Below are 56,836 nucleotides of genomic sequence, written 5' to 3'. Positions count from 1 at the left end.
ACGTCGATGAGTTGTCTGCCGGTCGAGGACACCACCGTGCCGCCGCGGATGAGTGTGATCGACATCAGATCTCCTGCTTCTCCGCGCTGTGCGGACGTTCGGGGTCGGTCGGCCCGGTTGTGGCAGGCACTCGTTCGTCCACCACCACGGTGCCGCGCCACTGTCCGATCAGACGCATCACGTGGTAGATCACCACCGCGGAAATGGCGCCCAAAGCAATACCACCGAAACTCAGATCGCCGATCTTCCACGAGAAGTCGGCGATGCCGATGACAAGAGCTATCGCCGCGGTGAACTGGTTGATGGGCTTGGAGAAGTCCACCTTGTTGGTGACCCAGATGTGGACGCCGAGGATACCGACGAGGCCGTACAGCGCGGTGGTCACGCCGCCGAGAACACCCGGCGGGATGGACGCGATGACCGCACCCACCTTTGGCGATAGGCCGAGCAGGATCGCGGCGCCTCCTGCCACCCAGTAGGCGGCGGTGGAATACACCTTGGTGGCGGCCATGACGCCGATGTTCTCGGCGTATGTGGTGGTGGCAGAACCGCCGCCGCTACCGGCCAGCACGGTTGCGAGGCCATCGGCCGCCAGTGCCCGCCCGATCCGGTGGTCGTTGTTGATGCCGGTCATGGTGTTGATGGATTTGACGTGCCCGATGTTCTCGACGACCAGCACGAGCACCACCGGGATGAACATGGGCAGTACCGAGAGGTGGAAGGTGGGTGCGGTGAAGTCGGGCAGACCGAACCAGTCGGCCTGTCCGATGGGATCGGTGTCGACCTTGTCGCGGGCCAGGGCGATGAAGTAGCCGATCACCACGCTGGTGAAGATGGCGAGTCGACCGAGCAAGCCGCGGAACAGCACCAACGACAACAGCAGCAGCACAAGCACGATGAAGGCGGTGATGGCGTCTTCTTCGAAGTTGGTCTTGGCCGTGGGCGCGAGGTTGAACCCGACCAGAGCCACGATGGCGCCGGTCACCACCGGGGGCATCAACGCTTCGATCCAGCCGATGCCGACGAAGTGGACCACCACACCGATGATCATCAGCAAGGCGCCGACCACAACGATTCCCCCGAGTGCGCCGGACGGGCCGTGTGAGGCGCCCGCCGCGATCGTGGGGGCGATGATCGCGAAACTCGAGCCCAGGTAGCTGGGTAGCCGGTTACGCGTGATGATGAGGAAGAGGATGGTCCCGATACCGGAGAACAGCAGCGTGGTGGCCGGAGGGAAACCGGTGAGGACCGGGACGAGGAATGTCGCGCCGAACATCGCGACCACGTGCTGTAGCCCGATGCCGACGGTGCGCGGCCAGCTGAGGCGTTCGTGGGGCGCCACGACGGCGTCACCGGTTTTGAGTTGCCAGTCGAATATGGACATGCGGGCTTCCTTTCGGCGCAGAGAAGACCTGCGCCCGTGCGGATCTGATGATTCGACGGCACTGTCGAGGTGGGGCGGGATGGAGGAAACGTCAGGAAGGCTGTTCGAGCGTCAGGTGGTTGAGCCGAAAGGCGTTGCCGTCGGGGTCGAGCAGCACCGACTGCCACGCCCCGTAGTACGTCCGACCGGGTTCTTTTACGCAGGTTGCCCCGGCCGCCGTTGCGGCCGCGGTGACGGTGTCGACGTCGGCATCGGTGGGCAGTTCGAACGTCAGGAAGCTGCTCACCCCGTCCTGCTCATGGTGCGGGGCAGCGAGATTGAGCATCGAATAGGCAGTCGGGGCACTGAAACCCAGGATGGTGCCGCCGATACGAAGTCCCCGAAAGTGCTCCGAGCGCAGCTCGAGTACCTCGTCGAGTCCGAGCAGCTCGCGGTAGAAGGTGCTGAGCTTCTCGATGTCCGCGCTGAACACGCTGGCAAACGACAGGCTGGTTGTCGTCATTGTCGGGGCCTTTCGATCAGAGGTCGATCACCAGTCGATCCGAGAGGGATCGGCTGACACAGAGGATGATTCGCTTGCCTGCGGCTCTTGCCCGGTCGGACAGAACGGTGTCGCGGTGGTCAGGGGTGCCTTCGAGCACTGTGGCCACGCATGCGCCGCACTCGCCTTGGAGACAGTTGAACTCGGCGGTGGGCACCACATCGCGGACCACGGCCAACGCGGTCCGGTCGGCCGGTACCGTCACCACCCGTCCGGTGCGCCGCAGCTCGATCTCGAAGCTCGAGCCCGACATCAGCGAGGCGTGAGGGCGATCGTCTTGGCAAACTTTTCGGTGAGGTGGTCACCCGAACTGATCGGCCGGTACTTCGGCTCTTCCCCTGGCGCCAGGCAGGTGGGCAGGCATTCGATCATCGCGTCGTAGTTCGGTTGGTGGAAGAACACCAGGGACATCCGCCGGGTGTCGCCGGTCGCGTCGGGCCGTGGCGTACGCACACGGTGCCGGGTGGACGTCCACTGGTCGTTGGTCCACTGCGCCATCAGGTCTCCGATGTTGACCACCAGTGCACCCGGGACAACCGGCACCGGGATCCAGTCCCCGTCCATGGTGAACACCTCGAGTCCACCGGGCGCCTCTTCCTGCCGGACGATGGTCAGACTGCCGTAGTCGGTGTGGGCGCCCGCGCGCATCTGACCCGGCTGGGGCGGTGTGGTCATGTGCGGGTAGTTGATGGCCCGGAGCATGCTGATGTCCTTGTCGATGGTGTCGACGAAGTAGTCGGGATCGAGTCCGAGTCCGCGGGCGAAGGCACTCATCAGGTTGCGGGAGAGGCCGTTCATCGCGCGGAAGTACGTGCTCCAGGCTTGTTCCATCTCCGCCGGACGCTGCGGCCACTGGTTGGGCAGGAAGTGCGGACCTGCGTTCTCCACCGAGAAGTATGGGTCGTCGCGATCGAAGTCGACCGGGCCCACGTCGAACTTCTCGTGCAGGTCACGCGGCTGGTGGACATCCTCGCTGTAGGAGAACGCCTGCTCCCCGATGGACGAGTAACCGCGCACGGTGTCCGGGCTCGGCTGAGCGACGTGCCGCTTCTCGGCTTCGGGGAGCGAAAAGAACTCGTCGGATGTGCGGTACATGTCGGCGATCACCTGAGCGTCGATTCCATGATTGGTGATTTGGAAGAACCCGATCTCGCGGCATGCATGGTCGAGTTCGGCCGCCACCGCGGCCTTGGCGTTGTCGTCGTCTCCGTGCAGTGCGGAAATGTCGATCACCGGTACTACAGACATCTGCAGGCTCCTCACTTGTCGTCTGCATCGAGTCTGTTTGCGATGCAAGCAACCAACAAGAGCACCGATCACCGATAGTTCGCGCCGCCACCTGTCACATCACCACATCGGAAACACATGCGTAACAGTGGATTACGTGGACGTTTCCTGCCGCACTCGATACGTAACACCGCGATCGGTGTCAATCGGCGGTGCGCCGGCCGAAGGTGGTCTGCCGTACGTACTTCTCGGCAAGGTGGTCGCCGGCACGCAGTGGGTCGGGTACGGCCGTCGGATCCGACGCCGCAAAGGGCGGTAGGGCCGCAACCGACACATCAAAATTGGGGTGTTGGTAGAAGGCGAAACTCAGGCGCGAGCTGTCGAAGGCCACCGATCGCGGCGGATTGGCCGTGCGGTGCAAGGTGGCCGGCCAATGATCACCGGTCCATTCCGCGAGCAGGTCACCGGTGAGCACCACCAACGTGGCCGGGGTGGTGGTGACCTCCAGCCATTCGCCGTCGGGGTCGAGTACCTGAAGGCCTCCCGGCGACGACTCCGCGGAGACCACGGTGAACGCGCCGTAGTCCGTGTGAATGCCGGCGCGCGCCTGATGTGCCAGGGGCGGCTCGGGTTGAGGCGGAAAGTACAGTCCGCGAAGCATGCTCATCTCGGTGTCGAACATCGGCGCAAAATGATCCGACGGCAGACCGAACCCCTCTGCCGCCAGCGACAGCAGTTCGGCGCCGACCCGCTGCATGTGGCGGTAGTAGTCCTCCCACACCGCTCGGAACCGCTCGGGAAATCGCGGCCACAGATTCGGATAGGCCATCGGGCCGGCGCCGGGCTGCCCCACCGTCGGGCCCGACACCGGGCCGATGTCCATCTTCTCCTTGAGGTCGCCGTGCGATTCCTCGTCGAGCGAGTAAGCCATCCCCTCGGATCCGAGTCCCGTCCAGCCGCGGACCTGCTCAGGCGCCGGCTGCCTCACGGCTGCTTTCTCTGTGTCGGACAAGAGGAAGAACTGCCTGCTCACGCTGTACAGCTCGGTGAGCAACGAGGTCGGGATGCGGTGACCGGTGAGCAACGCGTAGCCGGTGCGGGAGCAGGCGGTGTCGAGCAGCTCGATCTGGCGCGCCCGTGTTTCGGGGTCGCGGGAGGCTTCGAGCAGGTCGACCGGCGGGATGGCGAGCACGCGACTACTCTGCCTGACGAACCTGCAGTGTGGTTCCCAGAGGAGGATCGACGTGCCGAAAGGGAGAGCCACACCGGCTGGGCTCGCCGGGGTCTCCGGCGTCCAGATGGCCACCTCACCCGCCGGAATCGACACCTCGATCACGTCGGTGATCGACCTGGCCCATGCACGGGACCACCTCACGCTCGACGAGGCCGTTGTGACGGTGGAGTGGAAGCCCACCCGGCCCAGCGGCCCACTTCCAGATCTGTTGCCGATCCTGGATCCGGTGCTGGCAAAGAAACCTGTGGCAGTACTGGTCAGCCCCATCCGTCCGGTCAATCCGCCCCGGCAGCTGGTGGCTCGCGCCGAGCGGGCGGGGGTGTGCTTGTTGTGGAACAGCGCACTCGTGCCACATGCCGATCTCGTCGTGTCGTTCGAAAGACAGTTGCAGCAGTCGGACGAGGTTCGTTCCGAGACCGGGCCCCGCGCGGCGTCCGTTCCCGACGACATCCTTGCCGCGGCCGACGACCTCGACAAACTGCTCGACCGTCTGGGCCGGTTCCTCGGCGCCGGCCTACACCTCTCCGACGTCGCGGGCCCCACCGATCCCGACGTCACCTCGGTGCGATTGTCTGCTGCGTCGGTGGGCGGACCCGTACTGGAAGTCCGCCGCGACAAGGCCCTCACGCCAGACGAACTCCTGATCCTGACGACGCTCGCGCCCATCTTTCGCCTGCACGCCAGGCTCGCCGACACAGCCACCGACGAAGCCGCCGCGGAAATCGCCCGCAATCTCAAACACATCCTGGGCGACGACCTTGTGCAACGCGAGACGAGCTTGCGCAAGAGCCGGCGGTTGTCGCTGTTCGGGCGCCATCGCGTCGTCTGTCTGGGCATCGAACCGTTCGGCATCTCGGTGGACTTGAACGGGCTGCAGCAGCTCAGAACCGCGATGACCCCGGTGGCCCTGCGATTCGATCCCGATTCGATCACCATCGTCAACTCTGGCACCGTGGTCGTGATGATCCGTGCGACAGTCGATTTCGATGCCCTGGCCCGTGCGCTGTACCGGTCGGTGCAGGTTCCGCTGGCGGTCGGCGCCAGCGAGGAGGTCGACGATCCTCGCAGCTATCCGAGTTCGTTCCGGCAGGCCGGCCGTGCCGTGGCGGTCGGCAGACGCGTCGGCGCGATCAACCGGGTGACCAGATACCGCGACCTGGGTGTGCTCGGCCTGCTGTACCAACTGCCCGAACACGCCCGCCGCAGTTTTGTCGCCGAGACACTGGGCTCGGTTGCCGGTCCGACACCGGACGGTCTCGATCAACGGCGAATCCTGCGAGTGCTGCGGTCCACCGACTGCAACATCACCGAATCCGCACGGGAGCTGTACATCCACCCCAACACGCTCCGAAGCCGGATTGCCCGAATCGAGCAGATCACCGGGCCGTTCATGAATGAACCGGAGCGGCGGCTGACGATTTTCACGGCGTTGTCGATGTTCTCGCTGGACAACAACGTCGAAGGCGAATAGGCCGCCCCTTCCGATCCCGGCCGCTCGGCACCATCAAACATGGGATGTTAGGTTGTTTCCATGCGAACGGAGACGACACAGGTACCAGCCGAGGCGGCGTCCATCACTCGGCCGAGACGTACAAGTGAACTCGTCGTGGAGCGCATTCAGGAGTTGATCCGGTCGGGTGAGTGGGCCGTCGGCGCGAGGATCCCGGCCGAGCCCGACTTGGTGGCCCAGCTCGGCGTCGGGCGCAACACAGTACGGGAAGCCGTTCGCGCGTTGGAACATTCAGGCTTCCTGGAGCCCCGGCGCGGCGATGGTACATACGTGCGCAGCCGCAATCTCATGGCCGCTGCCATCGGTCGGTGCGTGGAGAACTCCGAGATCCTGGAGCTGCTCCAGGTGCGACGCGCCCTCGAGCGCGAAGCCGCCCGCTCGGCAGCGTCCACCAGGAACGACGATGACGTACGGGAACTCGACCGACTTCTGACCGAGATGCGCGAGGCATTCGGCGCCGAAGACCTCGATCGATACATCAACGCGGACATCGCTTTTCACACCGCCATCATCACGGCCTCGGGCAACGGGCTCCTCGGTGAGCTCTATGCCGGAGTCGCAGAGGTGATGGCACGCACCCACGCGACCGTCATCGCGGCCGACGCCCAATCACACCCGCATCCGACCGGACATGCCGAAGTGGTCGCAGCCATCCGGGATCGCGACCCGGTGGCGGCAGAGGCGGCTGTCGCCTGCTACCTCGACCGCTCGATCGAGGTCCTCTCATGACTGGCCCTCTCACGAATCCGGGCAGTACCGCTGTCGCGGTGGGCCCGCCGTCGACGTCCCCGCGACGGCCCGGCCGCACCGCGGCGATCTTTGCCGGCCTGGCGATCATGGTGGTGGCAGCGAACTTACGGCCCGCCGTGGTGGCCGTCGCTCCCCTGGTCGACGACATCAAGGCTTCTGAGGGCTTCAGCAGCGCCACCGCCGGGCTCCTGACCACCCTGCCGGTGTTGTTCTTCGGACTGGTGTCGCCGATCGCGCCGCGACTCGTCCGCCGGTTCGGTATCGAACGCACGGTGTTCGGCGCAATGCTCCTGTTGCTCAGTGCAATACTGCTCCGCCTCGTTCCATCGGTCCCGGCGCTGTTTGCCGGATCCGCTGTGGCCGGCGTCGCGATCGGCATCTGCAACGTGGTGCTGCCGGCATTGATCAAACGGGATTTTGCGCACCGATCAGGTTTGATGACCGGTCTCTACTCGATGACGCTGTCCGGAGGCGCGGCCCTGGCAGCGGGCCTGACGGTTCCCATCTATACGGCCGTCGATGACCAGTGGCGCATCGCCTTGGCATCGTGGTCGCTGCTGACCGTCATCGGGCTCGTCCTGTGGATTCCGCAGCTCTCACGCAAGCACCGGATGGGCGCCCGACCCGCGCTTACTTCGCTGTGGCGCAACAAGATCGCCTGGGCGATCACCATCTACATGGGTGCGCAATCGCTGATCTTCTACACGTTCACCGCGTGGCTTCCCGAGTACCTGATCGATGGGGGCATGGCCAAATCCGCAGCAGGCGGTTTGTTGGCGCTGGCCCAGACCGTCGCGCTGCTCATGTCGCTGCTGGTTCCCATCATCGCCGGGCATTTCCGCGGCCAGCGTGTGATCACCCTGTTGGCGTGCGTGGTGAGTGCAGTCGGATTCGCCGGACTCATCGGTACCGACCACTGGACAGCGTTCTGGGTGATCTGTGTGGCTGCCGGGCCGGGGGCATCGATCAGTTTGGCGCTGTTGTTCATGGTGTTGCGCAGCTCGAGTCCTGCCCAGACCGGGCAGATATCGGGAATGGCACAGGCCGTTGGTTACTGCCTCGCCGCGGCCGGCCCCTTGGCCATCGGCGCCTTGCATGACATCAGCGGTTCATGGCCGCTGGCCATGGGCGTGCTGAGTCTTGCTCTGATTCCTCAGGCGCTGTCAGCTCTCCTCGCCGCAAAAGACGTCAAGATGCCCGCGTGACATGCCCGATCACTTGGCGAGGGTGTCCGCGGCTGCCTGCCCCGAAGCCACCGGAGACGAATCGCCGTGCGCCACAGGGCATCCACGGGGGAATGTGCCGAGCGCGGTGACGTCGTAGCCATCAGGGTAGGTACGAATGTTCGGGAGGTCGCGGGCATGCAACGGCGCCTTACGGACGGGGAACCAGCGGACCAGCCTGCCCCGCGCACGGAGCGCTGCGCGCGACACGGCCCGGACAGCCCGTGGCGGATGCCGGTAACCGAATGCGTCGAGTAGGGCGTCGTCCATCAACGAGCGCGCAAAGATGTTGATCAACCAGGCCGGGGCCTTGTCGTTCGGCGGGAACGTGGTCATCAAGGCCAGCGTCGAATCGGCGACCTTGCGCGCACCGTCGTTGTAGGCGAAGTTCTTCTGCTCGTAATCGTCGAGGAAGTGCTCGAACTCGGTGTAGGTGGCCGGAATCTGCTTGATCCCCATCAGGGTTCCGAGACGGCGATAGTAGTTGGTGGCGGCCACCACCTCGTTGTGATTGAGCTGCCGCCAGCCGTAGTCCTCGATCCAGCGCACCGGGGTCACCACGAATGTCGCGAGTACGTAGAGCATGTCGTCGTTCGAGATGTCGTAGGCACCGTGCATCTGATTGATGCGGCGGATGCTCGTCCGCCCGGTCTCGCTGTCGAGTCCGTGTTCGAGCACACCGTCGAGGAGCAGGGTGGTGTCGTCGTAGCGTTTCTGGACTTTGTCGGTGAACTCTCCGGTGTCGAACAACAGTTGGCCCACGGACGGCACCGCGTACGTCCGGAACAGCGCGAAACTCAGTGCCTGGTTGATGTCCCAGGGGAACTCGATGGTCGCGAGCAGCCGGTTGATCTCCTCGAAGTCCTTCTCGGGGTCGAGCTGGCTGGTCTTGGAGCGCACTGCGTACCGATTCATGGGGCCTCCTGTGGTGCCGGTCACTATGACCTGCTGACAGCTTAGCCCCGGTACCGAGTGTTCATCAGGCGACCCGGTCAGCCGACATATTGCCTGCTCAACTGGCCGATTGCGCGCGAGAAGGCCACGAGAGTCACCAAGTCCAGGTTCACTTCGGCGGTCTTGATGGCGGAGACCTGACGGGACACCGCATCGGCGACGGGCCACCCGTACGCACCGGCCGAGATCAACGGAAAGGCGACAGAAGTCGCCCCCAGTGACCGTGCCAGCAGCAGGCTGCGCTGGTAACACGCCCGCAGGTCAGCCGACCGGTCGTGACGCGCCGAGTAGCGCGGCCCCACCGTGTGAATCACCCACCTCGCCGGGAGCCTTCCCGCCGTGGTGGCCACCGCGGCTCCCACACCGAGGCCGTCGGGAAGTGTTGTTGCACGGACGAGCCGGCACTCATCGAGTATCTCGGGCCCGCCCACGCGGTGGATTGCGCCGTCGACACCACCACCGCCCAACAGCGACGAGTTCGCAGCGTTGACGATCACATCGGCTCGCGTGGTGGTGATGTCTCCGATGACGACGTCGATGATGGTCATTGTTTGTCCTTTCGTGCCGTGTCGCCCGTTTCGACGTTGGGTGAAGTCGGACCCGCTGCCTCACCGACGATCCGGCGTACGGTCGCGGCGAGGTCGACCGAAGTGTGGCCGGGATGGCCATGGAGGAGGGACTTCCATTCCGATGGGATCGCCGAGGCTCCTCGGCAGGCTCCCACCAGTCCGCCGGCGATGGCCGCGGTGGTGTCGGTGTCGTTACCCGCACGCACGCAGTACTCCAATGTCTCGGGCAGATCGCAGGCAGCCCTGGTCAGCGCCCACCAGGCGGTCTGCAGCGCATGCACCACCCAACCGTTGTTGGGAAAGTCTGCCGGCGAACCGTTTTCGGTGATGTCGAGCAACGGTCCCCAATACGCACGGACCGATGCAGGCGCCTGCTCAAGATAGATCCGCACCCCGTCAGGCGACCCGGTGAGTACCGCGTGCCGGATTGCACAACTCCACATCTGACACGCTTCTCGTGCGCGTTCGTCGTAATGCGTGAGATCGCTGATGGCACCCGCAGTGCGCACACAACCCCCGGGGTCGTCGAGAAACGCCAGGGCCACTGGCGCCGTACGCATCAGGGAACCGTTGCCACCGGTGCGTCCGGTCAAGCTCGCAGCCCTGTCAGTCATCTCGCGTGCCGATCGACACCGGCCGCTCAACACCGCCCGGGTCTGCGTACCGATATCAGGTGGGCCGGAGTCGTACCAGCGCACAAACGACCTGGCGATCGCATCGAGATCGGCGTGGCCATCGGTCAATCCGTCGGTCACGCAGATCGCCATCGACGTGTCGTCGGTCCACTCACCGGGGTCCCAGTCGAACGTCCCGCCGCCTTTCATCCGGATCTCGGTGTGCGCCGCGGGGTAGGTGAACTCGTAGCCCGCGCCGAGTGCGTCTCCTGCTGCCGTCCCGAGCAGGACCCCGAGGGCCCGGTCGAGCTGTTGGTCATCGAGAACCATCGCTTCTCCTTAGATCAAAGTTGAGCTAAAGGTTAGCGCAGATGTGCGCTAACATCAACGGATGGTGTGGCTCGATGCGGCAGGTAAGGCTCTGACCGACTACGACCGGCCGTCGGTTGCCGTCGACGTGGCTGTTCTGACTGTGCACGGCGACGAGCTGGCCGTGCTGGTTGTGAAGTCCGAGCGCGGCCTGGCGCTACCCGGTACCTTCCTGCACCGGGGTGAGACCCTCGCCGATGCGGCGAGTCGCGCCTTGCAGACCAAGGCAGGCATTCGCGGCCTGGCCTTTCATCAACTCGGCATGTACGACGACCCGTCACGGGACGATCGCGGGTGGGTCTTGTCGATGGCACACGGTGCGGCAGCCATGCGCCGGCATCTTCCCGACGACGCGCTGCTCGTGACGATCACCGGCGAGTCACCTTCCGAGGACCTCACCTTCGACCACAACATCATGGTTTCCCAAGCGGTACAAGACATTCGGGTTCGCTACTCGAACAGCCCTGACCCCGACCGGCTACTCGGCGATCAGTTCACCCTCTTGGAATTGCGGCGCCTGCACGAGGCGATCTTCGGTGCCACATTGGTCAAAGACACTTTTCGCCGTCGTTTCATCGGAGCTCTGGAGGGCACTGGCGAACGCGCCACAGCCGACACCGGACGGCCTGCCGAGCTCTTCCGCGTCCGTCGCTGACTCCCCGGCGCCCACACCCTCCGACTCCAGTCACATCCTCCGACTGCAACCGGAGGATGTCGCTGCAATCGGAGGAAACGCGGCGGGTCGGTCAGTCGAACATGATCACCTGACGGATGGCCTTGCCGTCGGCGAGCTGGTCCATCGCGTCGTTGATCTCGTCGAGCCGGATGCGCGAGGAGATGAGCTGTTCGACGGGCAGGCGCCCCTCGCGCCACATCTGTGCGTACCGGGGGATGTCGCGACTGGGCACGGCTGATCCCAGATAACTCCCGACGATGGTCCGAGCTTCAGCGGTGATGGTCAACGGCGAGATGCTTGACCTTGCGGCCGGAGCGGGCAGGCCCACCGTCACGGTGGTTCCACCAGGGGCCGTAGCCGCAAAGGCGGTCTCGAAAGCCTTGGCGTTACCGGCGCACTCGATGACGTACGTGGCCTTCACACCTCGCTGCGTCACATCCTGCGGCGTGTACACCTCGTGCGCGCCGAGCTCTTGGGCGAGACCGAGCTTGTCTTCCATGGTGTCCACCGCGACGATCCTCGAGACGTTCTGCGCCACAGCGGTTATCAACGCTGCCATGCCGACGCCGCCGAGGCCGACGATCATGATCGAATCCTGCGGTGAGGGTTTGGCGGCGTTGAGCACCGCTCCCCCACCCGTGAGGACCGCACAACCCAGGACGGCGGCAATGTCGGCGGGCACGTCGTTGCCCACGGACACGGCTGACGCGGCATCAACCACCGCGTGAGTGGCAAACCCCGAGACACCCAGATGGTGGTGAATCGGCCCGCCGCCACCGGGTGACGAGAGCCGGCGGCCGCCGTGGAGCATCTCGCCGGCGTTGTTCGCGACCGATCCCGGTACGCATGGGAGCCGCCCGCCCGCCGCGCAACCCTCACAGTGCTCGCACCGCGGCAGAAACGACATCACCACGCGATCGCCGACCTCGATGTCGGCGACCTCTGAGCCCCGTTCACGCACGATGCCGGCTGCCTCGTGACCCAGCAGCATCGGGACCGGTCGTACCCGGTTGCCGTCCACCACACTCAGATCGGAATGGCAGACACCCGCTGCCTCGACCTGGACGAGCAGCTCGGTAGGTCCGGGCGACTGCAGCTCCAGCTCGCGCACCGCAATAGGTGTGGACTGCGCGTAGGGTCGCGCCCGCCCGATCTCCTCGAGAACTGCTCCAGTGATCAACATGTGCGCGCCTTTCCAGCTCGGCAACAGCCCAGATCCACCAGGCACCTCGTAGTCTCTATCCGGGACGACCAGCCAACCGGGCGTCCCATGACGACGTCGACCACGATAGGGCAAGCCCCGAGAACGGAGATTCGAGGCCGGTGACCACAGGTCCGCATCCATCGCCCGACGACTATCCGGTGCTGTGGCCGATCCCGACCCGCTGGCACGACAACGACCACTACGGTCACGTCAACAACGTGACGTACTACTCGTACTTCGACACCGCGGTGAACGCCTGGCTGATGTCAGCCACGGGCACCGACATCCGTGACCTCCCGGCCATCGGGATCGTGGCCGAGACATCGTGCAACTACCTGCGCGAACTGAGTTTCCCGGACCAACTGCTGGTGGGCATATCGGTGGAACGCCTCGGCACCCGCAGCGTTGTCTACGCGTTGGCGATCTTCCGTAGCGGCCCGAACGGCGACCATGCCATCGCCGCGACCGGGCGATTTGTACATGTGTACGTAGACCGCTCGTCGCGCAAACCAGTCGACATCCCACCATCCATCCGTTCGGTGATCGCCGATCTCGCCGGCTCGTCCGCAGAGAGCTGACGCGACATGGGAACCGTGGTCACCTCGTTTTTCTGGATCGTGGGGTGCGCGGTGCTCGCACCCCTCGTCGCCGGGCTGATCCCGGGCAAGCGGATACCCGAGGTTGTGCTCCTGCTCGTCGGCGGAATCCTGATCGGGCCGCATGCCCTCGATTGGGCCGTCGAGGGCAGCGAGATCGAGATGCTTCGCGAACTCGGTCTCGGAATGCTGTTCCTGCTGGCGGGATACGAGGTCAAGACATCAGAACTCGTTGGCCGAGAGGGCCGTCGAGCCTTCTACACCTGGATGTGCTGCCTGGCGATTGCCTTCGGCGCCACGTTCGCCCTGGGTGCCACAGGCCTGTTGACCGCCGAGAGCGCAGTGGCCATCGCTCTGTGCTCCACCGCGCTCGGCACGCTGCTCCCCATCCTCCGCGACAACGGACTGCTCGACACCCGACTCGGACAGACGGTCCTCAACCACGGCGCGTTCGGAGAGGTGGGGCCGGTCATCGCGATGGCGGTACTGCTCGGCACGCGCGGATCGCTCCAATCCACCGTTGTCCTCATCCTGTTCACCATCGCGGCGGTTGCCGTCGGACTGGTGTCGGACCGCATTCTGCGGCAGCAGACCTGGCTGACGAAGTTGGTGTCCGCCGGCGCGGAGACCACCGCCCAGACCACCGTCCGGGTGACGATGTTCTTGCTCGTCGGACTCATGGTGCTGGCCTACGAGTTCGAGCTGGACACGGTACTGGGAGCGTTCGCAGCGGGGTTCATCCTGCGGCGGCTGCTGCCCGAGGGACATGAGTCACTGGAAACCAAGCTGGACGGAATAGCTTTCGGCTTCCTGATCCCCATCTTCTTCATCACCTCCGGCATGGGTATCGACATCGCGGCGGTGTTCTCGAAACCCGGCCTCCTGGTGGTGCTGGTACTCCTGATCATCGCAGTGCGCGGCCTCCCCGTATTCATCGCCACCCGATGGGATCGGGGGCAATCAGGCACCGAACCGCCCTTTTCCATCGCCGAGCGTGCGCAACTGGGCCTGTACTCCGCGACCGGTTTGCCCCTCATCGTGGCGGTGACAGGCGTTGCCGTGGCGGCCGGTGAGATGACCGAAGCAAACGCCTCGGTGCTGGTGACCGCAGGTGCGGTCACCGTGTTGGCGCTGCCGTTCACGGCGTCGATGATCGGAGCCCGGCGCAGGAAAGACCGCGCGTCGCTGGTCAGTCCGGACAACACCTGACACTTTCAGCGAGCTGTGTTCGGCGTCGACACAAGGGCACCCGCCGCGTCGGCGAATGCGGCCGCGGGATCCGATTCGGCGAGGCCACGGGCGACCTCGACGACTCGCGGCCGCATGGCAACGGCGGCGTTCACCGCCTGGCGCAGCTTGGGAGGGGTGAGCTTTTTTGCCGGTATCGACACTCCCACACCGGCTTCGGTGATCCGGCGTGCGATTTCGGGCTGGTCGCGGCCGAAGGGAACAGCGACAATCGGCACCCCGGCACAGGTGGCCTTGCCGACGATGCCCATGCCTGAGTGGGTGACAACAGCGGCGAGCTTGCCCATGATCGGGCCGTGCGGGACAAACTTCACCTTTGTGATGTTCGGGGCGTCCGGTAGGTCAGCCTTCTCGTAGGCGTCGGCGAGCGTCAGCAGAACCCGAAACGGCTGATCCCGCAATGCTTCGACGGCCGTCCGAGCCAGTGATTCATCACCCTGATAGTCGGTCGAACAGGTCACGAGTATCCATGGGTCGCCCGGTTCATCGATGAAGTCCGGTGCCGCAGCCGGTGGATCCCACGGTTGGAACCCGACCATGTGCACCGAGGTCGGCAGCTGCGAGCGGTCGTACTCCAACGGGGCACCGGTCATACAGATGACCGCATCGGGCTGGTCGTACAGATCCAGCGGGGACGCGAGCGCCGTCAGCCCGGCCGCACTTCGCAGCTCGTTGATCCCAGGCAGCATGGCCTTGCCGAACATCTTCTCCACGACGGGCCACATCAGCGCGTCGCGCACAGCGCCGGTGATACCGGCTCGAGGAGCCAACCCGAGTCCGTACGGCGGAATCCCCCTCTCGCGCAGAGGAAGCAGACTCGGCAGGGTCATCGCCCAGGGTAAACCGCTGACTTGAGCTCGAATCTGCGCGCCGTAGGCCATACAGTCGACCAGCAGTACATCTGGCCGGAGGCGCTCAACGGTCCGGTCGAGGTCGGGGCCGTCGAAACGCCCGCGATCGATGAGGTCGCGTTGGCCCGACCTGAGTCGTTCCGCGTCGTTGGCGGCCCGGAAGTCGGTGACCTCCACCTCGAGGATCCGTTCATCGACGGCCTCAGCACTCAATCCCGCAGCACGGAGATGAGCAACTGCATCCGGTGCGGTGCGGACCTGGATCTCGTGGCCACGACGCTGCATTTCGAGCAGGCCGGGGACCAAGGGGAACACGTGCCCCAGCGCGGGTGGTGTGTAGGCGAGTATGCGAGCCATGGTTTCTCCCTGGTGGGGTTGTCGGATATTCGCTAGTATGGGCTCATATTCGTTTTTGTCAACACCAAGCCAAAGTAGGTGTAGTGACCGTATCGAAGAGGACCTACCGGATGGGCGCACGCGCAAGGGCGGCCCAGCAGACTCGCGAGCACATCCTCGACGCCGCAACCGCACTGTTCAACAACCGCAGTTACGGCGACGTCACGATCGCCGACATCGCCGCCGCGGCAGGGGTATCGGGACAAACAATCACCAACCATTTCGGGTCGAAGGACAACCTTTACCTCACCGGCATCTCGGAGCGATTCATCCCACGCGTCAACGAGATTCGGTCCGGTGTAGTGGCAGGCGACGTCGCCTCCATCGTCGACGCGGTCCTCGCCGGCTACGAGGAGTCCGGTGAGTCGACGGTGAAGATGCTGGCCCAGGCCGACACGTTCGAAGCCTTGGCCGACGTTGCACGCGAGGGGCGAAAAGCGCACCACCGGTGGATATCTGAGGTGTTCGAACCACAGCTGAGTCAGCTTGCCCCACGCAGGAGAGAACGCCTGCAACGAATGTTGTGTGTGCTCCTCGACGTTCACACTTGGCACCAGCTACGCAGGCAAGACGGCCTGACCGCGCGTGCGGTCAGGACCGAGGTGACCGAGGGGATCCGATCGATGATGGCCGGGTCGGGTGTGCATCTATCCGAATGACATACCGCCAGTCGACGGCTGTGCCTACCCCCGAGGAAATCGAGCACCCGGCGGTTGAATTCCGAGGGGCGGTCGCGGTGCACGCTGTGGCCGGCCTCGATTGCGGTGAAGTGCCCGTCGGGCAGGGCCTCGCTCACACTGCGTAGGTGCCTGGGCGGCAAGAAGCTTTGTTCACCACCCGAGATGACCAGCACGGGCGAGGTGATCACGTTCAGAGAATCCCACCAGTCGGTGTCGATCACCTGGAACTGGGTCGCGACGAGTTGGGGCATCCGGTGGTCGAAGCGGATCACCGGGCTCGGGTAGCGGGCGAACGACCAGGCTCCCCGGAGCCGTTCAGGCCACCCTCCCGCCGACGGCGCGATGTTCTCGTCCAGGTCGGCCTGTCCGCGGGGCATGGGCGGTATCTCTTCGAGCACCAGCCGGCGGATCCGGTCGGGCGCGGCCATCGCCATTCGCGCCACGGTGTGTGCGCCCAGCGAATGCCCGACCACATCGACCTCAGCCACACCCAGGTCATCGAGTACAAAGGTCAGGTCATCGCGGAAGTCATCGAGCAGGTAGTCCCCCGATCGCGAACTCCTGCCGTGACCGCGCTGGTCGTACGTGATTACCGTTCGGCCAAGCGCTCGCAATTGCCTGGCCAGCGGGCGCCATGTCTGATGATCGCCGCCCATTCCGTGCACCAGCACCACCGGCCGATCTGTCACCGGACCCGACGTTCGCACCGCGAGGGTGATCGATTCGGCGCCGGATGGCCGGGTCAGCGTGTCCACCGACGCCACGGTAGTCAAACGCTCACCAGCGCGCCTGTCACGCCCACCGCATCGCCGGTTTCGTGCGCCATGTCTCGCCGGTGCGGATAATGGGTGAGCATGGTGTACATCTCGGCGATCATCGGCTTCGTGCTGGTCTTTGCCACGAGTGCACTGGTGCTGGTGGGGACCGAATGGATCAAGTCGATCGACTGGGCGGCCCGGTTCCGCGCGGCGTCCGAGCGACGCGCGCCACCCCCGGTCGAAGCGACCGGCGAATCCGGGTCGACGTCACCGGCAATTACCGACTTCGCCCCGCCTGCGCCGCTTCGTCGGCGATCCGAGGGCGGTGACGGACTGTCCGATCTGGCCAAGACCACGGCCACGCCGTACTGGATCGACCACCAAGGAGGGACGCGTCCCGGCGAGTCGATTGCCATCCGGTTCGCGTTCATCGCCGTCGACACGTGGCGGGGCGACGAGCCCCGCATCGACATCGATCGTCTCCTCGACCGAGACTCTGGGCAGATCGACGATTGGGCCGTCCGCACCGACGAGAACAACTACCCGCGACCACTGCGACGGCAGCTGCGCCAATCCACCTTGTCGCCGCACGACCAGGCAACGATCGACGAGATGCGGGCGCATCCCATCGGCAAGCTCGCCTACCTGGCGTGTTCGACGGCGACGGCGATCGAGCAGAGCCGATCCTGGAAGCACGACATCCTCGACAACAAGATGATCCGGGTCGACCTCGATGCCGAGGTGGCAGAGATCAGTCGCAGCTGCGCGCGGCTTCGTGCCTCCGTCGACAAACTCGGGGCCGGTCCGCCCGACGACCTCGGCGACGACCTCGAGCTCACCGCCATCCACGCTGCGCGGTCGCAGGTGCATGACGAACGGCTGGGTGTGCTCGTCCAGCGACTGGAGGCGTTCACCCGGTACCGCGCAGGCGTCGAGCAGGTGGACCGTCAGCTGGCAAAGCTCGAATGGGTGATCAGCGTTGTGGTCGACGACGATTCGGACGAGTACGTCGCCGCGGCCGAGGACGAGCTGGGGTCGGAGCGGTTGAACCGCGCGGCCGAGGAGTTCGACACCGTGGCAGGCACGATCATCGAGACCATGCTCACCGACGCGAAGCGCCTTTCGCGGATCGTGCGCTACTCGTAGGCGCCTTACGGGTCAGCGTGGCGCCGACACGCCCAGTCGCCGCTGTTCGATGATGAGGCAACGGTCTTCCACGTACAGCAGGCCCGCATTTTCTGCGATCTCGCGAGCCTCGGCCGACGCGATACCCAGCTGAAGCCACAGTGCTGTGGCCCCGGCGGCCACCGCCTGCCGGGCGATCTCCGCCGTCTGGTCAGAGGGACGGAAGACGTCGACGAGGCCAATTTGTTCGGGGATGTCGGCCAGTGTTCGGTAGACAGGTTCCCCGAAGAGTTCGTCGGCTTTGGGGTTCACCGGGATGATCCGCCATCCGTGGTCCTGCATGTGGACGGGCACGGTGTGCGCCGCCTTGGCAGGGTCGGCGCTGGCCCCGACCACGGTGATCGTGTCGTACTTGCTCAGGATCTGTTCGACGACATCATCGGTGTTCGACATGGTGAAATCCTAGGGTCCTCAGGTACGGCCGCGACGTTCGCCCGGCCTCCTTCGGTCAAACCGGCCATCGAATCGGTTTCTTCCCAGATGCACTAGCCCGGAGGTTGGATTTCCGTCGGCCCCTGTCCAGGACCCCGCACGCCGAGACCCGCGGCACGACATACTCAGATGATGGAGCCCTGGCAGATCATCCTGGTGGTAGTCATCGTCGTAGTGGTCGTGGGCGTGATCATCGCCCTCGTCCAAGCGGCTCGAGCAAGAAAGCCACCGACACCCGCCGACTGGTACCCCGATGAGCACGACCCGAGCATCGAGCGCTACCACAACGGCTCAGGATGGACCGACCGGACGCGGCCGAACAAGGAAGACGACTACTGACAGACCACTAGTCGAACTGGGTCAGCAGGTGGGCCTCGGCGTCGTGCAGATACGTGTCCATCGCAACCGCCGCGGCCTCCACGTCACCTGACGACAGCAGATCCGCGATCTCACCATTGCGCTGCACGTAACGTTCGTGGAATTGCCGGGCCGACCCGGTACGAAAGAAGACCAGGCGCATCTCGGCCAGAAGAAGATTCATCTCCACGTCCAGCCGGGCACTACCGGCCTGAGCGACCACGGCCCGGTGAAAATGCTGATTGGCGCTCGCGACTGCATCGCCGTCACCGCGCGCCAGGGCTTTCTGTCCTTCGGCGACCGCCGCCCGCATGGCGTCGTGTTGGGGCCGGGCGTGGGCACCCACCCTGATGGCTCCCGTCTCGATCACCCGACGCGCCCGGTAGACGTCGCGCACGTCGTCGGCGGTGGGCGTACGGATCAACACCCCCTGTTGGGTACCCGCTCGAGTATGCGTTCGGAGATCAACTGGCTCAGCGCCTCGCGCAGGGTGTTGCGAGAGATGCCCAGTGCCCGGGCGATTGCTTCTTCGGGCAGACGAGCGCCGGAGCGAAGGCGGCCTTCGTCGACCTGCGCGCGCAAAACGGACGCTGCACGTTCCGCCGAGGAAGTCAGAACAACTTCGGGACGAGCGGCTTCGAGCGCGCCGAGAACGCTGTCGAATCCGGATTCCGTTTCCACGAACCGAGTGTACGAGACGCAGGATTGTGAGATTGTTGAACAATCCTTATCGAGTCAGCAAAGCTTTGGAAACAATCGGACGCGACGCTGAGGAGCAGTCGAGGCACATCGCCGCCGGCACAGCTCGACAGACAACAAGGAGATCTCCATGGCAGAAACGATTGCCGTCGAGGCCAACAAGGGCGGGCGCGCCGCGCTCCTGGGAGCCATGTTCCTCATGGCGACCAGTGCCATCGGGCCCGGCTTCATCACTCAGACCACCCAGTTCACCGTGCAGCTCGGGGCGGCATTCGCCTTCGCGATCTTGGTGTCCATCTTGGTCGACATTGCGGTACAGCTGAATGTCTGGCGAGTGATCGGGGTCGCGGGTCGTCGTGCCCATGAGCTCGCGAACGACGTCCTCCCCGGAGCCGGATACGTGCTCGCCGGGCTTGTGCTCCTCGGCGGACTGGTGTTCAACATCGGCAATGTCGGCGGTACCGGTTTGGGTACAGACGCAATGTTCGGACTCGAACCACGGATCGGCGGCGCGATCTCCGCGTTGATCGCCATCGCCATCTTCCTGAGCAAGCGCGCGGGTGTTGCCCTCGACCGCATAGTGGTGGTGCTCGGTGCCGGGATGATCTTGATGACCGGCTACGTGGCGATCGTTTCCGGGCCTCCCGCGGGCGAAGCATTGCGTAACACAGTGATTCCCGAGGAGATCGACTTCCTGGTCATCACCACCATCATCGGTGGCACCGTCGGTGGGTACATCACCTACGCCGGCGCACACCGGCTTCTCGACACCGGGATGACCGGGCCCGAACACGTCAAGCAGATCAGCCGCAGTTCGGTCTTGGGCGTCATCGTCACCGGTGTGATGAGAGTGCTGTTGTTCCTCGCCGTTCTCGGTGTCACCGCAGGCGGCGTGGCTCTGGCCAAGGACAATCCCACGGCGTCGGCCTTCGAGTCGGCGCTCGGCAGCGTCGGCATGCACCTGTTCGGGGTGATCCTGTGGGCGGCGAGCATCACGTCGGTGATCGGTGCGGCGTACACATCGGTGTCATTTCTGACCACATCCAACACCGGAGCTCGTACCCGCAATCTGCTGACGGTCGGCTTCATCGCGATCACCACGGTCATCTATCTGTTGATCGAGACCACGCCGGTGAAGCTGCTGATCTTCGCGGGCGCGTTCAACGGCATCATCTTGCCCATCGGCTTCACCATCGTGCTCTGGGTCGCATGGCGTCGCCGTGACCTGCTCGGCGGGTACCGTTATCCCACATGGTTGTTGAGCATCGGCGTCATCGCATGGCTTGTCACCTTGTATCTCGGCTACGAATCACTGACGAAACTCGGTGACCTGTGACCACCATCGATCTCAACAGCGACATCGGCGAATCGTTCGGCCGATGGGAACTCGGCGACGACGAGGCCATGCTCGACCTCGTCACCAGTGCAAACATCGCGTGTGGGTTTCATGCCGGCGATCCCAGCACCATCGCCCGCACCGCGCGGTGGTCGGTGCAACGCGACGTCCGGATCGGCGCCCAGGTCGCCTATCGTGACCTCGCGGGATTCGGCCGACGATTCGTCGACGCGTCGCGGACCGAGTTGACCGACGACGTGGTGTATCAGATCGGCGGGTTGCAGGCACTTGCTGCAGCCGCCGGCGGCACGGTCACCTACGTCAAACCCCATGGTGCGCTGTACAACACAGCCGTTCACCACGATGGGCACGCTACCGCCGTTGTTGATGCGGTGGCCGCGGTCGATCCGGGACTGGCGATTCTCGGGCTGCCGGGCTCGCGGCTTCTCGAGCTGGCCGAACAGCGCGGGCTGCGGGTGATCCGCGAGGCATTCGCAGATCGCGGTTACACCCCGTCGGCGACGCTGGTGTCGCGGCGTGAACCCGGCGCGGTCCTGCACGATCCCGACACGGTGGCCGAGCGAGTGCTTCGGATGGTCAGTGATGGATTGGTCGAGGCCGTCGACGGTTCCACCGTGAAGCTCGACGTGGATTCGGTGTGCGTACACGGCGACTCCCCTGCCGCGATCGAGATGGCCCGCGCCGTCCGGGACATCCTCGGTGCGAATGATGTTGAGATAAAGCCTTTCTCATGACGGTTCTGACGTACGGGGATCGGTCTCTGCTCATCGAGGCGGAGACCACCGAAGAGGCGATCGGCTGGACGGTCGCGATCAACGAGGCGGATTTGCCCGGCGTCGTGGACGTGGTCCCTGGCGCCAGAACGGTTTTGGTGACCGCAGATGGCCCAGGTAGAACAGGCGCGCTGCGCACCGCACTCGAGCGCCTCACCCCGGCACCCGAGAAAGCTCGTCGTGATGGCCCAATCATCGACGTGCCGGTGATCTACGACGGACCCGATCTCGACGACGTCGCTCGCCTCACCGGGATGACCCCGCACGAGGTGATCACTGCACACACCGGTACCCCGTGGCACGTGGCCTTCGGCGGGTTTGCACCGGGCTTCGCCTACCTCATCGGCGGCGACCCACGGCTGCAGGTCCCGCGCCGCGACGACGCCCGGACCAAGGTCCCGGCCGGCGCCGTCGGACTCGCTGGTGAGTTCAGTGGCATCTACCCACGACAGTCCCCCGGCGGTTGGCAACTGTTGGGGCACACCGACCTACCGATGTGGGATGTGGACCGCGATCCACCCGCACTGCTGCAGCCGGGCACACTCGTACGATTCCAGAGCGTCTCGTGAGCACGCTCGAGGTGTTGGCCACCGGGCCGTTCACCACCATTCAAGATGGTGGCCGCCCCGGACTCGCCTCGCTCGGGGTGAGTCGCTCCGGTGCCGCCGATCGGCGGTCGCACCGTCTCGCGAACCGGCTGCTGTCCAACCCCGAAGATGCTGCAACACTCGAGTTGACTCTCGGCGGGCTGTCGCTTCGAGCGACGGGTGAGGTGTGGCTGGCGGTCACCGGCGCCGATGTCGATGTGTTGGTGGACAACGGTTCCGGGCCTCACCCGGTCGGGATCAATGCCCCGTTTGTGGTGCACGCGGGGGGTTCGGTGTCCCTCGGTATGGCACGAGCCGGACTTCGTGCGTACGTGGCCGTCCGCGGGGGCATCGCGGCGACGCCCACATTGGGCTCGTGTAGTACCGACACCATGTCAGGACTTGGGCCAGATCCGGTGGCCGTCGGAACGGTGTTGGAGATCGGACCCCGGCCCGGCGAACTACCGGACGTCGACGTCGCCCCAGTTGCGGCGCCGGCCGCCGGAGACGTGGAACTGCGCGCCATCCGCGGTCCGCGCGACGGATGGGTTCTGGACGCCGATGATCTGGTGCGTGTGGCGTGGCAGGCATCCGACCACAGCGATCGAGTGGGAATGCGGTTGAACGGCACTGCGCCTGGCCTCAACCACCGAGATCCGGATCGTCAATTGCCCAGCGAGGGCATGGTGCGGGGGCAATTCAGGTACCTCCAAGCGGACAACCGGTGGTGTTCCTCGCCGACCATCCGGTCACCGGCGGCTATCCCGTGGTTGCCGTACTGATCGACGAGGACGTCGATCGCGCCGCCCAGATCCGTCCCGGCCAGTCAGTGCACCTCCGCTGGGCCCGATGACCACGTGTTCGCCCGATAGGAGCTCCCGATGACATCACCCGCAGCCGCCACCCCGTCGGCGGCCCGAAAGTTGTTCCGCGACGGGCTGATCACCCCGACCGCAGGCTGGGCACCCGGATACACGCAGGCCAACCTGTTGACCCTTCCGCGCGCCGACGCCTACGACTTCTTACTGTTCGCGCAACGCAACCCGAAGTCGTGCCCAATCCTCGATGTGTTGGATGCCGGCGAGGTGACCGGACCGATGCTGGGTGAGGACGGCGACATCCGCACCGACGTGCCCCTCTACCGAATCTATGAAAACGGCGAACTGGTCGATGAGGCAACGGACGTGACGCCGTGGTGGCGGGAAGATCTGGTCTCGTTCTTGATCGGGTGCAGCTTCACGTTCGAAGCTGCCTTGATCGAGGCCGGCGTACCCGTGCGACACATCGAACAGGGTTCAAATGTGCCGATGTACAAGACCTCTCAGCGTTGCCGCCCGGCAGGAGGTCTATCCGGTCCACTGGTGGTGTCGATGCGGCCGGTACCAGCAGAATTGGTCGCAACCGCGGTACGGGTGACGTCGCGCTATCCCGCGGTTCACGGCGCTCCGCTACATATCGGCGACGCCGCCGCACTCGGCATCTACGACATCGACCAGCCCGACTTCGGCGACGCTGTGGACATTCGCCGGGGCGAGATACCGGTGTTCTGGGGATGCGGCGTCACCCCGCAGGCCGCGGTGATGGAGTCGCGGCCTGCGTTGGCGATTGGTCACGCACCGGGCCACATGGTGATCACCGATGTGCGCGACAGCCAGTACCTCGTGCCCTAGCGGCCCAGACCATGCGGGCGGGTGACGTAGGTCTGTCCGTATTGGGTTGTCCACGTGATGGTTCGGTCTGAGTGCATTCGGGCGATCCAGTAGCCGAGGGTTTTGCGTTTGTGGTCGGGGCGGCAGATGGGGGCAAGGTCTTCTTCGATTGTCCAGCCACCCGATCGAGGGTCGGCATGGTTGAACGGGATGATGTGGTCGATCTCGCATTCGGATGCCGGGGTGGAGCATCCGGGAGTTCGGCAGGTGCCGTCGCGGGCGATGATCATCTCGCGCAGCGCCTGGGACGGTTGATAGGTCAACGCGCCTGGTGGTGGTTCGGTGAGTCCGCCGTGACCGTCGGGTGGGAGCAGTCCCGGTGGCGGGGCGGTGATGCCGGATTGCCGGTGTCGGCAGTGTTGTCTGCTCGCTGGCGCTCGCGGGTATGCGGCCCTCAGCGCGTCGTCTTCCCTCGTCGACTCAGTCGCTGCGCTCCCTCGCTCCTCAGTCCAGACGACACGGGGCCGCATACCGTTCCGGTCAATCTGCTGGCCGCGGGTGCGCTGTCTGCTGCTGCAGGCAGGTTTGTGGTGTGTGCAAAGGTCTCCACCACCCTGCGCGTCGGCGCGTTGTTGGTGAAGTTGCCGACGGTCGCGGGAGGACCGGTAGTCGCGGTGTGGTTTCATCGCTTTGCGTCGTTCTGCTGCCCCGTCGGGGTCGACAGCGATGACCATCCGGTCGAGTTCGTTGCGCAGGACGGAGCGTGAGAGTCCCTGCTGGGCAATCAGTATGGCTTCGGGTTCGACGCGGGCGAGTAACGCGTCGTCGAGACCCTGGAGTGCGGTGACGATTTCGCGTACATGCGTGAACCCGATGTCGCCTTCCTCGAACGCCGCACGTGTCTCGTGGAATCGGTCGCGCAGTTGCAGGCCGTTGTCGATGTACACCCCGGCCATCGTTCGCGAAACACCCAACAGGGACACCTCAACAACCGGGATGCGGGCGGCCTTGTCCAGGTCCCCTGACACGGCCAGTTCTTCACGCACCCGCAACGTCGCCAGTTCGACAACGTCGGCGATTGTGCGCGCGAACCGCCGATTCAGCTCACGCGGAACAGTTCTCAGATCCTCGGCCAACTGTATGGCTCGAGTTCCCCCTCGACCAACAACATGACCCCATTCTAAATAAGGGGTCTGACAAATCTCTCGATCACGTTCTGGGGCAGACGCTCTCGCGGGCACCGTTGCACACAGGTTCAGCCCAGACGTCACATCCGGCCATCAGATCACGACTTGTGTGCACTCAGGCGCATCACCCGCTGAGCCCAGGGTTCAGTGTTCAGGGAACGATCGAGTCCACGTAACCGCCATCTACCCGTACGGCGGCACCAGTCGTAGCCGAAGCCTGCGGAGACGCGAGATAGACACACATGTTCGCGATCTCCTCGGGCTCGATCAGCCTCTGCAGCAACGATTGTGGACGGTGCAGACGCATGAACTCGCGCTGGGCCTCGTCCCACGGGAGGTCTTTGTCCACGAGTTGATAGACGAAGTCCTCCACCCCACCGGTGTGTGTCGGCCCCGCTATCACCGAGTTCACGGTGACGCCGGTGCCTGCTGCTTCCTTCGCGAACCCACGGCTCACGGCGAGCAGTGCCGTCTTCGACATCCCGTAGTGGATCATCTCGGCGGGGATCACGATCGCCGAGTCGCTTGCGATGTTCTGTATGCGTCCCCACCCACCATCGGTCATCGACGGCAGATAGGCGCGGATGAGTCGCACTGCGGCAAGCACATTCACCTCGAAGTAACGACGCCATTCCTCGTCGGAGATGTCCAGCGCAGGCTGCGACCCGAAGATGCCGAGATTGTTCACCAAGATGTCGACCGAGGGAAGGGCAGCGAGCAACGTGTCCACACCGTCGGTGGTGGTGACGTCGGCAGCCAACTGTATGACATCGGCTCCGGGTACCTGCGCGGTCAGTTCCGCCACTGCGTCGCGCAGCTTCCCAGCGTCTCGACCGTTCACCGCAACGCGCGCTCCCGCCTCGGCGAGTCCCTTCGCGATTGCCTTTCCGATGCCCTGGCTCGAACCTGTCACCAATGCTGTTCTACCGCTCAGATCGATACGCATACTGCCGACTGTAGACGCGGCCATCGGTACTCTTGGAGGGGATGGTTTGCAAGCCAAAGAACCCGCTCCAAGGAGGATGCCCATGTCTGTGAGCCTGGCCAAAGGCGGAAACGTCTCGCTGAGCAAGGAAGCGCCCAATCTGACCGCGGTGAGCGTCGGCCTCGGATGGGACGTCCGATCCACCACCGGGGCCGACTACGACCTCGATGCCAGTGCCCTTGCGATCAACGCGAACCGGAAGGTGCTGAACGACTCGTTTTTTGTGTTCTACAACAACCTGCGTTCCCCCGACGGGGCCATCGAACACACCGGAGACAATCGCACCGGTGAAGGCGAGGGCGACGACGAGACGATCACCGTCGACCTGAAGGCCCTGTCGCCGGACGTCGACTCCATCATCTTTCCGGTCACCATCCATGAGGCCGATATCCACGGTCAAAGCTTCGGCCAGGTGCACGGCGCTTTCATCAGGGTCGTCAACCAGGCCGACGGACGGGAACTGGCGCGCTACGACCTGAGCGAGGACGCATCGACCGAGACTGCGATGGTGTTCGGCGAGATCTACCGGCGCGGCGGCGAGTGGAAGTTCCGGGCAGTAGGCCAGGGATACGCATCAGGGCTCGCCGGAATCGCACGCGACTACGGGGTCAACATCGGCTGAGAACCGGCCGGCGTCCGCCTACCATCACCCCATGCCGAGTCTCGCGGATCGATTCCAGGATCAACGCTCTCGCCTGCTCGCGGTGGGATATCGGATCACCGGGAGTGTCACGGACGCCGAGGACGCCGTGCAGGAATCGTGGCTGCGTCTGGCCGATGTCGATGTCGACTCGATCAACGACCTCGGCGCCTGGCTGACCACCGTGGTCGGCCGCATCTGCCTCGACCGACTCCGGTCAGCAGCGGTTCGACGAGAACAGTATGTGGGCCAATGGCTTCCCGAGCCCGTGGTCACCGCGCTACCGTCCAGCGACTCACAAGATCCACTACAGGCGGTGGTCGCCGCGGAAGACAGCCGATACGCCGCGATGGTGGTATTCGAGACCCTGACTCCCGCGATGCGCGTCGCATTCGTGATGCATGACGGTTTCGGCGTGCCGTTCGCCGAGATCGGCGCCCTCCTGGGTGTGAACGCGGCTTCGGCCCGCCAAATGGCCTCACGTGCCAGGAGAATCGTCTCGGGAGTGCCGGCGCCGGTGTCCGAAGCCGAGCAAGCAGAGGCGGTTCAGCGCCTCGTTGCTGCGCTGGCCTCGAAAAACGTCGATTCCGTTGTGGCTGCCCTGGATCCGGACGCCGTGATCGTCGGCGACGCGAACCGCACCACCCCCACAGCGGTCAAGCCCATCCACGGCGCCGACGGCGTCGCGCGTTTCCTGCTGGGTCTGGTCCGACGGTACGGAGAGTCGTTCCTGTCCGAGCAGATCCCGGTGCTCATCAACGGCGAACTCGGCGCGTACAGCGCCGGATGGGACGATGCCGGTGACCGTCGCGCATCTCCGGCTCGCGCCAGCTGCTTTGTGGTCCGCGACGGCCGTGTAGCGGCCATTTACGACATCGCCGACCCCGCGAAACTGAAGGCGGTACCGGACGTGCGCTCATCTGACCGGTGATCAGAGGGTCAGGAAACCCGGCACTCCTGGCCCACACCAACCGCGCTGACCTTCTCGTAGCGCTGCGGGTCGAAGGTACCGTTGCGTTCCCGGAACGAGCGACCGGTACCAGGCCACAGCAAGGTCAACCGGCCGCTCTGGGGGTCGAGATACCAACTGCTGCAACCACTGAGCCATACCGTCGACGCACTACGCTCGTCGATCTCACGGGTGTAGTCGCGTTCGGCATCCGCCGACACCTCGAGCGCTAGCCCACTGTTGCGCCATAGGTGGTCAAGAGCACCCAGGACGTAGTCGATCTGCGTCTCGATCATGTAGATCGCGGAATTGTGGCCGAGAGCGGCATTGGGGCCGTCCAGTACGAACATGTTCGGGAAGCCACTGACGGCGGTGGACGCGTACGACACCATCCCCTCACCCCAATGGTCGGAGAGCAATTCCCCGCCCACACCCGCGACCCTCTCGGCGAACGCGGGCCTGGCAGCCTCGAATCCGGTGGCCATGACAACAACGTCGAGATCGTAGGAACGCCCGCTGGCCGCGACCACCGAGTCACCGTCGAACGCCGCGAGCGCAGAGGGTTCCAGCGTCACCGACGGCCTCATCAGCGCCGGGTAGAACTCGTCACTGAGAAGTATTCGCTTGCAACCGATTTCATAGTCCGGCGTCAGAGCCCGGCGGAGATCCGGATCGTCGATCTGGGCAGTCAGATGCCCCAGCGCCCGGGCCCGGATCTCATCGATGTCCGGCCGGAGCCCTCGACGCTGCGCAAATGCTTTGTCGGCCTCGGTGAAGAGCTCTTCCCTCAGGCGGTCTGCGTTGGCCTTCACCTGCAGTTGCACACGCTCGGGTTCGCTGTATTCCCGATTACGTCGCGGCACCACATAGGGCGCGCTGCGGGAGAAGACGACGAGCTGCCCGGCACGCTCAGCGAGGTGTGGCGTGAGTTGTACCGCCGATGCCCCCGTGCCCACGATGCCGACGCGTGCGCCGTCGATCGGAGCGTCGTCATCCCACTGGGCGGTGTGGAAAACCTTGCCGAAGAATGTGTCCGAACCGGTTACCTCGGGCATGAGCGGATCGGCCAACCGGCCGACCGCCACGACGAGCACGCGGGCCCGCATCTCGCCCGCGTTGGTCGCCACGAGCCAGCAGAGCTGATCCGGAAGCCATCGAGCCTGTGCCACATCGGTGTTCAGATGCAGGTGCGGCGTCAGACCCTCCTCGTCCACCGCACGGGTCAAATACTCGTGGATCTCCGGCCCCGACGCGAACAGCGAGGTCCAGTCACCGGGAGGCCGGAACGAATACGAGTAGACATGTGCGGGTACGTCGCATGCGACGCCCGGGTAGTGGTTGTCCCGCCACGTGCCGCCCACCGAATCGCCGCGTTCGAGGATGACAAAGCTCTCCCGGTCGGCCCGGGCCAGCCGGATACCCAGGCCGAGTCCCGCGAACCCGGCACCGACGATCGCCACGTCGACGCAGTGTGGCAATGAGGACGGTGAGGTCACGCGAAGACCCGTCGCAACACTTCGACCCGCTCGGCGGGTGGGTCCTCGTAGAGGGTCGTGCGCTGACGCGGCGTCCGGCCGAGTTCTCTGCCCAACTCCGTCACATCGTCGGGCGAGAGCTGTCTGCCACTCTCGGGCCCGGCGTCGGGCCGGAGCGTTCCGTCCATCAGGACGCCGCCGACATCGTCGGCACCACCGCGGAGCACGGCACGCAGCGCTTCGGCGTCGAGTTTGGTCCACGCTGCCTGTACGTGGTCGATGGTGCCGAGCATCATCAGGCGTGCCACCGCGTGCACTGCCCTGGTCTCGCGGAGCGTGGGGCCCTGGACCGCTTGATCCCGGACGTGGGGTGGGGCGTTCTCTGGAAGCATCGGCATGAGGATGAGTTCGGTGAAGCCGGACGTGCGGTGCTGGATATCGGCCAGCAGACGCAGGTGGGCAACCTGGTGAATCGGGTCCTCGACGTGACCGTAGAGCATCGTCGCGGTCGATTTCAGACCCGTCTGGTGGGCGGTGATGATCGTGTCCACCCACGCGGCGATCGACAGCCCGCGGCCGTCGGGCGAGAGGGCGCGGCGCACGTGGTCGTCGAGTACCTGCGCGGCAGTGCCGGGCACGGTGTCGAGGCCCGCCTCGCGGGCCGACCGGAGGAACTCCTCGGCGGTGACGTCGAGCCGGGTCGCGGCGTCGAACACCTCTGTTGCACGGTAGGCATGGAGGTGGATCTCGGGCGCGACCGCTTTGATGCGCTTGATCAACTCCAGGTATTCGGTGGCGTGTTCGGTCGCCGGAACCGGACCCTGCAGGCAGATCTCTGTCGCGCCGAGTTCCCAGGCCTCCGCGACGAGGTCTTCCAGGCTCACACCGCCACCGTCGGCCAGAACGGCTGCCGTCTCGAAGTTGCGGTTGGCGACAAAGGTGAGGTCATCACCGGTGGTCTCCCGCCGGGCGGCATCGGCCAACGCACACAGTTCGTCCAGGTCAGGACCGTCGGCCTGCAGGAGATAGCTCCACTCCAGGTCGTCGATCGAACCGGGATCGCGAGCCAACCGTCGCAGGACCGGTTGCACCACGGCCGGCGGCATGTGGTGGTCGGCGGCCCATGACGATCGCAACTTCATCCCTTGACTGTAGAACCGTGCCGCAACTCCTCCCGTTCAGCGGTACCGTTCAGTTCGCCGACGTGGTCGATGTGCTCGCCGGCCCGCGCCGGATGGCGGCCGGTCCGGGGCCCGACCGCGAACAGTTGACGTTCTTCTTCGGTTGCGCCGGTCACCGTGTGCGACAACGCCGCGGTGATCAGTTGGTGGTCCGACTCCGTCCAGCGCTCGGTGGTCTGCCGCTTGTAATCACTCCAGGAGGCAACGGTGAACTGTTCCACCCGCAGGTCTGAGTCGGCGCCATGGCGGTACAGGCCCCACGAGTATCCGCCGGTCCGCCGCCGCGCCTTCCCCACGGCAGCCATCGCCTGATCGAACTGGTCCAGCTCCGCGGGCCGCACGCGATAGGCCACCGAGACGACAACAGGGCCGTCATCGGGTTCGGGTCCGAACACCACCATCGGAGTGGGCCAGGCGGTGGACACACCTCGCGGCAGTGTCCCCGTCTCCGGCCGCAGCGGTACCACCGTGACGCTGGCCGCAGCGGCGACGAGCAGGGCCGCCGAGATGAGCAACGCCGTGACGAAGCTCGTGTGGGACGCCACCACACCCCACACAACCGATCCGAGGGCCTGCGATCCCATGAACACGAGCAAGTAGATCGACATCCCGCGTGCCCGCACCCAGTGCGACAAAGACAGCTGGATCGCTGCGTTGAGCGTGGTGAGAGTTGCGATCCAGGCAGCTCCGGCCACCAGAAGCAGCGGCAGCACCGCCCACACCGGCAACACGCCGACCGCGACCACCCCCACGCCGTACGCGATCGCCGAAGCAGCCAGCAAAGCGTTGGGCAACAACTTCTTCCGCAGGCGCGGGTAGATCGCGACACCGGCCACCGCCCCGACACCGAGCATGCCAAGTACCAGGCCGTAACCCGATGCCCCGAAATGAAGGTGCTCACTCGACGCCAGCGGCAGCAGAGCCCAGAGGGCAGACGCCGGGAAGGCGAAGACCGCCGATCGCACCATGATCCGGCGAACGATGGGTGCTGCGTGCACGTAGTGCAGACCGGTCACCAGCGAACGTCCCAGCCGCTCACGGTCCACACCTGGGGCGTCGGCGGGTCGGCGCCACCACACCAGCGCACCGATGATCGCCAGGAACGACAGCGCATTGATCGCGAACACCGCGGCCGGTCCGGCCGCGGCCACCAACACCCCGCCGATCGCCGGACCCACCGCACGGGCCGCGTTCACGGTGACACTGCCCAACGAGGAAGCCGCTGGGATCTGTTCGCGTGGAACGAGTTCTGGCTGGATGGCCTGCCACGCCGGAGCCGACAGTGCCGAGCCGCATCCGAGCAGGAACGTCATCGCCAACAGCATCACAGGCGTCAGCACATCGGTCCAGGCCAGAAATGTGGTGACCCCCGCAGCGACCGCGGTGTAGGTACTGACCGCGATCAGCAGGCGCCTGCGATCCAGGAGATCGGCGAGTCCACCGGCGGGCAAGGCCAAGAACAGCGTCGGCAGCAGACTCGCAGTCTGGACGAGTGCGACGATGGTGGCGCTGCTGTCGTGCTCCACCAGGAACCACTGGGCCCCGACGGTCTGCATCCAGAGACCGATGTTCGAGACGAGCTGGGCGATGAACAGATATCGATAGATCTTGTTGCGCAACGGCGCCCATGCGGACACCTGGGGCGCGGACTCCACAGTGGTGGTCACAGCGTTTCATCCAGCCAATCGGTGAACGATTGCCACCCGACTGCCGGGTATGCGGTGTGCAGAGCGGGGATGTCGGCCGCATATCCGGTGTCGGTGAGGTACCCGAACATCGCCCGCATGTCCGCCGAACCGATGTCGGAAGCATCGACGGTGCGCAACCGAACGGTGCGGCCGAGCCGCTGCCCCAACGCTTCCGCCATCTGGGCGGGTGTCGGCGCGTCGGACGCGATGTCGATCCGCAGGCCCACGTGGCGCGCCGGGTCCTCGAAGACCGTCGCGACGAACTCCCCGAGGTCGCGACGTGAAAGCTGTTGTAATGGAGTATCTTCACCGATCGCGAGCTCGAGTACTCCCCCACGCACCTGGTCCATTCCGGCCAGGAGGTTGTCGTAGAAGTAAGTGGGGCCGACGATCGTGCTGGCAACGCCCGACCGCATCAACGCCGCCTCGACCACTGCCTTGCTCTCGAAGTGCGGGATCCCGGTGTGGCGGTCGGCACTGGCCACCGAGGAGAAGACCAGATGAGGAACACCGGCGGTCGACGCTGCTTCGATGATCGACATCCCCTGCGAGACTTCCTCATCCGGTCCACGTTCGAACGGTGTGGTGAGAGCGAAGACTCCGGCGGCTCCCGCGAATGCCGCGGCGAGGCTCTTCGGGTCGTCGAGGTCGGCGACAGCGAGTGATGCACCCGCATCTGCGAGCCGGCGGGCTCGGGTCGACTCCGGGCGCCGGACCACTGCCCGCACGGGCAGAGTTCTCGCGAGAAGCGCTGTCACCACTGCGCCACCTTGCGCGCCGGTGGCGCCGATCACCACATAGGGGCTGTTCATCTTCTCGGACTCTCTGTCGATCAATGGTGGATGTCAATGCACGTGGGCGCACCGCCCCCGGCACGTCGACCGGGGGCGGTGCGCTGGAACATCAAGCGCTCGCGGCGGCGCTTTCCTGGCTCACCGCGGTGACGGCCTCTTCGATGAGGGCGACCACCTCAGCCGGCTTGGCCAGCATCACCAGGTGCGGGGCGTCGAGTTCGACAACCTTCTTCAGGCCCGCACGCTCGTACCCGAAACGCTCGACGTCCGGGTTGATCGTGTGGTCGTCGCTGCTGACGATTCCCCACGCGGGCTTGGTCTTCCATGCGGCCACCGGTGCTGCTTCACCGAATGCCGCGGCGGCCAGTGGTCGCTGCGAGACGGCAAGCACCTCGGAGTCCTCCTGCGGGATACCCGCGGCGAAGACGGCCGGGAAGGCACTGATCTTGACCGAGACGTCGGTGCCGGGCTCGGCACCCTCGATCGGGAACGGCGAGTACACGAGGTTGGCCGCGAGGTCGGAATCGGGGAACCGGCCCTGCAGTTCGCCGAGGCTCTCGCCTTCTTCGAGTGCGTACCCGGAGACGTACACCAGGCCGACGACGTTCTCGGCGGCACCGGCAACGGTGATCACGGCGCCACCGTAGGAGTGCCCTACGAGTACAACCGGGCCGTCGATCTGCTCGACGAACGAGCGGATGTAGGCCGAGTCGCCGAGCAGACTGCGGTTGGGCACCGGAGGCGCCAGAACGGTGTGGCCCTTGTCGAGCAGACGGCGGGTCACCGGGGTCCAGCTGGCGGCATCGGCAAATGCGCCGTGGATGAGAACGATGGTGGGTGTTGCGGACATGAACGAGCTCCGTTGGTTCGGTGTGTGCTGAAAGGGTGGGCCTGGCTGCTGCTACTTGGCGATGAACTCGAGGATGTCTGCGTCCAGGGCCTTCTGGTACTCCCCGTAGATGCCGTGCGGGGCGCCCGGGTAGACCTTCAAGGTGCCGTCTTTGACGAGGTCGATCGTCTTCTCGGCCGCTGCGGCGATCGGCACGATCTGATCGTCGCCACCGTGGGCGATGAAGATCGGCACGTCCAGTGCCTTGAGATCCTCGGTGAAGTCGGTCTCGGAGAACGCCTTGACGCAGTCGTATGCGGCGGCGAGGTTCACCAGCATGCCCTGACGCCAGAAGTCGTCTTTTGCACCCTGGGAGACATTGGCATCGTCGCGGTTCGCACCGAAGAAGGGCTCGGACAGGTCCTTGTAGAACTGCGAGCGATCGTTCAGCACACCGTTGCGGATGTCGTCGAGAGCCTCGATCGGGGTGCCTTCGGGATTGGACTCAGACTTCAGCATGACCGGCGGGACGGCGCCGGCCGTGATCACCTTGGCGACCCGGTCTCCACCGTGCTGGGCGGCGTAACGGACCACTTCACCACCACCGGTGGAGTGTCCGATCAGGACCAGGTCGCGCAGATCAAGTGCCTCGACGAGTTCGGAGAGATCTTTGGCGTAGGTGTCCATGTCGTTGCCCTGGTAGGTCTTCGACGACCGGCCGTGGCCACGACGATCATGGGCGATCGCCCGGTAGCCGGCGTCGGCGAGGAGCTTGAGTTCGAGCTGCCAGGCGTCTGACGACAGCGGCCATCCGTGGCTCAAGATGACCGGCTGGCCACTGCCCTGCTCGGTGTAGTAGATCTCGGTTCCGTCGGTGGTGGTGATGTACGGCATGGTGTCTCCTGTGGTCGCTTCGACGTGGTGAGATCTACATTCGTCTACTGCGGCAGCTGTGTCGACGCTGCTGGCGTCCAAACCTGGGGGATGGTGACGGGAGGTGCCACTACCGGCTAGCCGGTAGTGGGTGTCGGCTTCAGGTGTCAGGCGTCGCGTGCGACGGGTATCCGCACGGTGAGGTTCGTTCCCTCACCCACCGGACTCGACACGGTGAATGTTCCTCCGACGGCTTCGATTCGATCCTGCAGGCCGATCAGACCTGATCCCGCACCGGTGTCTGCCCCACCGTCTCCGTCGTCGGACACGGCGAGGTCGAGAACTTCATCGGTGATCGCCGCAGTGATCGTGACCACGGAGGCGTCGGCGTACTTCGCGGTGTTGGTCAACGCTTCGGCCACAACATAGTAGGCGGCAACTTCCACCGGATCCGGCAGTCTCCAGGGGATGTCGATGGACAGGGACACCGGTACTGGTGATCGGCGGGCGAGGGTCTTGAGTGCCGGTCCGAGCCCACCCCTGGAGAGGATCGCAGGGTGGATGCCGCGCGAGAGCTCCTGAAGATCGGTGTGTACGTGCGTGAGCGCATCGACGCTGCGGTCCAGCCGAAGTCGTAGATCCTCCCGGTCCGAGGGGATGGCGGCCTGCGCGGCCCGCAACTCCATGCCCAGGGAGACGATGCGTTGCTGGGCGCCGTCGTGGAGGTCGCGTTCGATGGTGCGTCGTGCCTGGTCGGCTGCTGCGATGACACGTGCACGCGACTGGGTGAGTTGAGCCCTGGTCTCGCAGTTGTAGACCGCGGTGGCCACCAGGTCGGCGAAATCGGTCATCCTGGTCTGGATTTCGAGCTCGGGTGCACGGTCTGACGACGCGACCACCACCGCGCCCCAGACGTCGCCGTCGATGATGATCGGCACTCCGAGCCCGCAGACGAGACCCCGTTGGTGCATGCGGTCGGCGATCGGCCCGGTGGCCGCGGTGTAATCGATGGCCGCAGGTTCCCCGGTGGTCAGAACAGTGGTGCAGATGTTGTTCCCACCCAGTTCGAGTCGCTCACCGGGTGTGAGACGGTTCTCGTTGCGCTCGTCGTCCCAGGCAGCGAGCACAACACCGTGCCCGTCCTCGAATCGCACCACCGACACGTGCTCGGCACCCAGTCCGGATCCGAGTTCCCGGGCGACGGCGGGATATACGTCGTCGGGCTCCACACGCAGGGCCACCAGGGTGGCCACCCTGCGCAGCGCGGCCTGCTGGCGGGCCAGCCTGGCCGTCTGTTCATGTAGTTGTTCCCGATCTCGGGCGGCGGCCAGCAACGCTTCGAGTGCCGGCACGATCCGCCGGACACGGCGTGCGTCGGCAGCATCGAGCGTGGCGGGCACCAGGAGCGCACCGAGATCGAGGCCGTTGTCGCGCAGCAGAATTCGCTGCTGATTTCTGCCGGGGTGGTCTCGGCCGGGCCGAGGACCACATGCGGCGGCGGTAGCTCGAGTACATCGGACAGCCGGGAACTGGCCTTCTCGAACATCTCCGGCGACATAGACTCACGCAGCATGGTGCGTGCAAACGCGGCCAGCAGGTCGGCTTCCCGCCGGCGTTGATCGGATTCGACTGCGCGAAGCCGAGACTGGCCCACCAGCACGTTGGTCAGTATTGCCAGCGTCGAGAACACCACCACGGCGGGAACCAGGCTCTCACTGTTCTCCGAGACATGCACGTACGCGTAGGCCGTTGCGCTGGCCACCGATGTGACAAGCGCGAGGCCGAAACCCCATCCGGCCGACACGACCAGGACACCGAACAGGAAGACCGCGCCGAACGCGGAATTGGGGGCGATCTGTTCGAGCAGATGCACCACGAGCATCTCGGTGGCGATGAAGCCGCACGCGATCGCGATGCCCCACCCCAGAGGTGGAGCGCTGGGCCGAAGCACCGTGGTGGCGAGCCTGTCGCGCCAAGAACCGCGATCGGTACTGAACTCCGTTCCTGCACGAGCCGCAGAGATCATCGTGCAGACCTACGGTGTCGCCTGCTTGTTCGTCCGAGCACACGGCGATGATAGTGCCGTTGTCGGCCAAGCGGCTCGTCGCCGGCCACCGCGGCTCGCGCCGCATTCCGCGGCGAGATGTTCCTGCTAGCGGGAATGCCCCGCGCGCGTCCGTCTGACACCCTCGAAGAGGTGAAGCCCTCCGACCATCGCTGCCTCATCGTTGATGACAGCGTCGCCTTCTGCGCTGCGGCGCAGAGGTTGCTGGAGGCTGCGGGCATGACGGTGGTCGGGACGGCCGCGACACTTGCTGCTGCGGTACAGACCGCCGCCGGCACCCGGCCCGATCTGATCTTGGTGGACATCGACCTCGGCGGTGAGAGCGGCTTCGATGTGGTGGAGGCTCTTCTGGAGACGCGGCCCGATCCGGCGCCCGCCGTCATCCTCGTCTCCACCCACGATGAGGAGGACTTCGCCGACATGGTGGAGGCGAGCTCGGCGATCGGGTTCCTGCCGAAGTTCGAGCTGTCCGCCGAGTCGATCATGCGCATTCTGGGGTGACGCCAGGTCGGCAAACCCCCTGAGCCCGTGGTGATCAGCTCATCGCATCGAGATACATGATCACTGCCCGCACCCGACGATGGTCGTCGGACGTATCGGCCAGATCCAGCTTGGTCAGGATGCTGCGGACGTGTTTTTCCACGGTGCCCTCGGTGATCCACAATCGGCGGCCGATCCCGGCGTTGGACAGTCCTTCGGCCATCAGCGTCAGCACATCTCGTTCCCGTGCGCTGAGGGCACCGAGCGGATCATCGCGCCGTCGCGCGGCCACCAGCTCGTGCACCAGAGCGGGGTCGATCACCGACGCACCGTTCGCTATTCGACCCACGGTGTCGACAAAATCGGTGACGTCGGTGACCCGGCTCTTGAGCAGGTAGCCGATCCCTCGGCCCCCGTCGAGCAGCTCGAGAGCGTGGTCGACCTCCACGTGCGCCGACAACAGGAGCATCGACACCGAGGGAAACTCTTTGCGGATCTGCAGCGCGGCGTCGAGACCCTCCGAGGTGTGCGACGGTGGCATCCGGATGTCGATGATGGCCAGTTGTGGCGGTTCCGCCCGCACGAGCGTGAGCAGTTCATCGGCGTCGCCGGCCTGGCCGACCACATCCAGCCCGGCCTGCGTCAACAGGCTCGACAGGCCCGCCCGCAGCAACACATCATCGTCGGCGATCACCACGGAAAGTCCGGCCGACATGTGAGTCCCTTCGTAGATCGCGCCACCTGCCGGTACCAGTGTGCCCGGTCGGTCAGACGGTCGGCGCGGTCAGCCCGACACAGCTGTGTCGGGATCGGCCCACGGCACCCGGCAGGAGTCGGTCGAGAATCCCTGGTCGGTGATACCGAGCGCCGAGTACATCCGCGCGCGTTGGTTCTCCAGCCCGATCTGATAGGTCAGTTCCACGACTCCGGCGTCGCCGAAACGCTCACGCAGATCGGCCACCTGCTCGTCGGTGACCGTGGTCGGCGTTGCGGTGATCGCATCGGAGTAGGCGATCGCCGCCCGTTCGTCGTCGCTGTAGTGCGGCGAACTCTGATAGTCGGCGATGTCGCGCAGGCGGTCGATGTCGAGCCCGTGGAGACGCTGGAGCATGGTGCCGAAGTCGACGCACCACGAGCACCCGATGGTCCAGGCCGTACGGAACACAGCGATTTCCCGGATGTTCGATGGCAACACCGTCGATGCCTTGTCCACGGCCGTCTCATGCATCGCCGACGCCAGGAACAGGCCGCGGTGATGGGCGGTCACGGCAAACGGTTCGGGCACCGATCCGAACCTGCGGGCTGCATATCGATACGCCCCTTTGATCAAGAGACCTGCTTCGTCCGGTTTGACTGCTGGAATACGTGCCACGCGAGGAACCTCCCACTTCAGGCGGGCGCACTGTGCGCCCCTATCTGGAGGACGACACAGCCCGACAAAACGTGACAGGCAGGCTCAGCGAGTCCAGCGAATGCGTATGGGGCCTCGGACGTTGGCCGGATCGTCGACCACGTCACCGCCCTGGGTGATCTGGACTTCGCCGTCCGCCATCATCTGGCGGGCGACCGCGCGCACCGGTTCCATCAGGGGGCGCCAGTCATCAGGGGCAACCGCTCGCGCGACATCCGACGGGCAGATACTCGAATCCGGCGACCGCGCGCTCAGCAGGTCGCGAATCTTCGCCGTGAGGGAAACGTCATCGGTGCCGTCCGGCGCCCCGCCGTTCGTGTGGGCCATCTGCCCAGCTTCCCGTCGCGGTGGCCCACCGTCAACGTCCTCCTCCCCAGCGACGCGAGGTCCGATTCCCGCCAGCACCCCCGAGTGGTCGTGAGATGAACTGATGTTGCGCTTACCGGAGCGTGAAAGCGGTTGTCACACACAGAGAGTTGGAGTCATCGTGTCAAAAGTCGCATTGGTCACCGGATCGAGCCGGGGCCTGGGCCTTGCCACTGCGTGGGCACTGGGCCGCGCAGGGAACACCGTCATCATCAGTGGCCGCGACGGTGGGCGGATCGAATCCCTGGCCGCCGATCTACGCGAGGAGGGCCTGCGCGCGGAAAGCCTGGTCCTCGACGTGGAGTCCTTCGAAAGTGCTCGATGCGCGGCTCACGAACTCGCCAACCGCCATGATCGGCTGGATGTTCTGGTGAACAACGCCGGTGTCCTGCCCGAGGCCACCCAGCCGGCCGAGATCAACTTCAGTCACCCGTCGGCCGCCGCGAAGACCTTCAGTGTCAACACCCTTGGGGTCCTCAATGTGGTCGAGGCGATGCTGCCGCTCATCTGGCGTAGTGCCGGCGGCCGCATCGTCAACGTATCGAGCACCATGGGCTCCTTGGCGGATCAGAAAGATGTTCAGTCGCAGTACTATTCGATGGTCGTTCCTGCCTATCAGGCGTCCAAGGCGGCGGTGAACAGCATCACCATCGGTCTGGCGAAGATGCTGGCCGGCACCACCGTCAAGGTCACGTCGGTGTGCCCGGGTCATGTGCAGACCGACCTCGCCCCCGGCAACCGGACACAGGCGCCGTTGACCGCAGAGGAGGCAGCGGCCGTTGTGCTGCGTGCGGCGACGCTTCCCGACGATGCCGAATCAGGCACCTTCATCGACGCGGCCGGACCCGTACGCTGGTAGCCGGTGTCGGGGTTGGTGGGTGCGAGGTGAGAGCCCCGAACCTGTGATCGCGGGAAGGCGAACAGTTGCCGGCACCGCCGCGAGTACCACGATCGGCCGTACCACTCTGGGCACTGGTGAGCGCTGCCGCTGCTCCCGTCCTGCTGATCGGCTCCTCGGTGATCGCCGCGATGATCATCACCGAGAAGTACGACGCCACGAAACAGACGCTCAGCGACCTGGCCACGATCTCCGGCGGCGGCTGGGTGATGGTTGTCGGGATCGCCCTGAGCGGGGCCTGCCAGATCGTTACGAGCGCTGGTCTGACCGGAATCAGGACACGGGCGCGGATCGCGTTGGCGGGGGCAGGCGCGTGTGGGATCGCCGTGGCGTTGTCACCGGTGGACGTCGCACCCACGTTCCATCTCCTCGCGGCCGGAGGTTCAGCGGTCCTGTTCTGCCTGTGGCCCCTGCTGGCGATCTCTCGCGCGCCGTCTGCCGCCCTGACCATTCGACCGGCCGTGGCGACAACGGCCTCGATCATCCTGTGCGCAGTGCTGGGGTGGACGGTTCTGGAGACCGGCGGAGGCGACCGGCTGGGGCTCGCCGAGAGGATCAACTTCACCGCGGAGATGCTGTGGCCGCTGGTGGTGGCCATCGATCTGCGGCGCCGGGGAACGCAGGTTCAAGCCGCGCACTGATTTCGGTCGCGACCCTTTCCAGACGCGCACCTCCGTGTTAGCGTGACAACGCACATTGTCGTATCAATGTCCGTTGTCTTAGTTTGTGGAGGTTCTCCGATGTCTGTGAACGCGGCGCAAGCGCACCACCAGTCGACCCACGACAACGTGGTGAGCATGCACGATCAGGGCACCGACGAGGTGTCCAAGCGTCTGCTCGCCTCGGCGGCTCGACTCTCGCGCAATGCGATGACCGAGATCGATTGGGACCAGCCGATGGACCCGGACAAATACGGATGCAGTCCCGAGTGGTCGCCGCTGTACGGCACCGACTACTGGGATGAGCTGACCGAACCGCAGCGTGTGGCACTGACCCGCCACGAGTTCGCGTCGATCATGAACATCGGTATCTGGTTCGAGATGATCCTGCAGGAGATGGTGATCCGGGATCAGTACCTGGGCGACTACCACGACCCGGAGTTCCAGTTCGCGCTCACCGAGATCGCCGATGAATGCCGGCACTCGATCATGTTCGCGAAGGCCTCGCAGAAGATGGTCGGCAAGTCCTACCACCCCTCCAAGTTCGTCGGATGGATGGGCAAGGTCTTCATGCGCACGGCGCGTTCCGAGATCGCGTACACCGGAATCCTGGTGGCCGAAGAGATCCTCGACGTCTTCCAGCGCGGCTGCATGCGTGATGAGAAGGTGCTTCCGTTCATCCGCACCGTCAACGAGATCCACGTCCTCGAAGAGTCGCGGCACATGAAGTTCGCGCGCGAAGAGGTCCGGGATGCGATGAAGGGTGTCGGCTGGTTGCGCCGGCAGTGGAGCGCACTGGTGGTGTCCATCGCCGCCGCGATCATCTTCACGAGCATGATCCGTCCGCGGGCGTACGCCGACGCCGGTCTCGACGCCAAGCGGGCTGTTGCCACCCGCCGATCCAACGAACACTTCCATTCGATGGTCCGAAGCAGCTGCGCACACCTGATGAGCTTCCTCGACGAAGCGGGTCTGCTCACCAAACCCGCGGCCCGCATCTATCGCAAAGTCCACATGCTCTGATGTTCGTCATCACCCAGACCTGCTGCAGCGACGCAGCATGCGTGTCCGTGTGTCCGGTCAACTGCATCCACCCGACCCCGGAAGAACGCGGGTTCGGCAGCTCCGACATCCTGCACATCGATCCAGAAGCCTGCATCGATTGTGGCGCCTGCGCCGACGCCTGCCCCGTGGACGCGATCTACCCCGCCGACAAGCTGGGTACCCGCGACAAGGTGTTCATCGACATCAACGCCTCGTACTACCGCGACAACACCGACGTGACCTCCGGGTGGACTCCGATCACCTACCCCGTCATCCCGAAACTGCCTGCAGGCCAGCGTATTGCGGTGGTCGGGACCGGCCCCTCCGGCGGCTACGCGTTGCGCAGCCTCCTGGACCGCACCACCGCTGACATCACGGTGATCGACAAATTGCCCACGCCCGGCGGCCTGGTGCGCGCCGGCGTGGCACCTGACCACCCCGGTACCAAGAAGGTGCTGCGAGGGTTCGACATCCTGTACCGCGACCCGCGGGTCACCCTGGTCACCAACGTGGAGGTCGGGGAAGACACTGCCGCCGGCCAGGTTTCACCCGCCGAACTGGCCGATCATTTCGACGCCGTCTTCTATGCGGTGGGAGCCAGCGACTCCCGGCAGCTCGGCATCCCCGGCGAAGACCTGAACGGCTCGACCTCGGCCACCGATCTGGTTGCCTGGTACAACGCCGCACCGGCAATCGACGACGCTGAGGTGTTGCGCCACAACAACACCGGACGCGTTGTGGTTGTCGGCACCGGCAACGTGGCACTGGACGTGGCCCGGATCCTCGTATCGCCTCCCGAACTTCTCGCGACCACCGATATCGCCGACCGGGCGTTGGAGGTCTTGCGGCGCCAGAATGTGCGCGAGGTCGTGCTCCTTGGCCGCCGCGACCAGGCCGGCGCTGCCTACTCCGCGGCCGAATACCGAGCGCTGAACTCCATTCCAGGTGTCGACGTGGTGGTGGAGAACGATCCCGGCGTCATCTCCGACGACAGCGGGGTGGCCGACCCGACCGCTCGTCGCATCGTTTTCCGGTTTCACTCGGCTCCCGAGGAGATTCTCGGCGACTCCTGGGTGAGCGGCGTCCGGGTTCGTACCGGCGCCACCTCCCACGTCATCGCTGCCGACCTCGTGGTGCGATCCATCGGCTACCGCTCCACCCCGATCGCCGGCCTGCCGTTCGACCAGCAACGCGGCGTGTTCCCCAATGATGATGGCCGCCTTCTCGACACGAACGGCGACGTCATCCCGGGCAGCTACGTGCTCGGCTGGGCAAAACGTGGGCCCACCGGTGGCATCGGGGCCAACAAGGTGTGCGCCGAAGCGACGGTGGACGAGTTCTTGATCGACGCAGAAAAGGGCCTGCTGTCCGGTCGATCACACGGCCAGAAACACTTCGAGGCACTGCTGCGACAACGCGAGGCTCCGGTGATCGGCTACCGGGGCGTCCGAGCCATCGACCGCGCCGAACGGCGGCGAGGCGAAGAGCTCAACCGCCCACGGGTGAAGTTCACGTCTGTACCCGACATGGTGAAGGCTGCGGGGCGACGCAAGCGCTGAGTGAGCGTCGGTCCTGCCGAGACCTCGAGTTCAGGTGAGCGTTTTCAACAGGGCTTTCAACTCGGTCGCCGTGTGCTTGAGGGGAGTTGTCGATTTGGTCGACTTGCTCAGCATCACCGCGCCTTCGAGCGCGGACAGTGTCAGTGTGGCGAGACGTTTGGCGCGGGCTCGTGACACACCTTCGTTGACGATCACCCGCTCGAGCCCGAGCATCCACGCATTGAACCAGCGCGCCGCCGCCTCCCCCAATTCGGCGTCGGCCGGCCCCGCGCCCACCGCGGCCCCAGCGACCGGGCACCCCGCAGCGAAGTCACTGGTCTCGAGCAAATCGGTCCACCAGCGAACGAAGGTGTCGATGGCAGCGATCGAGCCGCGCTTCACAGCCGATTCGATGACGCCGTTGATGGTGGTGCCGGCATAGTCCAGCGCTTCGGCGACGATCTGCTGACGCCCTTGCGGGAAGTGGTAGTACACCGAGCCACGCGGCGATCCGCTGCGTTCGAGCACCGCATCCACGGTGACACCGGCGGCTCCGCGCTCGCGCATCACCTCGACGGCGCCGATCAGCATCCGTTCACGCGTGCCCTGACGCTCCACTGTTCTCCTCCGCGACGCAACCAGCCATATATCGTAATGAATACTACGTAACTGTTGCGGCGCGGAGTTCGGGATCGTTCGGTCAGGACGGCCCGTCAGGCGCGCCGACAGTGGCAACCACGGCTGATCCTGCCGCTTCTGCGGCCTTCCGCGGGTTGAGGATCAGACATGTTGTGGTCGCGTGCGCGACCAGGCGCCCTTCGTCGTCGTGCACCTTTCCCTGAGCTGTCGCAACGGTTTTGCCCACGTGGATGATCTCGCCGGTCGCTGTCAGCGTGCGGCCCTGCGTCGACACCGAGCGAATGTAATTCACGCCCAATTCCAGGGTTGTGTACCCGACCCCCGCCGGCAGAGTTGTGTGCACGGCACAACCCATCACCGAGTCGAGCAGGGTCGCCGCGATACCCCCATGCACACTCCCGAGTGGATTGGCGAAGTCAGGCGCGGTGGTGAGCACCATCGTAACCTTGCCCGGATCCACTTCGGTGAACTTCATGCCCAGCAGCCGCCCGATCGATGGAACATCTTGCAAGTCAGCGGATTTGATCCACCGCAGGACTTCCAATCCGGTCATTTCTGCGAAGTTGTCGTTCGCCACTTTGTTCTCCCTTGTCGCTGATCGACGAGCAGGTCGCTCAAACGAGGACTTCCGATCCGGCGTCCTCCGTGCTCTACTATGCCATACAACATAACAACGGTCATTGACTTATTAAGAGGTCTCCCGCAATGTCACACGGTCCCAACGCCTTCTTCCGGAACACCGGCGCGTTCTGCGCACGCCATAGGTGGTGGGTGATCGGCTTCTGGGTTGCGTTGGTGGTCGGGCTGAACCTGGCAGTCCCTCAGATAGAGCAGACCGTGTCGGAGAAGTCGGCCGCGTTCCTTCCCGAACACATGCCGTCCGTCGATGCGCTGCGCGACATGTCGACGGATTTCGGCGCTCCCGCGTCGACTGCTGTGGGCAGTGTGGTTCTTGCTGATGACGGCGGGATCACCACGGCAGATGATGACTACTACCGCCGCCTCGTAGAGGTTCTGTCCGGTGATCACGAAAACGTCGCCTACGTCCTCGACATGTACGGAAATCCCGCCACCCGCGCCGCCGCAGTCAGTCCGGACGGCAAGGCCGTCAACGTCATGGTGGTCGCGGAAGGCGACGTCGGCAGCACGCGTGCGCACCACAGCACGGCCGCGATCCGTTCGGCGATCGACTCCATTCCCAAGCCAGACGGTCTGTCGGTGTACTACACAGGCGCCTCGCCCACCCTTGCCGATCTCTTCTCTTCGATCGATCTGTCGCTGCTCATCATCACGGGAGTGTCGGTACTGCTGATCACGTTGATGCTGCTGATCGCCTACCGCTCGCTCATCACAGCCCTGATTCCGTTGGCGACCATCGGTTTCGGACTCGGCGCCGTGCGGCCCATCGTGTCGTTCCTCGGCGCGAATGAACTGATGTCGATCTCGAACTTCTCGATCGCCATCATGACGGCGCTGGTGCTGGGTGCCGGAACCGACTACGCGATCTTCCAGATCGCGGGCTACCACGACGCCAGGCGTGCGGGTGAAGACCCGGACACTGCTGTTGCGACGGCCAGTGCGCGGGTCTCCCCGATTCTGGTTGCCTCGGCCCTGACGATCGCTGCTGCTGCGGGTGCCATGATCTTCGCCGAGGTCGGGATGTTCAAGACGGCAGGCCCGCCCACCGCGATCGGGGTTCTGCTGGCGATGGCGATCTCGGTGACGCTCACACCCGCGCTGATGTCCGTGGCCGGGCGTCGCGGTCACATCGAGCCCAAGGCATCAACCGAACGTCGCTGGCGACGACGTGGTGCAACGATCATTCGACACTCGGGCCCGCTGGTTGCGGTGTCGATGGTGGTTCTCGTCGCGTTGGCAGCAATGGTTCCCCTGCTGCGCGTCAGTTACGACGAAGAGTCGGTTCAGCTCTACGCCAACGACTCCACGCGCGGCTACGACAAAGTGCTCGAACACTATGGCGTCAACGAGATCCTGCCCGAGTACCTGATCATCCGTGCCGATCACGACATGCGTAACACCAACGATCTGGCGGCGCTTGAACTCGTGGCGATGTCGGTGTCGAAGTTGCCCGACATCGCTTATGTCCGGTCGATCACTCGACCCGATGGCTCACCGATTCCCGAAGCATCCACCGGATATCAGGTGGGCCAGGTCGGCAGTCGGCTCGACGATGCCCATCGGCAAATGGTCGAGGCCACACCGGAGTTGCAACGACTGGCATCCGGGGTGACAGCACTTCGCGACGGTGCCGACTCCGCGCTGGAACAGTTGCCACTCTTGGTCGACGGGACCAATCAAGTTGTGGGACTGGCCGGTGGTGTGCTCGACGCAGTGGACACCGCATCGCGAATAGTGGCGATCGCCTCTGATGGCCGCCTCTCCCTTCCCCAGGGAGTCACTGAACTCGCAACCCTCGCCGACACGCTGAGTCTCTTGGTCACAGCGGTTTCCACGAGCAATGAGCAAACGCTGGCTGCCACCGAACAGCTCGACGACGTGTTCGGTCCGATGCTCATGACCGTGCCTGACGCAGGGTGCCAGGCTGACCCCACATGCCTGGCGGCGCGGTCGGCGTTCAGCCTGTTCGACAAGGCCACGGGCGGGAAAGCCTCTCGAACGTTGCAACAAGCCGTGAACTTGTCGGGTGTGCCGGGCGAGGTCATCGACAAGGCACAGGCATTGCTGCCTGAAATCGAGACCGGGCTGAGTCAGGTCAAGATCCTTCTCGATGGGCTCGGGGGTAAAACGCCGGAGCAGCTGCGTTCTGAGCTGGGTGCCCTGACTGCGGGGGTCACTGAACTCTCGACGGGGATGACACAGCTGGCCGAAGGGCTTCGCCAGGTCAAGGCCGGCACCGACAAAACCGTGTCGCTCACCGGGCAACTCACCGCCGGGCTCGGCGAAGCCGGCGACTACTTGCAGACGATGGCTCGAGACACGACGTCGGGTCCGGGGGCGGGTTTCTACCTTCCCGCACAGGGTCTCGAAGATCCGCGTTTTGTGGCAGGCACAAAACTCTTGCTGTCACCCAATGGCAAGACCGCGCGGATGCTCGTGGTGCGCAGCATCAACCCGTACGGCCACGAAGCGATCCGCACGGTGCACGACATCGCCGACACTGCCCGGACCGCAACCACCGGAACGGTTCTCGACGGTGCGGAGGTGAGCTCGACCGGCCTGACATCGTTGTCCGCCGACATGAATGATCAGGTCAACAGAGACTTCGCACTGTATGCCGTGGTCGCGATCTTGGCGGTGTTCCTGATCCTCGTCGTGTTGCTCCGCAGCATTCTCGCGCCACTGCTCCTGGTTTTGACCGTGCTGCTGTCGTTTGCGGCGACCGTTGGGTTGTCGATCCTCTTCTGGCAGTACGGACTGGGTATCGACCTCGATTGGTCGGTCGTACCGTTGGCGTTCATGGCTCTTGTGGCCGTCGGCGCGGACTACAGCATGCTGTTTGCATCCAGGATTCGTGAGGAATCCCAGACCGGGATGATCGGCGGAATCATCCGAGGCTTCGGGTCGACCGGTGGTGTGATCACCACGGCCGGCGTCGTTTTCGCCGTCACGATGTTTGCCCTCATGAGTGCAACCGTGATCAATCTTCTCCAATTCGGTTTCACCGTGGGCGTCGGACTCATCCTCGACGTGGTGGTGGTTCGGTCGGTCCTGGTTCCGGCCGCGATGGCCGCGATCGGCAACCGCATCTGGTGGCCTGCGAAGGTATGACGGGCAACTGCTTCTGGATGGTGGGCGTTCCGGCGTAGCGTCCATCACTCAGCCCTGTCGGCGAGTTCTGGACGGCCCGCGAGAATTGCGGCCAAGTTGTATCCGCTGACGCGGAGTGGGTTCTCGCGGGTGCCCGGAATGCCCTGGTCCTCCTGGGCCCGGGAATACTGACCGTGGCTGTCCACCCCGTCGCGGTGCACGTTGTCCGCAGTCGTTCGCTCCTCGGTGGACAACTGGATGAAGTCCGAGGCAAACGGGTTGGATCCGTGAACACCCTCGCCGGCAGCGAGATTGATCCACTTGTCATCGGGGTCGTTCATCAGATAGGCGTGCCCGTACTCCAGTCCCAATTGTGATGACGTGTTCGCGTACACACCAGGACTCCCGTAGAACACGGTGTCGTCCACGTACTCGTGCGCTCCTCCCTGCAGGGCCAGCGACGCCGTGGTCGATCCGTAGGAGTGCCCGTTGAGTACAAGGTGCTGCTCGTCCTCGGAATGGTCGCTGGTCAGGCCCAACGAACGCGTGAAGTCGGCGAGGCTGTCCGCTCCGGCTTTCGCTTTGCCATCTCCTAGTGCTTCCCACGGGGCACCGTCGTTGACGTCGGGGGTGTCGTACCCGATCCACGCCACCGTCGAGACAGCTTCTCCCTCGCCGCCGGTGGCGGCAAGGATGCCGAGGGTCTCGCGACGCAAGGCACCCGCCTCGCTTGTCATGGTGCCGATCGACTTCGCTTCGGTGTTCACTCCGGGCACGGTCACGCTGACATGACGGGCTTTGTCCGGATCGCCCACCGCGACCGCTGCTTTCGTCTCTTTCCCGTCAGGCTGAAACGTGAGCAGGAATGCTCGCGCTCCGGTGTCGGTGTGATCAACGCGGTAGTCCCCGCCCAGTGCCGTGTTGACGGCGCGCAAACCGTCGAGCTCTTCGCGCTTTTCGGCCAGCCTTGAGGCGAGTGCGTACTGACCCCTGGCGCCGATGTACGCCCTGTCGAGCGCCGCGAGTTCGGCCTCCACCCGTTGCGTCTGCGCCGCGAGCGCGATCCGGTTGGCGACGTCGCGCGAGGCAGCGTCCACACCGTCGAGGTTTCCGATCAACCCCGGATGCTCCGCGATCATCTGCTGCTTCTGCGCCTCCGGGAGCGCCCGCCACCAGGCGTCGATCTCTTCGGGCGACTTCTTGTCCATGTTCGGCCAGGTGGGCGCAGTGAGAGATGCACCTGCCCGACCGGACTCGAACGCCTCTGTGAGCGAGCCGAACTCTTGATAGACGATCTCGCCGGCGACGATCTTGCGCAGGACAGTCGCGGTGTCGTTGTCGATGTCCTCGGCCTGGACGACAAGCGCTCGCGCACGGACCAACAGGTGGTTCTTCGTTTTCTCCCGTTCTGTCCGTTCTTCGCCCGTCGTGTTCATCGCGAACGCGTCATCGACCTTGGGCGGTGGTTGGATCACCATGTCGGCGTCAGATGCGTCGGCGCGAAGAAGCGCCAACGCCGACTTCAATTCGCCGACGGCGATACTCGTCTGGCGGGCCAACTCCGACGCCGCGCCCAACGCAGCTGCCTCATCGTTGAGCGATGTGGACACGGATCGGAACGATCCCCCGGCCGCGGTTGCTCCTTCGCCTTTCCACCCAGGAGTCGCCGCGACCTTGCGCAACATTGCGTCGGCGTCGATCACAGATGCGAAGCGGCCGTTGAGTTCTGCGACCAGCACGTCGAGTGCGGCGGTGTCCCAGTTGTCGATGTCGGTGAGATCCACGACTACGCCACCCTCTACAGCCGCAGCCCGGTCGAGGGTTGTTGAAAAGAGCCTGCCGCGCAGTCATCGACCGACCCATAGGACGCCGCGGCACCCGCCAGACCTGTGGCGAGTCCTTCTAGCGCGCCCAACATCTCACCGGCCCGTCGCTCGAGCGTTGTCACGTAGGTGACGAACTCCGTCTGCGTCGAGGTTCCGAATCCGTTGGCGCACAGCGCAATGTGTCGTCCCGATCGATCCAGGGCCGCGGCCAGGTCTTCGCCCAGAAGCGCCGCTTCCCTACCCCACCGCGCAAGGCCGATCGTATCGACCTCAGTGTGCGACTGATTCCCCACAGTTCCCCCGAACCTCGCCCGAACCCAGTGGCGTTAGGACGCCGGCTAGAACTCGACGGTTCCAGAAGGACCGGTGGCGCCGCATTGCTGAACTCCCCGACCACAAACGCGCTCAATTGCTGGCGGGCCAGGGCATCTGCAAGGGAACTTCGTCACGCCGACGGTTTGCCCGCCACCAAGTCTTCGATGTCGAGGCCCCAACGTCCGAAGGTGTTGTCGAACTTCTTCTCCTGCTGTTGCGCGCGACCGAGCTTGACGTCGGAATATCGTTTGCGTGCCCACCTCGACTTCGGCCTGGCGAGGCGAACTGCGCCGATCCAGGCGACGGGAGGGATGAACGCGCCGATCGCAGCCGTCTGGTACTTGCCCTTCTCGACGCACAACAACAGGGCGAGGATGTGAAACGGGATGGTGCCGAGCAGGACAAAGTGGCCGGGCGTCCCGACGTTCGACACGACGGGATCGATGCCGAGCAGCACCAGTCCGAGGAGTGAGCCCGTCAGGGCGACCACCTGCACCGACAGCTAGCCTTCGGCGGACCAGTAGACGTCTTGCAGGTGCAGGATCATGGCGAACTCGTCGAGCACCAGCGACGATCCAACCCCGATCATCACCGCACTGACCTCGGCCCACGGTGAGTCACCGTGGACGGCCACCGACAGGAATCCCCCACCGATCGTGGAGATGATCCCGGGGACCGCGTGATGGATGTGCACGCCGCCGGCGACGTTGTCGTGGAAGGGCCCGCGCCCGGAGCGAATCATCCGGGTGATGGTCCGGGTGACCACAAACGTGATCATGAACGAGGCGAAGAGCAGCAACATCGGCAGCCTGGTGTCGTCTACCAGGCCCTCGAGGAACGACATGGCTAGAAGCTACAGCGATCTTGCTGAGATACGCTCGACCGCGTCAACAGGCCCGGTGAGGAGACAGCGCTGAACGATCAGACGGTGGTCCCGGCCGAGTCGCGCAGGTCGAGGTTTCGAGTCGGCCCGAACGTGGATGCGGTCGCCGTTGCCGTTCTTGCGTTTGTGGTCAGTTTCGTCGGCATCGGCAATCCGTCCTTCTGGTACGACGAAGCCGCCACCATCTCGGCGTCCACCCGCTCGATCTCCGAGCTGATCGACCTCGTCTCGTCCACCGACTCGGCCCATACCTTCTACTACGTCCTGATGCACGGCTGGTTCGTCGTCTTCCCCGAATCGGAGGCGTGGTCGCGGCTGCCCAGCGCCGTCGCGGTCGCTGTCGCCGCTGCGGGCGTGGTGGTGCTCGGCAAACTACTCTCACGCCGCGCCGTCGGCGTGACCGCCGGCATCGTCTTCGCGATCCTGCCGCGGGTCACGTTGGCAGGCATCGAGGCTCGTCCTTATGCCCTGGCCATCGCGGTGTCGACGTGGCTGACCATCGTCTTGTTCGTGGCCATCCGGCGTGGGGTCACATCCTGGTGGCTGCTGTATGCGGTTCTGGTGGTGTTGTCGGTTCTTGTCAACATCCACCTGTTGTTGCTGGTGCCAGTTCATCTCATCGCCCTGATCATGCTCGGCAACAACCGGAGTCAGCTCCGCGCCTGGGGTCTGTCGACCGTTCTTGCCGTGGTACTGCTCAGCCCCTACCTCGCCTTCATGCGCGCCAAGTCCACCCAGCTCAGTTGGATCGATCCTCTCGACGAGCGTGTGTTCGGCAATGTCCTGCTGACCCAGTACTTTGATTTCTCGATCGCCTTCGCGGTGGTCGCATTTCTCTTGCTGGGCACCGCTGTGGTGCTGTTCTTCGCCCGGCGAGAGCGCGTCGCGATCAGCGGCATGCGCGCGGTGGTTGTCCTCTCGATCGTGTGGATCGTGGTCCCCACCGTCGGGTTGCTGTTGTATTCGTTGATATCGCAACCCATCTACGTCGATCGGTATTTGTCGTTCACAGCGCCTGCGATGGCTCTGCTGATCGCGGCCTGTGTGGTGGCCATCGCGCAGAAGCCCGGGGCCATCGCCGCCGTGCTCGTCGTCATGGCGATCGCCGCGACGCCCAACTGGATCGATCAGCGCGGTGACTATGCCAAGTTCAAGATGGATTACAGCCAGGTCGCCGACCTCATCGGGGCGCAGGCGTCACCCGGGGACTGCCTACTGCTCGACGACACCGTCTCGTGGGAGCCCGGCCCCATTCGGCCGCTGCTCGCCGCGCGGCCAGAGGCGTACCGGGGCCTGATCGATGTCGGGTTGTGGCAGCAAGCGCGTCCCGAGGGACTGCTCTGGGACACGAACGCGGCACCTCATCTACGCCGTGACCAGATTCGTGCGTGCACCGTCATCTGGACCATCTCGGAGAAAGACAAGAGCCTGTCGGCACACGATGCGGGTCCGGCGCTCGACCCCGGCCCGCGTCTGGCCCCGACCATCGCCTACCGCGTGCCTGCACGGATGGGCTTTCATGTGGTCGAACGTTGGCAATTCAACATCAGTCAGGTGACGAAGTCGGTGCGTTGACCGAGTCGAGCCGGTGGGTCAGCTGGGTGTCGGCCCGGTCTTCTCGGTCGACGGGTCCACGGTCACGGTCCCCCGCCAGCCACCCACCACGCGCATCACGTGGTAGATCAACAGGGCTGCAACGGCGCCCAGTGCGATACCGCCGAAGCTGAGGTCGCCGATGACCCAGGAGAAGTCGGCAATGCCGATCACCAGGGCAATAGCCGCGGTGAATTGGTTGACCGGCTTGGAGAAGTCGACCTTGTTGGTCACCCAGATGTGCACACCAAGAATTCCGACGAGGCCATAAAGCGCGGTGGTGACGCCACCGAGCACACCATCCGGGATCGCCGCGATCACGGCGCCGACCTTCGGTGACATTCCCAGGATGATTGCCGCAACGCCGGCGACCCAATATGCCGCCGTCGAATAAACCTTCGTCGCGGCCATCACGCCGATGTTCTCGGCGTACGTTGTTGTCGCCGAACCGCCACCGCTGCCGGCGAGCACCGTGGCAACACCGTCTGCTGCGAGTGCCCGGCCGATGCGGTTGTCGTAGTTGAGACCGGTCATGGTGTTGATCGACTTGACGTGCCCGATGTTCTCGACAACCAGCACCAGCACAACCGGTAAGAACATCGGTAACACCGAGAGGTGGAATGTCGGAGTGGTGAAGTCCGGCAGTCCAACCCAATCCGCCGAACCGATCTTGCTGGTGTCCACTTCGTCTCTCGCCAGAGCGAAGAGATAGCCGAGCACAACACTGGTGAAGATGGCGAGGCGTCCGAGGAGTCCCCGGAACAGGATGAGTGACGCGATCAGCAGAACGAGCACCACGGTCGCCGTGATGGCGTCCTTCTCGTAGTTCGCCTTGGCCGTCGGCGCAAGATTGAGCCCGATCAGAGCGACGATCGTGCCGGTCACCACAGGGGGCATCAACGCTTGGATCCAGCCGGTGCCGGCGTACTGGACGACCACGCCGATGATGATCAGCAATGCACCGACCACCACGATCCCGCCGAGCGCTGCCGATTCGCCATTCGATGCCGTCGCCGCGAGGACAGGCGCGACGATCGCGAAGCTGGAACCTAGGTAGCTGGGTAGCCGGTTGCGCGTGATCAGCAGGAAAAGGATGGTGCCGATTCCGGAGAAGAGGAGGGTCGTCGCGGGCGGGAAGCCGGTGATCACCGGGACCAGGAAGGTCGCGCCGAACATTGCCACCACGTGCTGCAGGCCGATGCCCACGGTCCTGGGCCAGGTCAGCCGTTCATGGGGAGCCACCACGTCCCCACTGCCGGCCACCTGCCAGCTGAAAAGCGACGGCGACTTCTTCTCGAGATGTTCGTTCGGCATGGCCACCAGTCTGAGGCACCGCCGGCGGCGCCGGTGCATTGACCGGGTAACTCGACGCGTGCCTGGCTCGGCTCGCGGTTCGGGCCCACTTCCTCCGACTGCGGCCACATCCTCCGGTTGCAACCGGAGGAACTACACCAAGTCGGAGGAAACACGGCCGACGCCCACAACCCCACACACACCCGGGCCCCACACCCTCCGACTCCAGCCACACCCTCCGACTACAACCGGAGGAACCACACGAAGTCGGAGGGAATACGGCCGACGCCCACAACCCCACACACACCCGGGCCCCACACCCTCCGACACCAGCCACATGCTCCGACTGCAACCGGAGGAACCACACGAAGTCGGAGGGACTACGGCAAACGCCCCACTCCCTCCGACTTCTGCAGCGCCCTCCTACCCGGCCACGTCAGCCGCTTCACCCACCGACTCACTCACCGGCCGTCTGGTCTGCAACCGCCAGATCGCGTGTTCGGTGTGAATACTGTTCCATCCCTTCGCCTTCGCCACGTCACGGATCCACCCGCTGACCGATCGCGCATCGACCTCACCTATCGGCAGCTCGAGCACGTCGGCCACGTACTCGACCACCAGTCGATTGGCTTTGGCACCCGGTATTCCCGCGAGCATCAGCACGTACGCCCATGTCACGCCCGACCGCTGGCCGGGCACCTCGCGCCACGACTTGTTGACCACATCGATGGCATCGGACTCTGCCGTCAGCCGTAGTTCTTCGACCGACCGGATCCCCAGCCCAACGAGGCGGCTCGCACCGTCCCGAACGGCTTCGGCCTTCAACGGTGCACCTGGCGTCGTCGACGTGGGCCTACGGTTGCCTATCTGTTCGGCCCACGCCTGCGCGCTACCCAGCTCGTCGAACGTCGAGAGCAACTCCGCCGGCCCGTCGAGGTCCGCATTCCCACCCTGCCCCGATCGATACGTGCGGTACCGCTCGACGATGTTGGCCACCTGACCGTACTGCGCACCGGTCGAGTAGATCGAGTCGATGATGCACAGCGCCAACGACTCTGGATACGCCCTCGGCTTGATCCACAGCGCCTCGTCTCCCAGATCGCGCTCGCACGCGTTCACCAACGCATCGATCCGAACATCCACCCCTGACGACATACTGTTCCCCCTTGATTGACGTCACCCATCCCCATGGGCAACACGTGGGGAGACGGTAGCGCCGGCATACGACACGGGGACCGCTCAGACGGTGGCGTTCTCCGACTTCCGGTGCCGGATACCGAACGCCGTGTACACCGCAGCGAGCGCGGACACGATGACCAAGAGCGTCAGTCCGACCGTGTAGCTGTGGTCTTCGGCGTTGTAGGTGGCTCCCATGAGCAGCGGCGGGAAGAAGCCCCCGAGTCCGCCTGCCGCACCTACGATTCCGGTCACCGAGCCAACTCGCTCCTGTGGCGCCTCCTTGGCCACCCAGCTGAAGACCGACCCTGAGCCGAGCCCCATGCACAACGCCATGAGGACGAAGTCGAGACCGGCGGGGATCTCCAGGGGCGGTTTGGTGATCATCCAGATCGCCAGGACGGACGCGCCGGCACACGAGATCACTGTGATGAGACGGGCTCCAAAGCGATCCGACAAGATGCCACCGAGCGGTCGGGCGACCACCGCCGCGATCGCGAAGCCTGCGGTGCGGGTTCCGGCTGCCTCCAGGTCGAATCCGTACACATCGTTCAGGTAGGTCGGAAGGTACGTCGAGAAGGCGACGAACCCACCGAACGCCGCGGCGTAGAGAAATCCCATCTGCCAGGTAATCGGCAGCTTGGCAGCACCGATCAGCTTGGGCACCACCGCATCGTGATTTGCCGACCACCGGGGTGAGTCCCGCATCAGCATCCAGCAGACAGCGGCGACCACCACGAGTGCCACGGCGATGATGACGTGGGTGGTGACGTATCCGAACCACTGGACAAAGCGCGGCGTGAAGAACGCCGACAGTGCTGTGCCGCCCATACCCGCGCCGAAGATCCCGGTGGCGAAACCTCTCCGTGACTTGTCGTACCAGGCGTTCACGAACGGGATGCCGACCGCGAACGAGGTGCCGGCGATACCGAGGAAGAAGCCCGCGATCACCAGGATCGTGTAGTTGTCGAAGTGCCCACCGATGGCCACCAGAATGACGAACGGCACCGAGGCAAGGAGCAACACCGGGAACATGATTCGTCCGCCGAGCCGATCGGTCAGTGCCCCGGTGAGGATCCTGCCCAACGATCCCACCAGGATCGGGATGGCCACCAGCACCGACTTGGCGGTCGACGACAAGTCCATGTCGGCGGTGTACCGAACCCCCAACGGACCGATCAGGTTCCACGCCCAGAAGCTGATGGTGAACGCGGTGGTGGCGAGAACAAGATTGAGTGTCTGCGCGCGCCGGTCCACCGGCACTTCCGTCCCAGTCGACATCGTCATCGTTCACGGTCCTTCACTCCGACCGGCGCCCATCCGCGCCGATACTGTTGGTTGCCAGGGGACGAGTGCTGGTCACGGCTGCGATAGACGATGTACGGCCGAAATAGATAGTGCACGGGTGCGGTGAACATGTGCACCAGCCGGGTGAACGGCACCATCGCGAACACCAGCATTCCGACGAGAACGTGGATATGAAACCTCAACGGAGCGTTGTTCATCGCTGCGACGTCGGGATTGAAGTAGAAGATGGAACGGAACCACGGCGAGACTGTTTCCCGGTAGTTGACGCCCTTTTGCCCAGGTACCACGCCGAGGAATGTGCAGTACAGACCGAGCAGCAACGCGGCGGTGAGAACCAGATACATCACCTTGTCGTTGCGTGTGGTGGCCATGAACACCGGTCCGACAGTGCGGCGCCGATAGATCAAGATGACCAGACCGGCCAAGGTGCATACGCCCGCGATGATGCCAAAGAACGCGGAGTTCAGATGGTAGAGGTCTTCGGTAACACCCACTGCCTCAGTGAAGGATTCGGGGATCACCAGGCCGATGGCGTGGCCGATGATCACCACCAGGATCCCGAAATGGAAGAGGGGTGATCCGATGCGCAGCAGTCGCGATTCGTACAACTCCGAAGAACGTGTGGTCCAGCCGAACTTGTCGTATCGGTAGCGCCAGATGGTGCCGCCGATGAGAAGGGCCAGGGTCAGGTAGGGGACGACGCCCCACAGGAAGATGTCCACGTCTCACCTCGTCTCCGCGATGGGTAGCAGGCGGGGGTCGAACGGTTCGAGGCCAACCGTTTCCAGCGGGATGGACGGTCGCATGGCCATTGCGGACTGACGGTCCGTCGGCGATGCGCCTGGCACTGTCGAGCACACGGCGGTCAACACATCGACATAAGGCGAGCCCGTATCGAGGAGGCCGAACCGGATGAGTTCGAGAGCTGCTCGGTATCTGGTGAGGAGTTCCTGGGCAACCACAGGATCAGCGCGTGCGCAGTATTCGAGCACCACGGGCAGATGGTCGGGCAACTCACCGTGCAGATCGACGAGATACCCGCTGTCGCGGTACATCTGCTTGAATTCGCCCAACACTGCTCCCCTGCGCCTGGTGTCCCCGTCGGTCCAGTACGACAGGTACAACGTCCGCTTGTTCGACAGGTCGAAGACGTCGACGTACTCGCGGCGGATGGCCTCTGCGTCAGCAC

Annotated in this window: 58 protein-coding genes and 2 pseudogenes (2 of these 60 only partly in view); 23 read left to right on the top strand and 37 right to left on the bottom strand. The window is 64.8% G+C overall.

Features of this window, described 5'->3' with window-relative positions; translation table 11 throughout:
• The 6 genes from hydA to MVA47_RS11260 form a co-directional block, all read right to left on the bottom strand.
• A protein-coding gene (gene hydA, locus MVA47_RS11285) for a dihydropyrimidinase (RefSeq protein WP_247207981.1) crosses the window boundary here: on the bottom strand, nt 1–65 show its 5' end (the start). 1,357 nt of this gene lie to the left of the window's left edge; 65 of the gene's 1,422 nt are visible here — the first part of the coding sequence; the start codon lies at nt 63–65; its stop codon lies off the left edge, out of view.
• Complete coding sequence (locus MVA47_RS11280; RefSeq protein ID WP_062800347.1) at nt 65–1,384, bottom strand: uracil-xanthine permease family protein; 1,320 nt, start codon at nt 1,382–1,384, stop codon at nt 65–67. Before MVA47_RS11280 ends, hydA begins: the two co-directional genes overlap by 1 nt.
• A 91-nt stretch (nt 1,385–1,475) precedes the next feature.
• On the bottom strand, nt 1,476–1,886 hold the full coding sequence (locus tag MVA47_RS11275; protein WP_247207980.1) for a VOC family protein: 411 nt from the start codon (nt 1,884–1,886) through the stop codon (nt 1,476–1,478).
• Between the two features lie 16 nt (nt 1,887–1,902).
• On the bottom strand, nt 1,903–2,178 hold the full coding sequence (locus MVA47_RS11270; RefSeq protein ID WP_247207979.1) for a 2Fe-2S iron-sulfur cluster binding domain-containing protein: 276 nt from the start codon (nt 2,176–2,178) through the stop codon (nt 1,903–1,905).
• Nucleotides 2,178–3,173, bottom strand: a complete 996-nt coding sequence (locus tag MVA47_RS11265) for an isopenicillin N synthase family oxygenase (RefSeq protein ID WP_247207978.1) — start codon at nt 3,171–3,173, stop codon at nt 2,178–2,180. Before MVA47_RS11265 ends, MVA47_RS11270 begins: the two co-directional genes overlap by 1 nt.
• Before the next feature lie 181 nt (nt 3,174–3,354).
• Nucleotides 3,355–4,344, bottom strand: coding sequence for an isopenicillin N synthase family oxygenase (locus MVA47_RS11260; protein ID WP_247207977.1), 990 nt, complete (start codon nt 4,342–4,344; stop codon nt 3,355–3,357).
• 52 nt (nt 4,345–4,396) lie between these two features.
• Here MVA47_RS11260 and MVA47_RS11255 point away from each other — a divergent pair, with 52 nt between their 5' ends.
• From MVA47_RS11255 to MVA47_RS11245, 3 genes are read left to right on the top strand one after another with little or no spacing between them, the layout of a single operon-like run.
• Nucleotides 4,397–5,857 (top strand): CdaR family transcriptional regulator, encoded by a 1,461-nt coding sequence (locus tag MVA47_RS11255; protein ID WP_247207976.1) that lies wholly within the window; start codon nt 4,397–4,399, stop codon nt 5,855–5,857.
• A 60-nt stretch (nt 5,858–5,917) separates the two neighbouring features.
• Nucleotides 5,918–6,625, top strand: coding sequence for a FadR/GntR family transcriptional regulator (locus MVA47_RS11250; protein ID WP_247207975.1), 708 nt, complete (start codon nt 5,918–5,920; stop codon nt 6,623–6,625).
• Nucleotides 6,622–7,851, top strand: a complete 1,230-nt coding sequence (locus MVA47_RS11245) for a CynX/NimT family MFS transporter (RefSeq protein ID WP_374474175.1) — start codon at nt 6,622–6,624, stop codon at nt 7,849–7,851. The genes MVA47_RS11250 and MVA47_RS11245 overlap by 4 nt, the downstream gene beginning before the upstream one ends.
• A gap of 9 nt (nt 7,852–7,860) precedes the next feature.
• Here MVA47_RS11245 and MVA47_RS11240 read toward each other — a convergent pair whose 3' ends face one another.
• The 3 genes from MVA47_RS11240 to MVA47_RS11230 form a co-directional block, all read right to left on the bottom strand.
• Nucleotides 7,861–8,784, bottom strand: a complete 924-nt coding sequence (locus tag MVA47_RS11240; protein WP_247207974.1) for an oxygenase MpaB family protein — start codon at nt 8,782–8,784, stop codon at nt 7,861–7,863.
• Nucleotides 8,785–8,861: 77 nt separating this feature from the next.
• A complete protein-coding gene (locus MVA47_RS11235; protein WP_247207973.1) occupies nt 8,862–9,371 on the bottom strand; it encodes an O-acetyl-ADP-ribose deacetylase in 510 nt (169 codons plus the stop codon).
• Entirely contained in the window at nt 9,368–10,336 is a 969-nt protein-coding gene (locus MVA47_RS11230) for an ADP-ribosylglycohydrolase family protein (protein ID WP_247207972.1), read from the bottom strand. The genes MVA47_RS11235 and MVA47_RS11230 overlap by 4 nt, the downstream gene beginning before the upstream one ends.
• Before the next feature lie 61 nt (nt 10,337–10,397).
• On the opposite strand from MVA47_RS11230, the gene MVA47_RS11225 reads away from it, so the two are divergent.
• On the top strand, nt 10,398–11,030 hold the full coding sequence (locus tag MVA47_RS11225) for an NUDIX domain-containing protein (RefSeq protein WP_247207971.1): 633 nt from the start codon (nt 10,398–10,400) through the stop codon (nt 11,028–11,030).
• A gap of 91 nt (nt 11,031–11,121) precedes the next feature.
• Here the strand turns inward: MVA47_RS11225 and MVA47_RS11220 are convergent, their stop codons facing one another.
• Nucleotides 11,122–12,234 carry a zinc-binding dehydrogenase gene (locus tag MVA47_RS11220; protein WP_247207970.1) on the bottom strand — a complete coding sequence of 371 codons (1,113 nt, stop codon included), beginning with the start codon at nt 12,232–12,234 and terminating at the stop codon, nt 11,122–11,124.
• Between the two features lie 140 nt (nt 12,235–12,374).
• On the opposite strand from MVA47_RS11220, the gene MVA47_RS11215 reads away from it, so the two are divergent.
• Both MVA47_RS11215 and MVA47_RS11210 read left to right on the top strand, forming a co-directional pair.
• Nucleotides 12,375–12,833 (top strand): thioesterase family protein, encoded by a 459-nt coding sequence (locus tag MVA47_RS11215; protein WP_247207969.1) that lies wholly within the window; start codon nt 12,375–12,377, stop codon nt 12,831–12,833.
• Between the two features lie 6 nt (nt 12,834–12,839).
• Nucleotides 12,840–14,060 (top strand): cation:proton antiporter, encoded by a 1,221-nt coding sequence (locus MVA47_RS11210; protein WP_247207968.1) that lies wholly within the window; start codon nt 12,840–12,842, stop codon nt 14,058–14,060.
• 5 nt (nt 14,061–14,065) lie between these two features.
• On the opposite strand, the gene MVA47_RS11205 is transcribed toward MVA47_RS11210, so the two are convergent.
• Complete coding sequence (locus tag MVA47_RS11205; RefSeq protein ID WP_247207967.1) at nt 14,066–15,307, bottom strand: glycosyltransferase; 1,242 nt, start codon at nt 15,305–15,307, stop codon at nt 14,066–14,068.
• An 83-nt stretch (nt 15,308–15,390) separates the two neighbouring features.
• Between MVA47_RS11205 and MVA47_RS11200 the strand changes: the two genes are divergently transcribed.
• Nucleotides 15,391–16,005: a TetR/AcrR family transcriptional regulator gene (locus MVA47_RS11200; protein ID WP_247207966.1), complete on the top strand. Its 615-nt coding sequence runs from the start codon at nt 15,391–15,393 to the stop codon at nt 16,003–16,005.
• On the opposite strand, the gene MVA47_RS11195 is transcribed toward MVA47_RS11200, so the two are convergent.
• Nucleotides 15,888–16,781, bottom strand: coding sequence for an alpha/beta fold hydrolase (locus MVA47_RS11195; RefSeq protein ID WP_247207965.1), 894 nt, complete (start codon nt 16,779–16,781; stop codon nt 15,888–15,890). The two genes, MVA47_RS11200 and MVA47_RS11195, sit on opposite strands and share 118 nt — an antisense overlap.
• Before the next feature lie 93 nt (nt 16,782–16,874).
• Here MVA47_RS11195 and MVA47_RS11190 point away from each other — a divergent pair, with 93 nt between their 5' ends.
• Nucleotides 16,875–17,930, top strand: a complete 1,056-nt coding sequence (locus MVA47_RS11190) for a hypothetical protein (RefSeq protein WP_247207964.1) — start codon at nt 16,875–16,877, stop codon at nt 17,928–17,930.
• Between the two features lie 12 nt (nt 17,931–17,942).
• Here MVA47_RS11190 and MVA47_RS11185 read toward each other — a convergent pair whose 3' ends face one another.
• On the bottom strand, nt 17,943–18,362 hold the full coding sequence (locus MVA47_RS11185; RefSeq protein WP_247207963.1) for a CoA-binding protein: 420 nt from the start codon (nt 18,360–18,362) through the stop codon (nt 17,943–17,945).
• A gap of 171 nt (nt 18,363–18,533) precedes the next feature.
• Between MVA47_RS11185 and MVA47_RS11180 the strand changes: the two genes are divergently transcribed.
• Nucleotides 18,534–18,740, top strand: coding sequence for a DUF2510 domain-containing protein (locus tag MVA47_RS11180; protein ID WP_247207962.1), 207 nt, complete (start codon nt 18,534–18,536; stop codon nt 18,738–18,740).
• Between the two features lie 7 nt (nt 18,741–18,747).
• Here MVA47_RS11180 and MVA47_RS11175 read toward each other — a convergent pair whose 3' ends face one another.
• Both MVA47_RS11175 and MVA47_RS27050 read right to left on the bottom strand, forming a co-directional pair.
• Entirely contained in the window at nt 18,748–19,185 is a 438-nt protein-coding gene (locus MVA47_RS11175) for a GntR family transcriptional regulator (protein WP_247207961.1), read from the bottom strand.
• Nucleotides 19,179–19,439, bottom strand: a complete 261-nt coding sequence (locus MVA47_RS27050) for a GntR family transcriptional regulator (protein ID WP_247207960.1) — start codon at nt 19,437–19,439, stop codon at nt 19,179–19,181. The genes MVA47_RS11175 and MVA47_RS27050 overlap by 7 nt, the downstream gene beginning before the upstream one ends.
• Nucleotides 19,440–19,587: 148 nt before the next feature.
• Here MVA47_RS27050 and MVA47_RS11165 point away from each other — a divergent pair, with 148 nt between their 5' ends.
• The 5 genes and pseudogenes from MVA47_RS11165 (at nt 19,588) to MVA47_RS11145 (ending at nt 23,844) form a co-directional block, all read left to right on the top strand.
• A complete protein-coding gene (locus MVA47_RS11165; protein ID WP_247207959.1) occupies nt 19,588–20,793 on the top strand; it encodes an NRAMP family divalent metal transporter in 1,206 nt (401 codons plus the stop codon).
• Nucleotides 20,790–21,548, top strand: a complete 759-nt coding sequence (locus MVA47_RS11160; protein ID WP_247207958.1) for a LamB/YcsF family protein — start codon at nt 20,790–20,792, stop codon at nt 21,546–21,548. The genes MVA47_RS11165 and MVA47_RS11160 overlap by 4 nt, the downstream gene beginning before the upstream one ends.
• Nucleotides 21,545–22,156 carry an allophanate hydrolase subunit 1 gene (locus tag MVA47_RS11155; protein WP_247207957.1) on the top strand — a complete coding sequence of 204 codons (612 nt, stop codon included), beginning with the start codon at nt 21,545–21,547 and terminating at the stop codon, nt 22,154–22,156. Before MVA47_RS11160 ends, MVA47_RS11155 begins: the two co-directional genes overlap by 4 nt.
• Nucleotides 22,153–23,027, top strand: a pseudogene (locus tag MVA47_RS11150) (biotin-dependent carboxyltransferase family protein). Before MVA47_RS11155 ends, MVA47_RS11150 begins: the two are co-directional and overlap by 4 nt.
• Before the next feature lie 28 nt (nt 23,028–23,055).
• Entirely contained in the window at nt 23,056–23,844 is a 789-nt protein-coding gene (locus MVA47_RS11145) for a putative hydro-lyase (RefSeq protein WP_247207956.1), read from the top strand.
• Here MVA47_RS11145 and MVA47_RS11140 read toward each other — a convergent pair.
• Entirely contained in the window at nt 23,841–24,959 is a 1,119-nt protein-coding gene (locus MVA47_RS11140) for an HNH endonuclease signature motif containing protein (protein ID WP_247207955.1), read from the bottom strand. The genes MVA47_RS11145 and MVA47_RS11140 overlap by 4 nt on opposite strands.
• Nucleotides 24,960–25,161: 202 nt before the next feature.
• On the bottom strand, nt 25,162–25,956 hold the full coding sequence (locus tag MVA47_RS11135) for an SDR family NAD(P)-dependent oxidoreductase (RefSeq protein WP_247207954.1): 795 nt from the start codon (nt 25,954–25,956) through the stop codon (nt 25,162–25,164).
• A gap of 82 nt (nt 25,957–26,038) precedes the next feature.
• Here MVA47_RS11135 and MVA47_RS11130 point away from each other — a divergent pair, with 82 nt between their 5' ends.
• Both MVA47_RS11130 and sigJ read left to right on the top strand, forming a co-directional pair.
• The gene (locus tag MVA47_RS11130; protein ID WP_116916003.1) at nt 26,039–26,617 is read left to right on the top strand and encodes a TerD family protein; all 579 of its coding nucleotides are present in this window, start codon (nt 26,039–26,041) and stop codon (nt 26,615–26,617) included.
• 31 nt (nt 26,618–26,648) lie between these two features.
• Nucleotides 26,649–27,566, top strand: a complete 918-nt coding sequence (sigJ, locus tag MVA47_RS11125) for an RNA polymerase sigma factor SigJ (protein ID WP_247207953.1) — start codon at nt 26,649–26,651, stop codon at nt 27,564–27,566.
• An 8-nt stretch (nt 27,567–27,574) separates the two neighbouring features.
• On the opposite strand, the gene MVA47_RS11120 is transcribed toward sigJ, so the two are convergent.
• From MVA47_RS11120 to MVA47_RS11090, 7 genes are all read right to left on the bottom strand, one after another.
• The gene (locus MVA47_RS11120; RefSeq protein WP_247207952.1) at nt 27,575–29,080 is read right to left on the bottom strand and encodes an NAD(P)/FAD-dependent oxidoreductase; all 1,506 of its coding nucleotides are present in this window, start codon (nt 29,078–29,080) and stop codon (nt 27,575–27,577) included.
• Nucleotides 29,077–30,201: an FO synthase gene (locus MVA47_RS11115; protein ID WP_247207951.1), complete on the bottom strand. Its 1,125-nt coding sequence runs from the start codon at nt 30,199–30,201 to the stop codon at nt 29,077–29,079. Before MVA47_RS11115 ends, MVA47_RS11120 begins: the two co-directional genes overlap by 4 nt.
• A complete protein-coding gene (locus MVA47_RS11110) occupies nt 30,198–31,907 on the bottom strand; it encodes an MFS transporter (RefSeq protein WP_247207950.1) in 1,710 nt (569 codons plus the stop codon). The genes MVA47_RS11115 and MVA47_RS11110 overlap by 4 nt, the downstream gene beginning before the upstream one ends.
• The gene (locus MVA47_RS11105; RefSeq protein WP_247207949.1) at nt 31,904–32,740 is read right to left on the bottom strand and encodes an NmrA/HSCARG family protein; all 837 of its coding nucleotides are present in this window, start codon (nt 32,738–32,740) and stop codon (nt 31,904–31,906) included. The genes MVA47_RS11110 and MVA47_RS11105 overlap by 4 nt, the downstream gene beginning before the upstream one ends.
• A gap of 91 nt (nt 32,741–32,831) precedes the next feature.
• Nucleotides 32,832–33,572 (bottom strand): alpha/beta fold hydrolase, encoded by a 741-nt coding sequence (locus tag MVA47_RS11100; RefSeq protein ID WP_247207948.1) that lies wholly within the window; start codon nt 33,570–33,572, stop codon nt 32,832–32,834.
• A 51-nt stretch (nt 33,573–33,623) separates the two neighbouring features.
• Nucleotides 33,624–34,445, bottom strand: a complete 822-nt coding sequence (locus tag MVA47_RS11095; protein ID WP_247207947.1) for an alpha/beta fold hydrolase — start codon at nt 34,443–34,445, stop codon at nt 33,624–33,626.
• 146 nt (nt 34,446–34,591) lie between these two features.
• Nucleotides 34,592–35,824, bottom strand: coding sequence for a GAF domain-containing protein (locus MVA47_RS11090; protein ID WP_308280534.1), 1,233 nt, complete (start codon nt 35,822–35,824; stop codon nt 34,592–34,594).
• A gap of 797 nt (nt 35,825–36,621) precedes the next feature.
• Between MVA47_RS11090 and MVA47_RS11085 the strand changes: the two genes are divergently transcribed.
• Complete coding sequence (locus MVA47_RS11085; RefSeq protein WP_308280533.1) at nt 36,622–36,990, top strand: response regulator transcription factor; 369 nt, start codon at nt 36,622–36,624, stop codon at nt 36,988–36,990.
• 34 nt (nt 36,991–37,024) lie between these two features.
• Here the strand turns inward: MVA47_RS11085 and MVA47_RS11080 are convergent, their stop codons facing one another.
• The 3 genes from MVA47_RS11080 to MVA47_RS11070 all read right to left on the bottom strand — a co-directional run bounded on the left by MVA47_RS11080 (nt 37,025) and on the right by MVA47_RS11070 (nt 38,707).
• On the bottom strand, nt 37,025–37,684 hold the full coding sequence (locus MVA47_RS11080; RefSeq protein ID WP_247207945.1) for a response regulator transcription factor: 660 nt from the start codon (nt 37,682–37,684) through the stop codon (nt 37,025–37,027).
• 69 nt (nt 37,685–37,753) lie between these two features.
• Nucleotides 37,754–38,341, bottom strand: a complete 588-nt coding sequence (locus MVA47_RS11075) for a carboxymuconolactone decarboxylase family protein (RefSeq protein WP_247207944.1) — start codon at nt 38,339–38,341, stop codon at nt 37,754–37,756.
• A gap of 84 nt (nt 38,342–38,425) precedes the next feature.
• On the bottom strand, nt 38,426–38,707 hold the full coding sequence (locus MVA47_RS11070) for a DUF3253 domain-containing protein (RefSeq protein ID WP_062795602.1): 282 nt from the start codon (nt 38,705–38,707) through the stop codon (nt 38,426–38,428).
• A 160-nt stretch (nt 38,708–38,867) separates the two neighbouring features.
• On the opposite strand from MVA47_RS11070, the gene MVA47_RS11065 reads away from it, so the two are divergent.
• From MVA47_RS11065 to MVA47_RS11050, 4 genes are all read left to right on the top strand, one after another.
• A complete protein-coding gene (locus tag MVA47_RS11065; protein WP_031333423.1) occupies nt 38,868–39,605 on the top strand; it encodes an SDR family NAD(P)-dependent oxidoreductase in 738 nt (245 codons plus the stop codon).
• Between the two features lie 116 nt (nt 39,606–39,721).
• The gene (locus tag MVA47_RS11060; protein WP_247207943.1) at nt 39,722–40,285 is read left to right on the top strand and encodes a DUF998 domain-containing protein; all 564 of its coding nucleotides are present in this window, start codon (nt 39,722–39,724) and stop codon (nt 40,283–40,285) included.
• A gap of 99 nt (nt 40,286–40,384) precedes the next feature.
• On the top strand, nt 40,385–41,326 hold the full coding sequence (locus MVA47_RS11055) for a diiron oxygenase (RefSeq protein ID WP_247207942.1): 942 nt from the start codon (nt 40,385–40,387) through the stop codon (nt 41,324–41,326).
• Nucleotides 41,326–42,906, top strand: a complete 1,581-nt coding sequence (locus tag MVA47_RS11050) for an FAD-dependent oxidoreductase (RefSeq protein ID WP_247207941.1) — start codon at nt 41,326–41,328, stop codon at nt 42,904–42,906. The genes MVA47_RS11055 and MVA47_RS11050 overlap by 1 nt, the downstream gene beginning before the upstream one ends.
• Before the next feature lie 30 nt (nt 42,907–42,936).
• On the opposite strand, the gene MVA47_RS11045 is transcribed toward MVA47_RS11050, so the two are convergent.
• Nucleotides 42,937–43,503, bottom strand: a complete 567-nt coding sequence (locus MVA47_RS11045) for a TetR/AcrR family transcriptional regulator (RefSeq protein WP_243404406.1) — start codon at nt 43,501–43,503, stop codon at nt 42,937–42,939.
• An 82-nt stretch (nt 43,504–43,585) separates the two neighbouring features.
• Nucleotides 43,586–44,077 (bottom strand): PaaI family thioesterase, encoded by a 492-nt coding sequence (locus tag MVA47_RS11040; RefSeq protein ID WP_247210727.1) that lies wholly within the window; start codon nt 44,075–44,077, stop codon nt 43,586–43,588.
• A 152-nt stretch (nt 44,078–44,229) separates the two neighbouring features.
• Here MVA47_RS11040 and MVA47_RS11035 point away from each other — a divergent pair, with 152 nt between their 5' ends.
• The gene (locus MVA47_RS11035) at nt 44,230–47,274 is read left to right on the top strand and encodes an RND family transporter (RefSeq protein WP_247207940.1); all 3,045 of its coding nucleotides are present in this window, start codon (nt 44,230–44,232) and stop codon (nt 47,272–47,274) included.
• Between the two features lie 44 nt (nt 47,275–47,318).
• Here the strand turns inward: MVA47_RS11035 and MVA47_RS27045 are convergent, their stop codons facing one another.
• The 3 genes and pseudogenes from MVA47_RS27045 to MVA47_RS27260 all read right to left on the bottom strand — a co-directional run bounded on the left by MVA47_RS27045 (nt 47,319) and on the right by MVA47_RS27260 (nt 50,238).
• Nucleotides 47,319–49,037, bottom strand: a complete 1,719-nt coding sequence (locus tag MVA47_RS27045) for an alpha/beta hydrolase (RefSeq protein WP_247207939.1) — start codon at nt 49,035–49,037, stop codon at nt 47,319–47,321.
• 14 nt (nt 49,038–49,051) lie between these two features.
• Complete coding sequence (locus MVA47_RS11025; protein ID WP_247207938.1) at nt 49,052–49,372, bottom strand: hypothetical protein; 321 nt, start codon at nt 49,370–49,372, stop codon at nt 49,052–49,054.
• 152 nt (nt 49,373–49,524) lie between these two features.
• A pseudogene (locus MVA47_RS27260) lies at nt 49,525–50,238 on the bottom strand (hypothetical protein).
• An 84-nt stretch (nt 50,239–50,322) separates the two neighbouring features.
• On the opposite strand from MVA47_RS27260, the gene MVA47_RS11015 reads away from it, so the two are divergent.
• Nucleotides 50,323–51,852, top strand: a complete 1,530-nt coding sequence (locus MVA47_RS11015) for a glycosyltransferase family 39 protein (RefSeq protein WP_247207937.1) — start codon at nt 50,323–50,325, stop codon at nt 51,850–51,852.
• Between the two features lie 18 nt (nt 51,853–51,870).
• On the opposite strand, the gene MVA47_RS11010 is transcribed toward MVA47_RS11015, so the two are convergent.
• From MVA47_RS11010 to narJ, 5 genes are all read right to left on the bottom strand, one after another.
• Nucleotides 51,871–53,184, bottom strand: coding sequence for a uracil-xanthine permease family protein (locus MVA47_RS11010; RefSeq protein WP_247207936.1), 1,314 nt, complete (start codon nt 53,182–53,184; stop codon nt 51,871–51,873).
• Nucleotides 53,185–53,586: 402 nt separating this feature from the next.
• Nucleotides 53,587–54,318: a heme peroxidase gene (locus tag MVA47_RS11005; RefSeq protein ID WP_247207935.1), complete on the bottom strand. Its 732-nt coding sequence runs from the start codon at nt 54,316–54,318 to the stop codon at nt 53,587–53,589.
• 84 nt (nt 54,319–54,402) lie between these two features.
• A complete protein-coding gene (locus MVA47_RS11000) occupies nt 54,403–55,626 on the bottom strand; it encodes an MFS transporter (RefSeq protein ID WP_374474172.1) in 1,224 nt (407 codons plus the stop codon).
• Nucleotides 55,623–56,369 (bottom strand): respiratory nitrate reductase subunit gamma, encoded by a 747-nt coding sequence (gene narI, locus MVA47_RS10995; RefSeq protein ID WP_099381606.1) that lies wholly within the window; start codon nt 56,367–56,369, stop codon nt 55,623–55,625. The genes MVA47_RS11000 and narI overlap by 4 nt, the downstream gene beginning before the upstream one ends.
• 3 nt (nt 56,370–56,372) lie before the next feature.
• On the bottom strand, nt 56,373–56,836 hold the 3' portion of the coding sequence (narJ, locus tag MVA47_RS10990; RefSeq protein ID WP_247207934.1) for a nitrate reductase molybdenum cofactor assembly chaperone. It continues 184 nt past the right edge of the window; the window shows 464 of its 648 coding nt (coding positions 185–648); the start codon falls outside the window, past its right edge; it ends in the stop codon at nt 56,373–56,375.

Source organism: Williamsia sp. DF01-3 (assembly GCF_023051145.1).
Lineage (GTDB): Bacteria > Actinomycetota > Actinomycetes > Mycobacteriales > Mycobacteriaceae > Williamsia.
This window is presented reverse-complemented; position numbering and strand designations above follow the sequence as displayed.

Bases quoted from the DNA above. Each gene is read 5' to 3' on its own strand.
- MVA47_RS11245 (WP_374474175.1), top strand. From the start codon at position 6,622: ATGACTGGCCCTCTCACGAATCCGGGCAGTACCGCTGTCGCGGTGGGC.
- MVA47_RS11115 (WP_247207951.1), bottom strand. From the start codon at position 30,201: ATGAAGTTGCGATCGTCATGGGCCGCCGACCACCACATGCCGCCGGCC.
- MVA47_RS11100 (WP_247207948.1), bottom strand. From the start codon at position 33,572: ATGTCCGCAACACCCACCATCGTTCTCATCCACGGCGCATTTGCCGAT.
- MVA47_RS11225 (WP_247207971.1), top strand. From the start codon at position 10,398: ATGGTGTGGCTCGATGCGGCAGGTAAGGCTCTGACCGACTACGACCGG.
- MVA47_RS11165 (WP_247207959.1), top strand. From the start codon at position 19,588: ATGGCAGAAACGATTGCCGTCGAGGCCAACAAGGGCGGGCGCGCCGCG.
- MVA47_RS11035 (WP_247207940.1), top strand. From the start codon at position 44,230: ATGTCACACGGTCCCAACGCCTTCTTCCGGAACACCGGCGCGTTCTGC.
- MVA47_RS11185 (WP_247207963.1), bottom strand. From the start codon at position 18,362: ATGTCGAACACCGATGATGTCGTCGAACAGATCCTGAGCAAGTACGAC.
- MVA47_RS11010 (WP_247207936.1), bottom strand. From the start codon at position 53,184: ATGCCGAACGAACATCTCGAGAAGAAGTCGCCGTCGCTTTTCAGCTGG.
- sigJ (WP_247207953.1), top strand. From the start codon at position 26,649: ATGCCGAGTCTCGCGGATCGATTCCAGGATCAACGCTCTCGCCTGCTC.
- MVA47_RS11275 (WP_247207980.1), bottom strand. From the start codon at position 1,886: ATGACGACAACCAGCCTGTCGTTTGCCAGCGTGTTCAGCGCGGACATC.
- MVA47_RS11270 (WP_247207979.1), bottom strand. From the start codon at position 2,178: ATGTCGGGCTCGAGCTTCGAGATCGAGCTGCGGCGCACCGGACGGGTG.
- MVA47_RS11210 (WP_247207968.1), top strand. From the start codon at position 12,840: ATGGGAACCGTGGTCACCTCGTTTTTCTGGATCGTGGGGTGCGCGGTG.
- MVA47_RS11220 (WP_247207970.1), bottom strand. From the start codon at position 12,234: ATGTTGATCACTGGAGCAGTTCTCGAGGAGATCGGGCGGGCGCGACCC.
- MVA47_RS11205 (WP_247207967.1), bottom strand. From the start codon at position 15,307: ATGGCTCGCATACTCGCCTACACACCACCCGCGCTGGGGCACGTGTTC.
- MVA47_RS11240 (WP_247207974.1), bottom strand. From the start codon at position 8,784: ATGAATCGGTACGCAGTGCGCTCCAAGACCAGCCAGCTCGACCCCGAG.
- MVA47_RS11040 (WP_247210727.1), bottom strand. From the start codon at position 44,077: ATGACCGGATTGGAAGTCCTGCGGTGGATCAAATCCGCTGACTTGCAA.
- MVA47_RS11155 (WP_247207957.1), top strand. From the start codon at position 21,545: ATGACGGTTCTGACGTACGGGGATCGGTCTCTGCTCATCGAGGCGGAG.
- MVA47_RS11095 (WP_247207947.1), bottom strand. From the start codon at position 34,445: ATGCCGTACATCACCACCACCGACGGAACCGAGATCTACTACACCGAG.
- MVA47_RS11235 (WP_247207973.1), bottom strand. From the start codon at position 9,371: ATGACCATCATCGACGTCGTCATCGGAGACATCACCACCACGCGAGCC.
- MVA47_RS11280 (WP_062800347.1), bottom strand. From the start codon at position 1,384: ATGTCCATATTCGACTGGCAACTCAAAACCGGTGACGCCGTCGTGGCG.
- MVA47_RS11055 (WP_247207942.1), top strand. From the start codon at position 40,385: ATGTCTGTGAACGCGGCGCAAGCGCACCACCAGTCGACCCACGACAAC.
- MVA47_RS11070 (WP_062795602.1), bottom strand. From the start codon at position 38,707: ATGGCCCACACGAACGGCGGGGCGCCGGACGGCACCGATGACGTTTCC.
- MVA47_RS11005 (WP_247207935.1), bottom strand. From the start codon at position 54,318: ATGTCGTCAGGGGTGGATGTTCGGATCGATGCGTTGGTGAACGCGTGC.
- MVA47_RS11105 (WP_247207949.1), bottom strand. From the start codon at position 32,740: ATGAACAGCCCCTATGTGGTGATCGGCGCCACCGGCGCGCAAGGTGGC.
- MVA47_RS11250 (WP_247207975.1), top strand. From the start codon at position 5,918: ATGCGAACGGAGACGACACAGGTACCAGCCGAGGCGGCGTCCATCACT.
- MVA47_RS11230 (WP_247207972.1), bottom strand. From the start codon at position 10,336: ATGGTTCTCGATGACCAACAGCTCGACCGGGCCCTCGGGGTCCTGCTC.
- MVA47_RS11050 (WP_247207941.1), top strand. From the start codon at position 41,326: ATGTTCGTCATCACCCAGACCTGCTGCAGCGACGCAGCATGCGTGTCC.
- MVA47_RS11000 (WP_374474172.1), bottom strand. From the start codon at position 55,626: ATGACGATGTCGACTGGGACGGAAGTGCCGGTGGACCGGCGCGCGCAG.
- MVA47_RS11130 (WP_116916003.1), top strand. From the start codon at position 26,039: ATGTCTGTGAGCCTGGCCAAAGGCGGAAACGTCTCGCTGAGCAAGGAA.
- MVA47_RS11080 (WP_247207945.1), bottom strand. From the start codon at position 37,684: ATGTCGGCCGGACTTTCCGTGGTGATCGCCGACGATGATGTGTTGCTG.
- MVA47_RS11145 (WP_247207956.1), top strand. From the start codon at position 23,056: ATGACATCACCCGCAGCCGCCACCCCGTCGGCGGCCCGAAAGTTGTTC.
- MVA47_RS11180 (WP_247207962.1), top strand. From the start codon at position 18,534: ATGGAGCCCTGGCAGATCATCCTGGTGGTAGTCATCGTCGTAGTGGTC.
- MVA47_RS11135 (WP_247207954.1), bottom strand. From the start codon at position 25,956: ATGCGTATCGATCTGAGCGGTAGAACAGCATTGGTGACAGGTTCGAGC.
- MVA47_RS11265 (WP_247207978.1), bottom strand. From the start codon at position 3,173: ATGTCTGTAGTACCGGTGATCGACATTTCCGCACTGCACGGAGACGAC.